Below are 43,236 nucleotides of genomic sequence, written 5' to 3'. Positions count from 1 at the left end.
AGCAGGGGCAGCGGGTCGGAGGTGGTGACCAGTTCGCGCAGCGGATACCGGGCCAGCACCGCGTCCACCTCCGGCGTCAACGCCGCCGCCAGCCGGGTGGCCACCGGCAGCGTGTCGTCGCCGAGCACCGCTGTGGCCGCCAGCACCACGGCCCGCCCCGAGTCCTTCGGGACGCCCGCCGCGGCCCGCCGGAACAGCTCGACGCCCTCCTCCAGGACGAGACCGGTGTCGATGCCCGCCGGGACCTTGATCCGTGCCGCGTGCTTCCAGGTGGCGACCGGGTCGCTCCAGGCCTCCACCCGGTAGGTCCACAGCCCCGGCGCACCCGGGGTGACCTCGGCGCCCCAGCGGTCGCTGCCCGGGGCCAGCTCCCGCATCGGCGTCCACGGGCCGGACCGGCCCTCGGGGTCCTTCAGCACGACGTTGGCGGCCACCGCGTCGTGTCCCTCGCGGAACACGGACGCGGTGACCTCGAACGTCTCTCCCGCCACCGCCTTCGCCGGGCGCCTGCCGCGATCCACCACCGGGTGGACGTCCCGCACCGGGATACGCCCGATCGTCACGGTCGCGCTCATCGGTTCTCACCTCCGTCGTGCTCGAGGCCGGGCCCGGGGCCCGGCCGGATGGGTCAAGCCGCGCCGGAGGGGGTCTTCCGCCCCGACGGGGAGAGCCGCTCCACCACCGGCACCGGCGGCCCGCGGCGGGCCGCCCGGGCGGTACGGGGCCGCTCGTTCTGCTCCTGCAAATAGGTGACCAGGGTCGTCCGCAGATACCTTTCGGCAGCGTCCGCCGCCTCCCGCGCGCACCGCTTCCCCATGAGCACGCAGAGCGTGTAGCCGGAGTCCTCGAAGGTGGCCCGGACGCGTACGTCCGCGGGGGACGCGAGCATCATCCGTTCCCAGGCGCGGTAACGCCGCAGCTGCCGGGCGACTTCTGTCTTCGCAGGAAGCAGCATGGCCGGTCACCTTCCGTGACGGTCCGGTACGGACGATCCAATTCTTCACACATGGTGCACGGACGGTGACGTCCCGTCTTGTTGGATCTTCAACCGCTTTCTCCGCCGGCGTCGGACCCCCGCCGCTCGTGTTGCACGAATGGACTACTGCTCCCACTCTGGAGTGACTCAGAAGCGACCAGTGCTCACGCTTCGTGTACGGGGAGCCCGTCCACCGAGGGACGAGGAGAAGCGAGAGCTATGCGCGGTGAGGAGCCACGACGATGAAGACCGCAGTGCCCTGCTACTACCACCTCGACGTGGAAGTCAGCCCGGAACGGGTCGGACAGGTCAGGCGCATCCTGGCCGCTCACCTCAGGTTCTGGGACCTGGAGAACCTCGTCGAACCCGTCTGCTCGGGCGCCGAGATGCTGCTCCGGGCGATCGACGAGCACGCGAGCGACAAGAACACGTCGATCGAGATGTGGTGGAACCGCCACCACCTCATCACGGCGGTAGGGGGCAACGACCACGCGCTCCGTCCCGACCAGGACCTGCGCACCTGTCTGCAGCACCTCGCCGCCAACAGCGACGGCTGGGGCTGCTGCGCCACCGACACCGGCTCCAAGGTCATCTGGTTCTCGCAGCGCGCCCGCGCCGGCGAACGCGTCCCGCTGGTGCCGACCGCACCGGAGCCGATCACCCAGGAAGGGCTGGAAGTGCCGCGAGAGATCATGCCGGTGGGCCGGGTGGCCAGTCCGGTCAGCACCACCCACGGCGTGCTGGAGGAGGCCCGGTGACCCGCGCCAGGCCGAAGTGGAAGGGGTCGCCCGTCTGGAGCGGGCACCCCTACCCCCTGGGGGCCGCGTACGACGGACAGGGCACCAACTTCGCCCTGTTCAGCGAGGTCGCCGAGCGCGTCGACCTCGTCCTCGTCGACGACGACGGCACCCACAGCACCATCCCCCTGCCCGACGTCGACGGCTTCGTGTGGCACTGCTACCTGCCCGGCGTCGGCCCGGGGCAGCGCTACGGCTACCGGGTCCACGGCCCGTGGGCCCCGTCCGTCGGCCACCGCTGCAACCCGGCGAAGCTGCTGCTCGACCCGTACACACGGGCCGTGGACGGGATGGTGGACAACCACCCCTCCCTCTTCGAACGCGCCCAGGGCAGACCCGACCCGGCGGACAGCGCCGGGCACACCATGCTGGGCGTGGTCACCGACCCGTTCTTCGACTGGGGCGACGACCGCCCGCCGCGGCGACCGTACTCGGAGACCGTGATCTACGAGGCCCACGTCCGCGGCATCAGCAACACCCACCCCGACGTGCCGGACGAACTGCGCGGCACCTACGCCGGACTGGCGCACCCGGCGGTCGTGGACCATCTGACCTCCCTCGGCGTGACCGCCGTCGAGCTGATGCCGGTGCACCAGTTCGTGCACGACGGCGTGCTGACGGACCGGGGCCTGTCCAACTACTGGGGCTACAACACCATCGGCTTCTTCGCGCCGCACAACGGCTACGCCGCCCTCGGCACCCGTGGGCAGCAGGTCACCGAGTTCAAGTCGATGGTCAAGACCCTGCACGCGGCCGGCCTCGAGGTGATCCTCGACGTGGTCTACAACCACACCGCAGAGGGCAACGAGAAGGGCCCCACCCTCTCCTTCCGCGGCATCGACAACGCCTCGTACTACCGCCTGGTGGACGGCGACTGGCAGCACTACTACGACACCACCGGCACCGGCAACAGCCTGCTGATGCGGCACCCCTACGTACTCCAGCTCATCATGGACTCGCTGCGGTACTGGGTCACCGAGATGCACGTCGACGGCTTCCGGTTCGACCTCGCGGCCACGCTGGCCCGCCAGTTCCACGAGGTGGACCGGCTCTCCGCGTTCTTCGACCTGATCCAGCAGGACCCGGTGATCAGCCGCGTCAAACTGATCGCCGAGCCCTGGGACCTCGGCGAGGGCGGCTACCAGGTGGGCAACTTCCCCCAGCTGTGGTCGGAGTGGAACGGCAAGTACCGGGACGCCGTACGGGACTTCTGGCGCGGCGAGGAGCACACGCTCGGCGAGTTCGCGTCCCGCCTGACCGGCTCCTCCGACCTGTACCAGCACAGCCGGCGCCGCCCCCGCGCCAGCGTCAACTTCGTCACCGCGCACGACGGTTTCACCCTGCGCGACCTCGTCTCGTACAACGACAAGCACAACGATGCCAACGGCGAGGACAACCGGGACGGCGAGAGCCACAACCGGTCCTGGAACTGCGGCGCCGAAGGGCGGACGAAGGACCCCGCCGTACGGGAGCTGCGCGGCCGCCAGCAGCGCAACTTCCTGGCCACGCTCCTGCTCTCGCAGGGCATCCCGATGCTCTGCCACGGCGACGAACTGGGCCGCACCCAGCGGGGCAACAACAATGCCTACTGCCAGGACAACGAGATCTCCTGGATCGACTGGCGGCTGGGGGAGGAGCAGCGAGCCCTGCTGGACTTCACCCGGCGCGTCATCGCGCTGCGCGCCGCCCACCCCGTCCTGCGCCGGCGCCGCTACTTCCGCGGGGAGACGGTGACCAACGAGGACCAGCCGCTGCCGGACCTCGTGTGGCTGCTGCCGGACGCGCGGGAGATGACCGACGACGACTGGCAGCGCTCCGACGCCCACGCCGTCGCCGTCTTCCTGAACGGCGACGCCATCGCCGAACCCGACCCGTGCGGCCGGCCCGTCCTCGACGACTCCTTCCTGCTGCTGCTCAACAGCCACTGGGAGCCCGCCCGCTTCCGGCTGCCCGACGCCGCCTACGGCGAGCGCTGGGCGGCCCTGATCGACACCGCCGACCCGGAGGGCGTCCCCGACGAGGCGGAGTGCAAGGCGGGCACGGTGCTGACCGTCGAGCCCCGCAGCCTGGTCCTGCTCTCGCGCCCGTCCCGCACCGGCCGGTGACCCGCTGAGCCGGACCGGAACCGGATCAGTGGCCGAGGCGGCGTGCGGTGACCGTGAACTGCGCGCCGTCGGCGTCCCGGAGCACGGCCTCGTCCTCGCCGAGCGACAGCACGCTGCCCCCGTGCCGCTCGGCGGCTCGGGCGCAGGCGGTGACGTCCTCCACCGCGAAGTGGACCTGCCAGTGGGGCCGCACGGCCGGGTCCGGCGCCGCTCCCAGGGCTCCCGACTCGATGCGCGCCACGACCTGGCCCTCGTGGCGCAGGACCACCTCGTCGCCCTCGTACCGGACCTCGCAGCAGCCCTCCCCCGACGCCCAGTCGAAGATCTCGCCGTAGAAGATGGCGGCGTCGAAGGCGTCACGGGTGTGCAGCCGGATGAAGGCGGGGCGCTTGGTGCGCCAGGCGTCCCAGTCGGAGAACAGCTCGCCCTCCCAGACCCCGAAGGTCGCGCCGTCCCGGTCGGCGAGCAGCGCCGCCCGGCCGGGCGGCAGGGAGATCGGCCCGACCGCGGCCGTCCCGCCGCGCTCGGCCGCCCGCGACACGGCCTCGTCGGCGCTGCGCACGGCGAAGTACGGCGTCCACGCCACCGCCATCTGCCACATCGCGGCGACCGCGGCGATACCGGCGACCGGCACCCCGTCGACCAGGGCGATCCGGAACGGGTCCCCCAGCTTGGCGGGCCGCCACTGCCAGCCCAGCACGGCGGAGTAGAACTCCTCGGTGGCCTTCAGGTCGCGGCTGGTCAGACTCACCCAGCACGGGGCCCCGTACACGGACCGGCTGGAGATGATGCTGTCCGTGCCGGCGGGGGAGGAGGGCATGTCGTGGTTCATGGCAGTCGCGTCCTGGTCTCGTCCACCGGCGGTCACCGCTTGCACACCAGTGTCCGACCGGAACGGCGGGGGGCGCCTGCCGAGTACCCCGGCGGCGCCGCCGAAACGGTGGCGGGTGCGCCCCGCACGGCCCGGTGGCGCGGGGTCGCACATGTGATGACGATGGAGGCGTCGGAGCGGGACCGCGCGGCACGAGCGGCGGTGACACGCCGGATCCGGAGGTGACCATGCCCACGGACGGGGGCCCGGACCAGATATTCCGGCTGCAGGAGCAGATCCGGCAGCTGAAGGAGGCGGTCGTCTCGCACGCGGTCGTCGACCAGGCCATCGGGATGGTCGTGGTCCTCGGCCGGGTGACGCCGGACGAGGGATGGACCGTTCTGAAGGAGGTTTCCCAGCATACGAACATCAAACTGCGCAGCGTCGCGGAACTGATCCTCATCTGGGGGCGCACAGGAGTGATGCCGGTCGAGATCCGGCGGGCTCTGGAGGACGCCCTCGACCGGCACGGTCCCACGCAGGTCCCCGGCGCTCCCGCGGACCGGTGAGGCCGACGGAGCCGTGAGTCAGCCGGCCTCCGCGAGGATCTCCTCGCGGATCCGGTCGAAGCAGCCGCTGAGCAGCCGTGAGACGTGCATCTGGGAGATGCCGAGCTGCTGCGCTATGCGGCTCTGCGTCATCCCGCCGAAGAAGCGGAGGTAGAGGATGGTGCGCTCGCGTTCGGGCAGCGCCTCCAGACAGGGCCGCACGGCCACCCGGTCCACGACCGTGTCGAAGGCCGGGTCCGGACCGCCGAGCGCGTCCCCGAGGGCGTACCCGTCCGTGCCCGGCATCTCCGCTTCCAGCGAGAGGGCGGAGAAGCACTCCAGCGCCTCCATGCCGGTGCGGACCTCGGCCGTGGTCAGCTGCGCGTGCTCGGCGATCTCCTCGATCGTGGGAGCGCGTCCCGGCGTGGTCTGGGCCAGCTCCTTCGCGGCCCGGCGCACCCGGTTGCGCAGATCCTGGATCCGGCGCGGCACGTGCAGCGTCCACATGTGATCGCGGAAGTGGCGCTTGATCTCCCCGGTGACCGTGGGGACGGCATAGGCCTCGAAGGCGTGGCCCCGTTCGGGGTCGTAGTGGTCGACGGCCTTGACCAGTCCGAGGGCCGCCACCTGGTAGAGATCGTCCAGGCTCTCGCCGCGCCCGCGGAAGCGGACGGCGATCCGCTCGGCCATGGGAAGCCAGACCTGGATCAGTTCGTCCCGCAGGGCCTTGCGTTCCGCGCCCTCGGGCAGTTCGGCGAGCCGTTCGAACGCGGCGGCCGTGTCGGGCGCGTCGTCGTGCGGGTGGGGCTTGGTTCTGCTGGCGATACGCATGCGGTGCGCACCTCCCTCAGCAGGGGTGCCGGGTGGACAGGAACGCTGGGGTTCCGGATCCGAAGCAAGTCCTCATATATAGGGACATTAAGCCTTGTGGGCGCAGAGCGCTCGCCCGAACGGCCGCAGCGGCCGTCACCGGGGGGCGCGTGTGCGGGCGCCGGTGCGGAACGTGATGTGCGGCACGCTCGCTGTGATCGTCCGGAGGGCGCGCGGCGGATCGTTCCTGGGCAGCGCTTGATCGCCGATCACCGGGCGCGAAGCCCCTGGCCACAGCGTATTCCGCTCATTTGACAGTGCACTGAGCGCACGGATAGGAAGCAGCTTCGGGAAGTCGAGAGGTGTGCTGTGTACGAGCCGAACGTGGTCGGGGACTGGCAGGAGTACGAAGAACACGCCGGTCTGCGGGTCCGCGTCCACCGTCTGGAGGCGGCCGAGCCGCCGCGTGGGCGTGACGACGCCGCCGACGGGCTGACGTACTTCAGTGTCCGGGTGACCGTCGAGAACCGTGGGAGCCGGCCCTTCTGCGTCCACCTGGAGGACGGGCAGATCGACGTGCGCACCGGCCCCGACGGCGAGGGAGCCTTCCTCGACTGGCGCAACTCCCAGTTCATCGAGGGCTTCGACGTCCACCCGCTGCGCAGGGTCACCGCCGTCCTCTACGCGGCCGGCCCGGAGGCGAGCCTCGCCCAGGTGGACGTCCAGGTGCAGCTGCGGGCGGACGAGGAGTGGGCCGGCCGCCGGCTGTGGAGCGGCGGACTCGGGCTGCACGAGCCGGCCACCGGGCACCTGCCGGGCACGGTGCGCGACGACGGCCTCGCGCACCAGGTGAGCGCCTTCCTGCGGGACCAGGCGGAGGAGGGCACCGCCTGATCCGCCGCCCGGCGGCGCCTCAGTGCGCGATGCCGTCGATGACGTCGCGGGCACCCTGACGCAGCAGCGCCACGGCGACCGACGTGCCGAGCGTGGCCGGGTCGAGCCGGCCCGCCCACTCGTGGGCGTTCAGCCGCACCTTGCCGTCGGGAGTGAACACGCAGGCCCGCAGGGCGAGTTCCCCGCTCCGGTCCACCCGGGCGTACCCGGCGATCGGGCTGTTGCAGTGCCCCTGGAGCACGTGCAGGAACATGCGCTCCGCCGTGACCTCCCGATGGGTGTCCGGGTCGCCGAGGCCGCTGACCGCGTCGATCAGCCCGTCGTCGCCCTCACGGCACTGGAGTGCGAGGACGCCCGCGCCGATCGGCGGCATCATCGTCTCGGGGGAGAGGACCTCGCTGATCACGTCGGCGCGGCCGATGCGCTCCAGGCCGGAGACGGCGAGCAGCAGCGCGTCCGCCTCGCCGGCGGCCAGCTTCGCCAGCCTCCGGTTGGCGTTGCCGCGGAACGGAACGCACGTCAGGTGCGGGTGGGTGGCGGCCAGTTGGGCGACCCGGCGGACCGACGAGGTGCCGATGCGGGTGCCGTCCGGCAGTTCGTCCAGGGTGAGTCCGTCCGGGTGGACGAGTGCGTCCCGGATGTCGTCCCGCTTCAGGAACGCGGCGAACACCGTGCCCGCCGGGAGCGGCCGGTCGGCGGGCACGTCCTTGACGCAGTGCACCGCGAGATCGGCCTCGCCCGACAGCAGTGCGGCGTCGACCTCCTTGGTGAAGGCGCCCTTGCCCTCCACCTGCGACAGGTCGCCGAGCCACTTGTCGCCGGTGGTCTTCACCGGTACGACCTCGGTGCGCACGCCGGGGTGGAGGGCCGCCAACTCGGCCCGGACGCGCTCGACCTGAGCGAGGGCCATGGGGGAGTCGCGGGAGACGATACGGATCAGTTCGGGGGCGGACATGCGGACACGATAGTGCCCTCGGGGGTGTGCGGGGTGCGCGGTCCGCCCGACAGGCCCCTCCGTCAGGCGTACGGGTCGAAGGGGACGCCCGCGGGCAGGGCCGCCGCCAGGTGGGAGGTGAAGCTGCCGTCCTTCAGGCCGAAGTGGGCGCTGCCGAAGTCGTACGCGCTCAGCCTGTCGCGCAGCCCGGCCGGATAGCCTTCCCAGCCCACCAGGGCCGGGTACTGCCAGCTGCCCCGGTGGTTCTCCGGCGGTTCGTCGCCCGTGCCGGCCGGCCGGAAGCAGTGGGTGCCGATGCCGTCCTTGTGGTAGACGACCTTCGCGTGCGTGCCCTCGAAGCGGACCGCCGAACGCGCGTGCACGGTGAACGAACCGTGGTTCGAGGTCGCGACGTACTCGACGCTCCCGTCGCGCACCCACACCACCACGTGCTCCCAGTCGTGCCGGTGACCGCCGAGGGAACTGCCGGGCAGCGCCTGGTCCTTCTCGAAGTAGAGGCCGTACAGGTAGGCGCACCAGCCGTGGTCGCACTTGGCGCGCGAGTAGCTGTTGGTGTTCTCCAGGTCCGAGGCGTCCCGGCAGTTGCCGTTCAGCGCCCCGGTCGGGTTCAGGCCTGCGTTGACCGTGCCGTCGGCGCCGATGGCGGGCGTGGGGTAGCAGCCGTCGGTGTCGTAGTCGAAGGCCGGCTGGTAGGCCCGCTCCGAGCTGGTGGCGCTGCCGGGCAGTCCCGGCGGCGGGGCGGCGAAGGCCGTGGCGGGGAAGGCGACGACGAGGACGAGGGCACCGAGCGGGACGGTGAGCCATCTCCTGCGGCGGGTACGCGCGGTACGCGACGACACCGGGTCCTCCTGGGGGTCCGGGTGCAGCCCAACGGCTGTGGGGGGAAGGGGAGTTCAGGGTCCCGTGTTTTCCCTGCCGCGCCAAGAGGGCACGGGCGTACCGCCGGTGAAGGACAGGCGAACGCCCCCCCGCGCGTCACACCATGTCGTCCGGGAGGTCGGCGGCCGACTCCTCGGGGGCGAGATCCGGGCGGAGCCTCAGCCAGGACGGCTGGCGCAGCATCCCCTCCCGGGTGCGGGTGCTGTAGCGGACCTCGCCGACCAGCCGCGGCACGACCCAGCGGGCCTCCGGCAGCCGCGGCACCGGGTCGAAGGGGCACACGTCCGTCGCGGCGGCCCGCAGCAGCGCGGCCAGCTCGGTGCGCTCGGTCTCGCTCCAGCCGGTGCCGACCCCGCCGACCCAGCGCAGCCGGCCGCCGGCGCGCTGGCCCACCAGCACCGCACCCGGCAGCCCCGTGAGCCGCCCCTTGCCGGGCAGCCAGCCGCCCACCACGACGTCCTCGCTGCGCATGTTCCGGATCTTGATCCAGGCCCGGGAGCGGACCCCCGGCTCGTACACCGAGTCGAGCCGCTTGCACACCAGTCCCTCCAGGCCGTGCTCGCGGGTGGCCCGCAGGGCCTCGTCGCCGTGCCCGATCAGCGCGGCCGGGGTCGACCAGGACGGCCCGTCCAGACCCAGCGCCTCCAGGTGCGCGCGCCGGCGGGTGTAGGGGAGACGGAGCAGGGAGCGGGAGCCCAGGTGCAGGGCGTCGAACAGCACCAGGTGCACGGGGACCTTGGACGCCCGGTGCGCGGCCAGGCCGGGGGAGTGCGCGAGGCCCATGCGGGACTGGAGCAACTGGAAGTCGGCCCGGCCCCGTTCGTCCAGGGCCAGCACCTCGCCGTCCAGCACGGCGGGCGTGGTGCCGAGCGCGGTGCCCAGCGGCCCCAGCTCCGGGTAGGCCGCCGTGATGTCCTGCCCGGAGCGGGCCCGCAGCAGCACACCGCCGTCGCCGGGCAGATAGGCCACCACCCGCTGGCCGTCCTGCTTGGTCTCGTAGGCCCAGCGGGTGTCCTGCGCGGCGGGCGGCAGGGCGCCGGGGGTGGCGAGCATGGGTGGGATCAGCGGCAGCTCCACGGCTCAGTTCTCGACGCGTCCGTGGGCCGTCACGCGCGTTGTCCGCGAGGTTCGCCTGAACGGCGCCGGTGCCCGCCGCGCGGGACCGGCGCCGTCGTGGTCAGCGGACGGGGGCGGGCTCCGCGGCGGGGCCGTCGGCCGGAGCCGTGCCCGGCACCGGGCCGGCGGGGCGGTGCCGGGGGATGAAGGAGGCGATGGCGAAGGCCAGCAGGGCCGCGCCCGCGCCGATGGCCATGACCGCCTTGAACGCGTTCTCGGACGGCAGTGCGAAGCCGCCGAGGTCGATGGTCAGCTGGGCCAGGATCACACCGGCGATGGCACTGGCGACCGACGTGCCGAGCGATCGCATGAGGGTGTTGAGGCTGTTCGCGGCGGCCGTCTCGCTCGGCGGCACCGCGCCCATGATCAGCGACGGCATGGCGCCGTAGGCGAAGCCGATGCCCGCGCTGATGACGCAGGAGACCAGGACCAGGTGCCAGACCTCGGCCATCAGCAGGATGTTCAGGCCGTAGCCGACCGCCACGATCAGGGCGCCGATCATCAGCGTCACCTTCGGGCCCCGGGACTTGGAGACCTTCGCGGAGACGGGGGCGAACGCCATCATCACCAGGCCGGACGGCGCCATCACGAGACCCGTGGTCAGCAGGGAGCGGCCGAGCCCATAACCGGTCGCCTCGGGCAACTGCAGCAGCTGCGGAAGCACCAGGGACATCGCGAACATCGAGAAGCCGATGGAGACGGACGCCAGGTTGGTGAAAAGCACCTGACGGCGGGCGGTGGTGCGCAGGTCCACCAGGGGTTCCGGGGTGTGCAGCTCCCACCAGCCCCACACCAGCAGGATCACCACGGACGCCGCGAACAGGCCGAGGGTGGTGCCCGAGGACCAGCCCCAGTCCCCGCCCTTGGAGATCGCCAGCAGCAGGCACGCCAGACCGGCGGCCATGCCGATGCCGCCGAGCACGTCGAAACGGCCGCCGGTGCGCACCGCGGACTCGGGCACCAGCGCCAGTACCAGCACCAGGGAGACGGCGCCGAGGGCGCCGGAGAGCCAGAACAGCATGTGCCAGTCGAGCTCGTCCGCGATCAGCGCGGCCGCGGGCAGGCCGAGCGCGCCGCCGACCCCGAGGGAGGCGCTCATGACCGCGGTCGCACCGGCCAGCCGCTCGGCCGGCAGTTCGTCGCGCATGATGCTGATGCCGAGCGGGATCACCGCGGCGGACAAGCCCTGCAGGGCACGGCCGGCGACCATCGGGACCAGCGCGTCGCTCAGTCCGCAGACCACCGAGCCGCTGATCAGGAGCACCAGGCTGAGCAGCAGCATCCGCCGCTTGCCGAACATGTCGCCGAGCCGGCCCACGACGGGGGTGGCCACCGCGGAGGCGAGCAGCGTGGCGGTCACCGCCCAGGCCGCGTCCGAGGCCGACGCGTCCAGGAGCTTCGGGAGCTCCGGGATGATCGGGATGACCAGGGTCTGCATCAGCGCGACGACGATCCCGGCCAGGGCCAGTACCGCCACCACGGCGTTCGGCCGTGGCGTGGCGGGGGAAGCGGGCATGGAGGAGCCTTTCGAGCGAGGAGACGGAGTACCGGAACGGCGACCTTTTAAGTCAGTCGCTTGAATTATCCTACGGGCTGAAAAGAGGGAACGCCCGTTCGGGCCGTGCGGTGGTCCGGCGCCGCCGCCCCGTAGGCTTTCGTGACGAGCCGCCGTACGGCGGCGGACCTGCGGCGACTCGAGGGACTGGTCGTCACGGGCGGTACGGAGAAAGTCCCGGCGCGGTGGTGAGCATGGCGGGCAGGGCGGTCCGGACGGAACAGGTCAGCGCGACCCGGCAGCTGATCCTGACCACCGCCGAGCGGCTGTTCGCCGAGCACGGCGTGTACGCGGTCTCCAACCGTCAGGTCAGCGAGGCCGCCGGCCAGGGCAACAACGCCGCGGTCGGCTATCACTTCGGCACCAAGGCGGACCTGGTCCGCGCCATCGCCCAGCGGCACTTCGAGAGCATCGAGGACCTGCGGGCCCGGCAGTTGGCCGCGCTCGGCGACACGCCGGATCTGCGTGACTGGGTGGACTGCCTGGTGCGCCCGCAGTTCGACCATCTGGCGGCCCTGGGCAGCCCGACCTGGTACGCGCGGTTCTGCGCCCAGGTCATGACGGACCCGGTGCTGCGGCAGATCATGGTCGACGAGTCCCGCGCCTCCTCGTCGCTGCGCGAGCTCATCGCCGGCCGCAACCGGTGCATGCCGGCGCTTCCGGACGAGGTCCGGGCCGAGCGGGGCGACATGGCGCGCCATCTCATCGTGCACACGGCGGCCGAGCGGGAACGTGCCCTCGCCGAGGGGAGCCCGACCCCGCGCGCCAGCTGGCGGGAGGCCGCCGACGGGCTCGCCGACGCGATCGTGGGGATGTGGCTCGCGCCCGTCACGCCCCGGCGCGGGGGGTGACGGGCGCGGTCGCGTCGGGTCGGCGGGCGAGGCGGATCCGGGTCGCGGTGTCCTCTGCGGCTCCGGCGCCGGACTTGTCGACCACGTAGGCGACACCGTCGGCGATCTCCACGTGGTTGGGGTCGGCGCCGGTGGCGATGGTCTCCTCGACCATGCCCTTCCTCGGGTCGACGCGGGTGGCGTCGGCGTCGGTGCGGTTGACCACCAGAACGTCGCCGGACCGCTCGTCGGTCGCCACCGACAGGGCGCCCGCACCGGTCGCCACGGACTTGGTGACGACGCCCTTGTCCAGGTCGATCACGGACAGGGTGCCCGAGGTCTGGTCCGCGGTGCAGGCGGTCCGGCCGTTCTCGGACAGCGAGACCGAGAACCGTCGCGATGCCGTGGACGTGCAGCACACGGGCGAGAGTCAGGCCACCGAGGCCCGCTCCGACGATGGCGATGGTCATTGTGACTCCCCTTCGATACGCCGTACAGATCGATACACTGTATCGGGCTGTGTAGGGTGATCGGCATGTTGGTGTGGGAGAGGCCGGAGCCACCGGAGCGACCCGTGCCGGCCCCGCTGAGCAGGGACCGGATCGTGCGGGCGGCGATCCGGCTCGCCGACGCGGACGGCCTGGACGCGGTGTCGCTGCGCAAGGTCGCCGCCGCGCTGGGCGTCGGCCCGATGCGGCTGTACGGCTACATCACCAGCAAGGAGGAGCTGCTCGACCTGATGGTCGACGCCGCCCACGCCGAGATCCGCCCCGCCGGCGACGGCCGCCGGGACGTCCTGCGCTCGCTCGCCGAAGGCATCCGGCACGCCGTGCACGAGCACGAGTGGCTCGCCGACCTCCTGGGCGGCCGGCCCCAGCTCGGGCCGCACGCGCTGGCCACCGCGGAGGCCGTGATGGCCGCACTGGACGGCGTCGACGTGGACGCCGCCATGCCGGTGGTCGCCGCGGTCAACGCGTACGCGATCGGCGCCGTCCGCCGGGAGATCGCCGAGCGGCGGGCCGAGCGGGCCACCGGGATGGACGAGAAGCGCTGGCAGGCCGCGCTCGGCCCCTACCTCCAGCGGACCTTCGCCACCGGCCGGCTCCCCGCACTGGCCACGGTGGTGCGCGACGCCGCACACCTGGACGCCGACCAGACCTTCCGTATGGGCCTCGACTTCCTGCTCGACGGCATCGAGGCCCGCATCGCGGGGTGACGCGCGCACCGGCGCCGCCCTTGCGGACCGGCGGCACCCCTGTGCTTACCGTCCAGTAATATCGCGCGGCAGGCCCCCAGAGGAGGAACCGTGTCCCACCGGTCCGAACGCTCACCCCTGCTGCTCGCCGGCCTGCTGGCCACCGCGGGCGTCGCCCACTTCGCCCAGCCCCGCCCCTTCGACGTGATCGTGCCCCGCGGCCTGCCGGGCCCGCCCCGGGCGTGGACGTACGCCAGCGGCGTCGCCGAACTGGCGCTGGCCGCCGGCCTCGCCGCCCCCCGCACCCGCAAAGCCGCCGCGCTGGCGACCGCGGCCTTCTTCGTCGGCGTCTTCCCCGCCAACGTGAAGATGGCCGTCGACTGGAGGCACCGCCCCGCCCCGCAGAAGGCCGTCGCCTACGGCCGGCTGCCCGTCCAGCTGCCCCTCGTGCTCTGGGCCCGCGGCGTCGCCAAGGGCTGCGAGGGCCGGTCGTGAGCCGCGTCCCGGCCGTCGGCGACACGGTCGACGACTTCACGCTGCCCGACGAGACCGGCACCCCGCGCCGCCTGTCGGAACTGCTCGCCGACGGGCCCGTCGTGCTCTTCTTCTACCCCGCCGCCATGACCCCCGGCTGCACCGCGCAGGCCTGCCACTTCCGCGACCTCGCCGCCGAGTTCGCGGCGGCCGGCGGCCGGCCGGTGGGCATCAGCGGCGACCCCGTCGAACGCCAGCAGGAGTTCTCGGGGCGACACACCCTGGGAATGCCGCTGCTCTCCGACCCCGACGGCACGGTCCGCGAACGGTTCGGCGTGAAGCGAGGGCTCAGCATGGCACCCACCAAGCGCGTCACCTTCGTCATCGGGCCGGACCGCACCGTGCTCGAGGTCGTCCGCAGCGAGCTGCGCATGAACACGCACGCCGACCGCGCCCTCGCCGCGCTGCGCGCTCACCGCGGGTAACACCCCCCGGTCACACCGCCCTGCGGTTGAAGCCGGTCCGTATGGGGTCAATCCTGGACGCCATGGAGCACGTCTCCGCCACGGCGACCCTGGACGCCCGCGGCACACTGACGGGGTGGAGCGAGGGCGCCCGACGGCTGACCGGCTATCCGGCCGAGGAGGTCGTGGGGCGCCCCGCCCGGGACCTGCTCGCCCGTGAGCTGCCGCCCGGCGCCCTCTCGGAGCTGTCGGGCAAGGCGGTGCTCCGCCACCGCGACGGATCCGCCGTGACCGTGCCCCTGCGCGGCTGCCCCCTGCTGGGTGCGGACGGCACACCGGGCGGGTACGCGGTGACCGTCGAGTCGCCCGACGAGAGGCCCCTTCTGCTCACCGGGGAGACCTTCCAGCAGTCGTCCCTGTCGATGTTCGTCCACGACACCCGGGAGCGCTGTCTACGGGCCAACGACACGGCGCAGCGCATGCTGGGCCTGCCCGAGGAGGAGCTGATCGGGCGGCGGCTGCCGGAGGTCGTGGAGGGCGTCGACGCCGACGACTCCGGATTCCTGCGGCATCTGCGGCAGGTCGTCGACACGGGCCGGTCCGTGCGCTACGAGACGCTCACGCCCGCCGCCTCCCGGCTCGGCGAGCACGCCTGGACCATCGAGATGTGGCCGCTGCGCGACACCTCCGGCGAGGTGACCGCGGTGGCCGTGGCGGGGTTCGAGAGCACGGAGCAGCACCGGACCCGCCAGCGCCTGGCCCTGCTGAACGAGGCCGCGACCGGGATCGGCACCAGCCTGGACGTGGTGCGCACCGCCGAGGAGCTGATCGGCATCCTCGTGCCGCGGTTCACCGACTTCGCCACCGTCGACCTGCTCGACTGGGTCCTCGGCGCGGAGGAACCGCTCGCGGTGCCGGCCGAGGACATCGTGCTGCGCCGCGTCGCCCACCGGTCCGCCGCCACCGGACTGCCGAAACCGTCCGTGCGCCCGGGGGACACCGACGTGTACCCGCCCTGCTCCGCACCCGCGCGGGCGCTGCGGGAGGGGCGGCCGGTACTGACCGGCCCGGGCGACCCGGACTTCGACCGCTGGATGCGGACACGCAACGAGCTGTTCCCCGCCGGCCGTGCCTTCCGCGACCGCGTCAGCTCCACCCTGGCTGTGCCGCTGCGCGCCCGCGGCACCACCATGGGCGTCGCGACGGCCATGCGCGTCAGCCCCCGGGGCCCGTTCGGCCCCGAGGACATCGCACTGGCCGAGGAACTGGCCAGCCGGGCCGCGGTCTGCGTCGACAACGCCCGCCGCTTCGCCCGCGAGCGCTCCACCGCGCTCGCCCTCCAGCACAGCCTCCTGCCCCGGGGCCTGCCCGGCCAGTCGGCCGTCGAGGTCGCCCACCGCTATCTGCCCTCCGGCTCGGCGGCCGGCATCGGCGGCGACTGGTTCGACGTGATCCCGCTGTCCGGCAGCCGGGTCGCCCTCGTCGTGGGCGACGTCGTCGGCCACGGCATCCCGTCCTCCGCGACCATGGGCCGTCTGTGCACGGCGGTCCGCACCCTCGCCGACGTGGACCTGCCGCCCGACGAGCTCCTCACCCACCTCGACGACCTCGTCGCGCACCTCGCGGCGGACGGCGGCGACGAGGTCGCCGAACTGGGCGCCACCTGTCTCTACGCCGTCTACGATCCCGTCACCGGCCGCCTCGGCCTCGCCTCCGCCGGCCATCCGCCGCCCGTCCTCGTACTGCCCGACGGAACCACCCGCCTCGTCCCCGTCAGCCCCGGACCGCCGCTCGGCGTCGGCGGACTGCCCTTCGAGGCGACCGAGGCGGTCCTGCCCGAAGGAACCGTCGTCGCGCTGTACACCGACGGTCTCCTCGAAGACCCCGACCACGACGTCGACCGCGCGACGACGGAGCTGTGCCAGGCGCTGACCGCGCCCACCGGCTCGCTGGACGCCCTGTGCGACGGCGTGCTCAAGTCCGTGCTGCCGGCGGACCCCCGCGACGACGTGGCGCTGCTGCTGGCCCGTACCCGGACGCTGGGCACCGGCCAGGTCGCCACCTGGAACGTCTCCCCGGACCCGGCGCAGGTGGCCGACGTCCGGCGGTCCGTCATGGAACGGCTGACGGCGTGGGACCTGGACGAGGCGGCCTTCGTCACCGAACTCGTCGTCAGCGAGCTCGTCACCAACGCGATCCGGTACGGCGAACCGCCCGTCCAGCTGCGTCTCATCCGCGACCACACCCTGATCTGCGAGGTCTCCGACGGCAGTTCCACCTCACCGCACCTGCGCCGGGCGCACGCCTACGACGAGGGCGGCCGGGGACTCCTGCTGGTCGCCCAGCTCACCCAGCGCTGGGGCAGCCGCCAGACGGGTGACGGCAAGACCATCTGGGCCGAACAGACACTGCCCCCGCTGTGAGGACGCCGGAACCACCGGCGTTCAGCGCCCTTCCGCGGCGACCCGGGCCAGCGTACGGCCGGTCCGGACCGACCGGGCCCGCCGGGGATCGGGGGTGCCGTGCCCCCGATGCCCGCCGCCCGCCGTCTTCACGAGCAGCCACGCCTCCTCCTCGCCCCCGCCGTGGCCGCCGCGGAACCGGGTCAGCGCGTACTCCCCGCGCAGCTTGGCACCGTGCAGCCGGAACCGGGCGTGCCCGCGCGCGAGCGACTCCCCGAAGCCGACCGGCCGCCCCCTGCGGTCGTGGCTCAGCGGCTCGTACGTGCCGTGGTCCCAGACGATGACCGTGCCACCGCCGTACTCGCCCGCGGGGATCACGCCCTCGAACTCCTCGTACTCCAGCGGATGGTCCTCCGTCGGCACGGCGAGCCGCTTGTCGCTCGGGTCCGCCGACGGGCCCTTCGGCACCGACCAGGACTTCAGCACGTCGGCCACCTGCAGCCGGAAGTCGAAGTGAAGGGTGCTCGCGTCGTGGATCTGCACCACGAAGCGGGGCCGGCCGCCCTCCCCAAGAGCCCCGCGTCCCGCGGGCTCGGCGGTCCGGTCGAAACGGCGCTTGCCGCGGTACTCCCGCAGCCCGTTCTCCTCGCCCACCTGCGGCCCCCTTCCGGCTCGCGCACCGACGACCGCTGCCGGGTACCCCGCTCAGAACTCCTCGTGCACCTCCGGATCCCCGCCGAGCCGCCGGTGCGCGCGGTCGGTGACGGCGCGCATCTGGGCGTCGTCCAGCGTGAAGCCGAAGACGTCGAGGTTCGCGCGCTGCCGCCCGGGGTCCGCCGACTTCGGGATCGGCACCGCGCCGAGCTGGGTGTGCCAGCGCAGCACCGCCTGGGCCGGCGTCACCCCGTGTGCCTCGGCGACGGCGGCCACGGCCGGGTCGTCGAGCACGTCGCTGCCGCGGCCCAGCGGGCTCCAGCTCTCCGTGCGGATGCCCTTGCGCTCGTGGAAGGCGCGCAGCTCGTCCTGCGGGAACAGCGGGTGCAGCTCGATCTGGTTCACGGACGGCAGGACCCCCGTCTCCTTCTCCAGCCGCTCGATGTGCTCCGCCGTGAAGTTGGAGACGCCGACCGAGCGCACGAGACCGTCCTCGCGCAGTTTGATCATGGCTTTCCAGGAGTCGACGTACTTGTCCACGCGGGGCAGCGGCCAGTGGATCAGGTACAGGTCGACGTACTCCAGGCCGAGCCGGGCCCGGGACTCCTCGAACGAGGCGAGCGTCTCCTCGTACCCGTGGTGCCGGCCGGGCAGCTTGGTCGTCACCACGATCTCCTCGCGGGGGACGCCGCCGGCGGCCACGCCCCGGCCGACGCCGGTCTCGTTGCGGTAGTTCGTCGCCGTGTCGATCAGGCGGTAGCCCGTCTCCAGGGCGGCGGAGACCGCCCGTTCCGCCTCGTCGTCCTTCATCGGCCAGGTGCCGAGCCCCAGGGCGGGGAGCCTGGTGCCGTCGTTGAGCGTGTACGCCGGGATACTGATCACTGCGGGACCTTCCCTCGACTGTGACGACCGTGTGCCGCCCTTCCAGCGTCACGGATAGGGTGGGCAATGATCAACCGGACGGGGCGGGGACGAGGGCGGCCGACGGCATGGACAGCGCCGAGCACAAGCGCACGACGGGCACGGGCCGTCCCACGTCACGGGATGTCGCCCGGATCGCAGGGGTGTCGCACACCGCGGTCTCGTTCGTGTTCAACGGTCGGGCCGAGGGCAATCTCTCGCCGGCCACCCAGGAGCGCATCCGGCAGGCCGCCGCCCAGCTCGGCTACCGGCCCGACCCCGTCGCCCGGGGCCTGCGCCGCCGCCGTACGGCCGTGATCGGCATGGTCACCGACGGGATCGCCTCCTCACCGTTCGCCGGCCGCCTGCTGCGGGGGGCCATGGAGACCGCCTGGGACAGCGGCCATCTGGTCCTCACGGTCGACTCCGGCGGCGACCCGGCCAAGGAGGACGCGGCCGTCGCCGAGCTCCTGGACCGGCGGGTGGACGGCATCGTCTACGCGGCGATGTCGCTGCGCCGCGTCCGCGTCCCCGAGGGCCTGCACCGCACCCACGCCGTGCTGGCCAACTGCCTGCCCGAGGACGGCTCCCTGCCCGCCGTCGTCCCCGCCGAACGCGCCGGCGGCCGTACGGCGGCGCGGCTGCTCCTGGACGCGGGGCACCGCCGGCCGGCCGTGGTCGGCGGGCTGGACGACATCGCCTCCGTCGAGCGGCTGCGCGGCTTCCGGGACGCCCTGCGGGTGGAGGGCGTCACCGTGCCCAAGGAGTGGGTCGTGCGCACGGGCGGCGAGATCTCCGGCGGCCACGAGGGCGCCCTGCGGCTGCTCGACTCCGTGCCGGCCGACCGGCGGCCCACGGCGGTCTTCTGCTACAACGACCGGGTCGCGGCGGGCGTCCTGCACGCCGCGGCCCGGCTCGGGATCACCGTCCCCGACGAGCTGTCCGTGGTCGGCTACGACGACCAGGAGCACATGGCCGCCTTCCTCTCCCCGGCCCTCACCACGGTCGCGCTGCCGCACCGGGAGATGGGGGAGGCGGCGGCCCGGCTGCTCCTGGAGGCCATCGACACCGGACGCACGCCGCCGGCCACCGTACGGCGCGTCGCCGGTCCGCTGATCAGCCGTGCGTCGGTGGGACCTGCGCCCACCCGGTGACTTCGGCACCGGTTCCCGTGACGGCCAGTTCGGCCACGTCGTCCGCCGCCCGGTAGACACGCTCGGTCACCATGGCCCGGTCGCCGGCGAACAGCTCGTACAGCGAACCGTCCACGAGGATCCGCACGGTCAGCTCCGCTCCCGGCGGCACCCGCGCCACGACCGGCGCCGTGACGTCGGCCCCCGGCCGCGGCCAGCCGCCCCGGTCCAGGGTCATCGTGCCCTCCGCCGGGTCCACGCGGACGGTCAGCTCCGCGCCGGACGCGGACCGCAGCAGGCTCACCGTGGTGCCCTCGCGCGCGGTGACCGCCAGGTCGTACGCCTCCGGGAGCGCGGTGCGGTCCGGGGCGGTGACGAACGGCTCGGCGGTGCGCAGCAGCTCCAGTTCCGGGGCCGGGGCGACCCGCAGCGACCCGTCCTCCGGGTGGGCGTCGACGACCCGCGGCGCGGTGAGGACGCCCGCCCAGCCGGCGCGCTCGGCCGACTCCCGGTCGCGGGCCTCCCACGACCAGCCCCACATCAGCGTACGGCCGGTCTCCTGGAGGACGGCCGGCGCGTAGAAGTCGCGTCCCTGGTCGAGGCGTCCGGCATGCCGTGCCGCGAAGCGCAACCCGACCCCGGCGGACCTCTCCAGGCGGCCCGTCAGATACCCGGTGGACTGCGGGTCGCCGTCCCACAGCGACACGACCAGCACCCGCTCCCCGTCGCCGGCCGTGAACAGCTGGGGGCACTCCCAGCCCACCGCCCCGTCGCCGAACGCCGCGGCGGCGACCGGGTCGTGGCCGTCGAGCAGCACACCGAGGTACCGCCAGTCCGTCAGGTCGTCGCAGTCGTACAGCAGGACCGACGGCGTGCCGTCCGCATGCCCCGCGCCGACCAGGGCGTGCCGCCGGCCGTCGTGCCGGAACACGAACGGGTCCCGGAACATCACTACGTCGAGCCCGGCGGGCGGCCCGGCGACCACGGGCTCGGGCAGCGGCCGCCAGTCGGTCAGCGAGGCGTCCGCCGGATCCGCCGCCCGGGCCAGACAGATCGTCCCGAGCCCGGTGTGCTCACGGTCGACGCCCGTGTACACCGCCGTCGGCACCCCGTCGTCTTCGACGACGCAGCCCGACCAGCAGCCCGCCTCGTCCGGACCGCCCGGCGTCGGGGTGAGCGCCACGGCATGGTGCTCCCAGTGGGCGAGGTCGGCACTGGAGACGTGGCCCCAGTGGACGTCCGCGTGCACCGGGGCACCGGGATTGTACTGGTAGAACAGGTGGTACCGGTCCCGCCAGCGGAACGGCCCGTTGGGGTCGTTGATCCAGTTGGCGGGCGGGCGGACCCGGAAGCGCGGGGCGTGCGGATCCTGCGGGGGAGCGGCGAGGCTCAACGGTTGACTCCTGCGGAGGTGATGCCCTCGCGAAGAGGGCGCTGGCCGACGGCGAACACGGCGACGGCGGGGATCATGGACAGCACGACACCGGCGAGGACCACGGAGACCGACCCGGTGCCGAGATTGCCCTGGAGGGAGACCAGGCCCAGCGGCAGCGTGTAGTTCTGGCCGGAGGTCTCGAGGATCAGCGGCCGGAAGAACTCGTTCCAGTGGTAGTTGAAGGCGAGGACGCCGACGATCGCGAGGCCCGGCGCGGCCAGCGGGGCGTACACGGAGCGGAAGGTCCGCCAGGGACCGGCGCCGTCCAGCATCGCCGCCTCGCCCAGGTCCCTGGGCATGCCCAGGAAGTACTGGCGCATCAGGAAGGTGCCGAAGGCGGTCGGGAACGCCGGGACGATCAGCCCGAGCAGCGTGTCGGTCAGGCCCATGGTCTTCAGCACCAGGAACACCGGCACGATCGTCACCTGCAACGGCACCATCATGGTCGCCAGGACCAGGCCGAACAGCGGCTTCTTGAAGCGGAACTCCAGGCGGGCGAAGGCGTACCCGGCCAGACCCGCCGTGACCATCTGACCGACGGCGATCAGCGCGGTGACCAGCGTCGAGTTCAGGGCGAGCAGCCACACGTCGAGCTGGTCGAACACCCCCCGGTAGGCCTCGGCCGAGGGATGGGCCGGGATCACGCTGGGCGGGAGGTCGAACGCCTCGGCGGGCGTGCGCAGCGAGGTGGAGACGGTCCACAGCACGGGGCCGAGGGTCAGCAGGGCGCACCCGGCCAGTCCGGCGATCCGCGCCCAGGGCGCGAGGCCGTGGCGCGCACGCCCGAGGGTCGTCGTTGCTTGGCTCATGTCACTCACCGGCTCACTGGTAGTGGACGAAACGCCGGCTGAGCCGGAACTGAAGGGCGGTGACCGCCATGACCAGCACGAACAGCAGCACGCCCACCGCGGACGCCTCGCCGAACCGGAGCTGCTCGAACGCGGTCTCGTAGATCACCATCACGACGGTGCGGGTCGAGTCGCCGGGCCCGCCGGCGGTCAGGACGTACGGCTGCTCGAAGACCTGGAGCGCGTTGATGATGCCGACCACCGACGCGACGAGCAGCGTGGGGGACAGCAGCGGCAGGGTGATCGCGAGGTGCTTGCGCAGGCCGGTCGCGCCGTCCAGGGACGCGGCCTCGTGGATCTCCTTGGGGATGTTGTTCAGACCGCCGACGAACAGCAGGAACGAGAAGCCGAACTGCTGCCAGACATAGACGAGGACGACCGTCGCCATCGCCGCGTTCTCGGAGGTCAGCCACGGCACCGGAGCGACCCCGACCAGTCCGAGCGCCCAGTTGACCACGCCGAAGTCCTGGTTGAAGAGGTACTTCATCACCACCGAGACGGACGCGGCGGACAGCACCAGCGGGAAGAAGAACGCCGAGCGGAACACGGACCGCAGCCACACCGGCATCCGCCCGTTCACGGCGAGCGCCAGGGACAGCGCGATCAGCAGTTGCAGTGCGACGGCGAACACCATGAACACGAGCGTGTTGCGGAAGGAGACCAGCACGGTCGAGTCGCCGAACACCTCGCGGTAGTTGGCCGCCCCGGCGAAGGACGGGGACTCGATCACGTCCCAGTGGAAGAGGCTGAGCACGACCGACCCGGCGATCGGCACGACCGTGAAGACCACGATGCCGACGACCGTCGGCGCCAGGAACAGCGTGGCCAGCAGCCGGGTACCCCGGTCGCGGGCCGAGCGGCGCGGCACCGCCGCGGCCGGCGTCGTCGCTGCCCGTGGCCGTACGGAGGGGACCTGGGTGTTCGTCATACGTCACGCTCCATGGCCTTCTCCAGGTCGCCCTGCATCCTGCGCAGTGCCGGCCGCACCGCGCCCGGGGAGGCCAGAGCGGCGCCGGTGTGCTTGAGCAGCACCTGCTCGACCTCGGCGACCTGCGGCGGCGCGGGGATCGGCCCGGTGTCGGGGAACCGGTCGAGGGTGTCGTAGAAGACCCGCCAGTTGGCCGGGCCCGTCTCCCGGTAACGGGCCTCGGTGAGCATCGAACGGCGGGCCGGGGTGGTCTGGTTGCCGCGGAACAGCCGCGTCAGGGTGTCACGGCGGGCGGCGTACTTGATGAACTCCCAGGCCGCGTCCTGCATCTTGGAGGTGCGCAGCAGCGCGTAGCCGGCTGCGCCGAACTGGTGGCGGTGCGTGCGCCAGCGGGGGAAGTACTGCACGTCGTAGCCGGCCGGGTCCGTGCCCGCCAGGTGCAGGCCGCCCGACCAGAAGCCGCCCGCCGGGGTGACGCCGACCCGGCCGGTGGAGAACACGCCGACCAGATTGCTGCCGTTGCCGCCCTCCGGGCGGGTGCACAGCCCCTCCTGGATGAGCGAGGCGAGATAGTCGTACACCTCCGTCACCCGGTCGTCGGTGGCCTGCGGCGCGGTCCAGCGGAAGCCGCCGCCGCGCCCGCGCCGCCGGCCGGCCGGGTAGAAGGAGTCCCACAGCCACGAACCGCCGGGCGCCTTCGACTCGGTGAGCAGATTGGTGCCGTTCGCGAACAGCCACGGGACCACGCCGCCCCACAGCCGGTTGGTCCAGAAGTACGGCGTGAAGTGGGAGTCGCTGGCCCCCTTCATCCGGCGCAGCAGTGCGGTGAAGTCGTCCCGGCTCCAGTCCGCGGGCGGGAGATCGGCGTCCGCCCTGCGCAGGACCTGCCGGTTGAGGTAGACGTCGGCCGCGTTGAACTCCACCGGCAGCTGGTAGAGGCTGCCCTCGTACATCATCGACTCCACCAGCGAGGGGTGGACGTCGGCGAAGTACTCGCGCAGTTCTTCCGCGTCCCGCTTCACCCAGCGGTCCAGCGGCACCCCGAGGCGCCGCGCGAACAGCTGCACCCCCTCCGTGGCGACGTAGACCAGGTCGGGGGCGGTGCCCGCGGCGATCTGGGTGAGGATCTTCGCGAAGAAGTCCGACCAGTCGACGGCCTGGACGGCGTTCACCCGCAGCGGGATGTCGGGGTGGAGCTCGTGGAAGCCCTCGCGCAGGGCGCGTACGGCTGCCGGGTCGAAGGCGGAGCCGAGGGTGGCGACGACCAGGGAGCCGTCGTCGCGGCCGGGGATGTCGGCTCCGGTGAGCCGGTCCCAGCTCGCGGCGGTACCGGCCAGGGCGGCGGCTCCCGTGCCGTAGGCGCCGTAGCGCAACAGCGCCCGGCGAGTGAGGTGCGAGGAGGTCATCGAATGGGCCTAACCCGTGTTAGTCGAGGTGCGATGCCCAGATGATGGGAAGCGCGGAGCCGACCTGTCAAGGGCTGCGTTCGCTTGACCTTTAACGAGTTAGGTCTACAGTCCTGGTTCCACGTGAGCCTGTTTCCGAGCCGCTCTCGAACCACCGACGAGAGGAACGACGCAGTGATGCGTGGAATGTCCAGGAGAGCTCTGTTCGCCGGGTCGGCCGCCGGTGCCGCGGCCGCCGTGCTGCCCGCACCGCCGGCCCCCGCCGCCGGTCGTCGCCCCGAGCCCGCCGCCGACTGCGCCCGCTACCGCGCCGCCTACCACTTCACGGCCCCCGACCAGTGGAAGAACGACCCGCAGCGGCCGCTCTGGATCGACGGCGAGTACCGCTACTTCTACCTGTACAACCCGGACTACTTCGCGGGCGGCACCGAGGCGGGGACCGTCTGGCGCCTGGCCACCAGCACCGACCTGGTCTCCTTCACCGACCGCGGGACCGCGGTGCCGAAGGACACCACGCCGAACGGGGACGTGTGGTCCGGTTCGGCGGTCGTGGACACCGGCGGCACGGCCGGCTTCGGCGCGGGCGCGGTCGTCGTCCTGGCCACGATGTCGCCCGACGACGGCCCCACCTCGCAGGCGCAGTACCTGTACTGCTCCACCGACGGCGGACGCACCTTCACCGCCCACGGCACCGATCCCGTGCTGCCCAACCCCGGTGTGCGCGACTTCCGCGACCCCAAGGTGATCCGCGACGAGGAACGCGGGCGCTGGGCCATGGCACTCGCCGAGGGCACGAGGGTGGGCTTCTACCACTCCGCCGACCTCAAGCGCTGGACCTATGCCGGGGACTTCACCGAGGAGGGGCTCGGCGTCCTGGAGTGCCCCGACCTGTTCCGCATCACCGCCGACGACGGCACGGCGAAGTGGGTGCTGGGGGTGAGCGCCAACGGCAAGGCCACGGGACTGCCGAACACCTACGCCTACTGGACCGGCTCCTTCGACGGCAGCGCGTTCACCGCCGACGCCCCCGCCCCGCAGTGGCTCGACCACGGCTTCGACTGGTACGGCGCCGTCACCTTCGAGAGGCGCGACGCGCGCGGCATCCTCGACCCGGGCGTGCGCCACGCCATCGGCTGGCTGAACAACTGGGAGTACGCCAACACCGCCCCCACGATCGACACAGACGGCTTCAACGGCACCGACTCGATCGTCCGCGAGATCCGCCTGAGGCGAGACCCCTCCGGCACCTACTACCTCGCGTCACGTCCGGTGGCCGCGCTCGACGCCCATGTCTCCCGCACCGTGCGGCTCGGTGACCTCACCGTCGACGGCACCCGCGTGCTGGACTACACGGGCACCGCCTACGAGCTGAGCTGCGAGATCAGCTGGGACCGGCTGACCGGCGCCGGCGTGCAACTGCGCCGCTCCGGCGACGGAGGCCGCCACATCGACGCCGGTGTCTGGACGGACTACGCCTTCCTCAACCGCCGGGGCGCGGTCAACCCCGACGCCTCCGGACGGTGGCAGGAGAGCCGCTCCCCGTTCGACCCGTCCGCCCGCGCCGTACGGCTGCGCGTCCTGGTGGACCGCACCTCGGTGGAGATGTTCGTCGACGACGGGCGGTTCACGCACTCGTCCGCGGCCTTCCCGTACCTGATCGACCGCGGCCTCGCCCTGTTCACGGCCGGCGGCCGGGCGGTGTTCCGGAACACGGTGATCCGGGAGTTCACCGTCTGAGCGCCCGCCGGGCCCTGTCGCCAGGCCGGCCGAGGACTGCCACGATCTCCGCAGCAGCCGCATCGGACGACCGACCAACGGAGCGCGCATGACGACGGACAGGGCCACGGTGCAACGCACGGCGACCGAGGCGGCGGGGATCGAGGTGAGACCGGCCGCCGGGCACATCGGCGCCGAGGTCACCGGAGTCGACCTGGCCGCCGGCCTCGACGAGGCGGAGGTCGCCGCCATCCGTGCGGCGGTGCTGCGCTGGAAGGTGGTGTTCTTCCGCGACCAGCGCCTCGACCACGCCGCACACGTGGCGTTCGCACGCCGCTTCGGCGCACCCGTCGTCCTGCCCCGGCGCGGCAAGGCGTCGCCCGCGGACCACCCGGAGATCGAGACGACCGCCGACCGGCTGGAGCTGGGCGGGCGGTTCGGCATGGAGCACGACGAGTGGCTGCGCCGCCGGCGCCACACGCTGCTGCGCGGCTGGCACTGCGACCACGGCGCCCGGGTCGACCCGCCCGCCGCCACGGTCCTGCGCGCCGAGACCGTCCCGCCGTACGGCGGCGACACCACCTGGTCCAACCTCGCGGCCGCCTACGCCGGACTGTCCGCCCCGATGCGGGCGTTCGTCGACGGACTGCGCGCCGAACACCGGCTCGGAGTGGGCTACCAGCCCCGGCCGGGCGACGACGCCTACGTCCGGCATCTGCTGGACCACCAGACCGCGACCGTGCACCCGCTGGTCCGCGTCCACCCGGAGTCGGGCGAGCGGGTGCTGTTCGTCAACGGCTACTACGTCGAGCAGATCACCGGGCTCTCCCGCCCCGAGAGCGCGGCGGTCCTGGAGCTGCTCCTCGAGCAGGCGACCCGGCCCGAGTACACGGTGCGCTTCCGCTGGGAGCCGGGCAGCGTGGCCTTCTGGGACAACCGGGCCACCATCCATCTCGCCCCGAGCGACAACGCCCACCTCGACCACCCCCGGATCATGCACCGCGTGATGCTCGCCGGTGAGGTGCCCGTCGGCGTGGACGGCACCGCGTCGACGCCGCTCACGGGCAGCGTGCCGGGACGCTGGTGACCCGCGGGCGCCCGGTCACCCGAGGGGGATCGTCACCTCGTCCTCGACCGGCGGGTCCACCTCCTGCGCCCGGTTGCCGGTGGCGGCGTGACAGCGCAGCCGCACCGCGTCCGGGGTGACGTCCAGCCGCAGGAAGCACTTGAAGAAGGGCGGGCTGTACGTCGCCGACCCGGGCGAGAACACCTGCGTGTAGAGCTTGCGCACGGGCAGCCGGAACCGCCTGCGGCGATCGGGCCGGCGCCCGGTGCCCAGCAGCCCGGCCACCAGCCGGGTGCGCCGGGTCACCCGCGCCGCGGTGGCCGGCGCGCGGCCCGGGCGGACGCCGAGACGCTCGGTGACCACGGCGGTCGCCTCGTCCTGCGTGAGCGTGAAGAAGCGCCGCAGCCGCAGCCTGCGCCCGTACAGCCCGCTGTAGAAGGCGAGGGAGTCGCCGCGCAGCGGATAGCAGCGGAAGTCGTCCTCGGTGACACCCGCCACCGAGACACGGGGGATGGTGTGGGTGGCGTGCATGAACGCACCGCCGCCGCCCGCGACCACGTACTGGATCGTGCGGCCGCCCACCTCGACCGGATAGCGCTGGTAGTTGTGGATGTCGCCGCCTATCGCCGCGACATAGCGGTGGGCGGGGTCGCGCACGATGTCGTCGACCGTGCCGCCGCCCTCGATGGCGCACGGGTGGTGCTCGCCGTCCACGTACAGCGGCGAGCCGGTGACGAGGATCTTCGGGCGCGGCCCCCGGGACACCTCGCGCAGCCAGGCGCCCTGTTCGGCGTCGACGGTGCCCAGCAGCCCCGTGTCGATGCCGACGATACGCAGCGGCCCGGCGTCGATCGCCCAGTACGGGCCCGGCTGGACGGCCTGCTGGCCGGGCGCGGAGCGCAGCTTGCGGGCCTCGTCCAGATGCCGGCCGTCGTCCGGGCGGGCCCGGTGCCACAGCAGGGACCGCAGCCAGGCGCCGGTGAGGGGACGCGCGGCGGGCTCGGGCGGCAGCGGCGGGGCGTCGTCGCAGAAGACCCGCATGAAGCCGCCGAGGTCCTCGTACCAGTCGTGGTTGCCGGGTATCGCGTAGATCGGCGCAGGGTAGTCCCGGTACGGGCGGAAGAACTTGTCGCCGTAGTCGTCGGCGCTGCCCACCGGATAGATCACGTCGCTGGCGAGCACGGCGAACCGGGTGTCCCGGCCCTCCTTCAACAGCCCCGGCACGACGGCGTACTGAGGCTCGTCACCCTCCCCGGTGTCGCCGATGACCAGGAACGAGAAACGGTCCGGGTCGTCGCGTCGCACGACCTTGTCGGCCGGTGCCCCGGCCGCCGCCCGCTGTGCCGCCCAGCGGGCCCGGGTACGGCCCGTGGGGTCGCCGAACAGGGAGGCCAGCACGCCGTTGCGGGCGGCCCACAGCGTCTTCGGGCTCAGCCAGGACAGCTGCTCGGTGCGGGCCGGCACGAGGGCACGGTAGGTGCCGCGTTCGGCGGCGCCCCAGCCGGCGCCTTCGGCGGTATCACGTGAGGAGTCGGACACCGGGGAACGGTAACAACCGGCCCGACGCGACGAGGATCAGGGGTTCGGCCGCAACCGTCCGCGGAGAGCCAGGCCTTGACGACCGCTCAGCGGAACGCGTGGCCCCGCGCCGGTCACAGGGTCCGCCTCAGCAGGCCGAGCAGCTCCGCCCAGTGCCGCTCGGTCGCCTCCTGGTCGTACGCGGCAGTGTCGGCCTGCGTGTAGCCGTGGTGCGCCCCCGCGTAGACCTCGCAGCGGTGGCGTACGCCCGCCGCGGTCAGGGCCGCCGCCAGACGCTGCTGCTGCTCGGGAGGCAGACCGGGGTCCCGGTCCGCGTGCCCGAAGTACGCCTCCGCGGTGATGTCCCCGGCGACCAGGTGAGGACTCTGCGGCCCGTCGGTCGCCAGGTTCCCGCCGTGGAAGCCGGCCACGGCGGCGACCCGGTCCGGGTAGGTGCCCGCGGTGCGCAGGGCCAGCGCGGCACCCATGCAGTAGCCGGTCACGCCCACCGGGCCGGCGGCGGCGGAGGAACAGCCGGCGAGCCACCGGAGCCAGGCGTCCGCGTCCCGCATCGCCAGGTCCGGCGTCAGCGCCCGCATCACCGGGCCGAGATGCCGGAAGATCTCCGGACGCGACTTTGGGTCGATGAACTCGGGGAGATCGACGACCGGTGCCCGTCCGTGCCGGTAGAACACGTTCGGTACGAGGACGGTGTAGCCCTCGCCGGCCAGCCGGTCGGCCATCGCCCTCAGCCGCGGGCGCAGTCCGAAGGCGTCCATGAAGAACAGCACCGCCGGATACGCGTTCCCGTCACCCGGGCGGGCGAGATAGGCGTCGGCGGTTCCGTCGGCGGCAGGGATGTCCACGGCGCTGCCCTCTACGGCGGTCATGGTGGTGCTGCCCTCTCGGTCGGGTCCCGGCGTCCGGTCCGCCGGGGCCGGACGGACGTCCGGCGTCCGGTGGATCATGGCCATCGTGGCACGCCGGTCCACGGGTACGGCGCCCGCCCCCGGGACCCGCGTCCGGCCCGCTACTCGAACCGCGTCGTGTCGCCGGCGCCCCGGCGCACGATCTCCGCCTCGCCGCCGGAGAAGTCGACGACCGTCGTCGGCTCGGTGCCGCACTCCCCGGAGTCGATCACCGCGTCCACGACGTGGTCGAGCCGGTCCTTGATCTCCCAGCCCTGCGTCATCGGCTCGTCCTCGTCGGGCAGCAGAAGGGTGCTGGACAGCAGCGGCTCACCGATCTCGGCCAGCAGCGCCTGCGTGACGACGTGGTCGGGGATGCGCACGCCGACCGTCTTCTTCTTCGGGTGCTGGAGCATGCGCGGCACCTCCCTCGTCGCGGGCAGGATGAAGGTGTAACTGCCCGGGGTCGATGCCTTGATCGCCCGGAACACGTCGTTGTCGATCTGCACGAACTGGCCGAGCTGCGCGAAGTCCTGGCACACCAGCGTGAAGTGGTGCCGGTTGTCCAGGTGCCGGATCGACCGGATGCGGTCGGTCCCGTCGCGGGTGCCCAGCAGGCAGCCCAGCGCGTAACAGGAGTCCGTGGGATACGCGATCAGCGCGCCCGCGCGGAGACTGTCGGCGACCTGGGCGATGCTGCGCGGCTGGGGGTTGTCGGGGTGCACGTCGAAGTACTTCGCCATTCACCGAGCTTATGCCGCCCCGGCGCCCGGGCCGGGCAGACCCGGTCGACACCACCGCACAGCGCCGGCGCGTCCGCGGCGTACGCCGGTGGCGACCGGGCCTGTGCCGGGATGACCGGGCCCGCCCCCCGGGGGGCCTTGTCGGAGGTCGTGGAACCGTAGCTCCGCAGGTGAGGGGCCGAGCGCCGCCCTGGCCCCGGCCTGCACGCACGACGAGGTCGGCGGGCATGCGGTAACGTCCCTGACCTGGGCCGAAGGCGAGTCGAGGACGAGGAGAAGGCGGACGTGGCGGGCCGCGAGGACGGGACACGGCAGCGGAACGCGAGGACCGGCGGGCCCGCGGGGTGGGCGGAGGAACTCCTGGACCACCTGCGGCCGGCCGCCCGCGACGTACGCCGGGTCGTGGCCTGGCTCGCCGGAGCCGTGGACGCCACCGTGACGCTGCAGGACGGCACCGGCGGCCTCCTGGCCGGCACCCCCGCTCCGCTGGACGCATACCTCGTAGCGGACATCACCGGCGGCCGGATGGCCTCCGCCGCCATCGAGGACCGGGGCCGCCATCTGCGACTGGTCCGGGTGGAGCGGGCCCGCCCTGCCCCGGCCGGCGTCCTCGCAGTGGCCCGCGACCGCCCGTTCGACCGGCGGGCCGCCGACATCGTCACCCACACCGCCCAGGTGGTGGAACTCCTGCTGACGGAGCACGAGTCCACCGTCGCCGGACGGCGGCTGCGGCGGGCCACCGCCGACCTGCGCCTGGCCATCCTGCAACTGCTGATGGTCGAGGACACCGTCTCCGCGCGCCGCGTCGCCGCCGGCCTCTGGCCCGGCCTCCTCGACACCGACACGGCGTGCGTCTACGTCATGGAGAGCGTCCCCGAGGAACGCGACCGCCTCGCCGAGGAGTGCCTGTCGGCGACGGGGGAGACAGCCCTGGTGGTGCGCTGCCCCGCCATGGACGGGCACGTCATCGTCCTGACGCCCCGAGAGGCGGCCGGCGAGGCGCTGCGGTCGCTCGTCGGCCGCACCGACGGCGTCTTCCTCGGCGGCAGCGCCCGGCAGAACCTCGCCCGCACCGCCCTCGCGTACGGGCAGGCCGTGAGCGCCCTGGCCGTGGCCCGGTTCCGTCCCGGGAAGGCGGCCGTGTACGCCGAACGGACCCGCCCCGAGCGCCTGATGGACCCGGCCGCCCTGGCGGACTGGACGGCCCGCGTGCTGCGCCCGCTCGACGGCCTGCCGCACCACACCCGTGCCGAACTGCTCGCCACCACCCGCCTCGGGCTGGAGTTCACCGCAGTCAGCACGGCCAAGGTCCTCGGCGTCAGCCGCAACACGGTCCGCGCCCGCATGGACCGCGTCGAGGGCCTGCTGCACACCGACTTCACCGATCTGACCGTCCGCGCCACCGTCCACCTCGCGCTGAACGCGCAAGCCGCCCTCGACGCCGGGCCCGACGAGAACCCGGCCGGGCCCGGCCGGGCGTGCCTCGACGACCTGCTCGCCGGGCCCGCGCTGCGCACCTGGGCCGGTGACCTGCTCGGCCGGCTGGATCACGACGCGCGCGACGTCCGCCGTACCCTGCGCACCTGGATCGCCGTCGGCGGCAACGCCGAGCGGGCCGCCCGGCGGCTCGGCGTCCACGCCCAGACCGTGCGCGAACACGTGCGCAGCGCGGAGCCCGTCCTGGAGCGCCAGCTGCTCGCCGCCGGCAGCGACCTGTACGAGGTGGTGCTGGCCCATCTGGCCCTGGGCGACCTCGAACGGCCGAGCCTGCACGGGACGAAACCGGGTCATCCGGACTCACCTGTGCACGGGTGAGTCCTCCGGGCCCGGCAGCGGGCACCGAGACGATTCACAACCGGCCGACCGTCCACGTAGGTTCGACGGGCCGCGGGGGCACGACCGGAACGGGGGACCGGTCGCGCCCCCTGCTGCCGTTCCCCCCAACCGGACGGCCGTCCCGGTCAGCCGTGCGGGAGGATCACCGCGCGCCCGTCGACCAGACCCGAGTGCAGCCGCTCGTAGGCGAGCGGGGCGTCGTCCAGGGAGTACGTCTCGGTGTGCACCGACACGGCACCCGAACGGGCCAGGTTCAGCACCTCGATCAGCTCACCGCGGCTGCCCCAGTAGGGCGCGTTGACCGACACCTCGAAGGGCAGCGTCCCGAACCCGACGGGAAGCGACCCGCCACCGATGCCGACCAGCGTGACGTCGGCCTCGACGGCCGCGACGGCCCCGGCGGTCCGCACGGTCGGCGCCGCCCCGACGAAGTCGAACACGGCCTCGGCGCCGAGCCCGCCGGTCAGCTCGCGCACCACGTCCGCCGCCTTCGCGTCGGACAGGACCGCCTCGTGTGCGCCCACCTCACGGGCCAGGCGCAGCTTGTCCTCGCTGACGTCGAGGGCGACGACCCGGGCGGCGGTCAGGGCGCGCAGCAGCTGGATGGCGACGTGGCCGAGGCCGCCGGCCCCGATGACCACCGCCGTCGAGCCGGGGACCAGCTTGGGCAGCGACCGCTTGATCGCGTGGTACGGCGTGAGTCCGGCGTCCGTCAGCGGCACCGCCGCGACCGGGTCGAGGCCGTCCAGCGGGACCAGGTGCCGCGGATCGTCGATCAAAAGGTACTCGGCCATCGAGCCCGGGCGGCCGAGGCCCGGCGGACGGATGCCCAGCTCGTCGGCGCGCAGGCAGTAGTTCTCCTTGCCCTCCGCGCACTTGGCGCAGGTGCCGCAGCCCCAGGGGCCGTACACGGCGACCTCGTCGCCCTCCGCCACGCCCGTCACCCCGGCGCCCAGCGCGGCGACCGTCCCGACGCCCTCGTGGCCGAGGGTGAGCGGCAGCTCGTACGGGAAGCCCTCGGCGGGCCAGCTCATCACCGCGATGTCGGAGTGGCACACCCCGGCGGCGGTCACCTTCAGCAGCACCTGGCCGGGGCCGGGCTCGGGGTCGGGAACGGTGACCACCTCGGGCGGCGCCCCGATGGTGCGGTACTGCAGTGCCTTCATGATCGAACTCCTTTGTCCTGCCCCCGCGACTTCCCCCCGGTGAGTCCCCCCTGTTCTCCCGCGTGACGCCCTCTGCGACGTCCCCCGTGCGCCGCCGGGCTCAGACGGCGGTGTAGGCGCCGTCCACCAGGTGGTAGCTGCCGGCGACGAACGACGCCCGGTCCGACAGCAGGAAGGCGATCAGCTCCGCGACCTCCTCGGAGCGCCCGAGACGTCCGGCCGGGTGCAGGGCGACCAGGCCGTTGTGGGCGGCCTCGTCCATGGTCTTCAGCAGCGGGGTCTCGATGAAGCCGGGGCCGACCGCGTTGACCCGGATCCCCTGGGCCGCGTACTCGGCGGCGGCGGCCTTGGTCAGACCGACCACGCCGTGCTTGGCGGCCACGTAGGCGGGGGAGCCGGCGAAGGCGACGGAACCGAGGATGGAGGCGACGTTGACGATGGCGCCGCCTCGGCCGGCGGCCTGCATGACGGGCAGTTCGTAGCGCATCGAGTAGAACACGCCGTCGAGGTTGGTGCGCACGACGCGCTGGTAGGCCTCGATGTCGTACTCGCCGGTCGGGGCGCTCGGGCCGCCGATGCCGGCGTTGTTCACGGCCAGGTCCAGGCCGCCGAAGGTGTCGACGGTGAAGCGGACGGCGGTCTCGACGGACTCCGGGCGGGTCACGTCCAGTTCGACGGCGGCGGCGCGTATGCCCTCCGCCGCCAGGGCCGCGGCGGCCTTCTCCGCGCCCTCGGCGTTGTGGTCGGCGATGACGACGTTCGCCCCGCCCGTGCCCAGGCGGCGGGCGGTGGCCAGGCCGATGCCGGAGGCGGCGCCGGTGACGAGGGCGGCGCGGCCGGCGAACTCGGCGGTGTGGCCGCCGGCTGCGGGGGTGATGCGGGTGTCGCTCATGGTGTTCTCACTCTTCGGTGGTGCTGTCGGGGGCCGCGGCCGCGGCCTCCGAGGTCAGGGCGTCGTAGGCCTGCTCCACGAGGGCGGCGAGGTCCGCGGCTCCCGGGTCCTCCCCGCTCCCGCGCGCCCACTGGCGCAGGGCGGCGACGAGGACGCCGGCGGCGGCGTCGACGATCGCGGCCGGGCGCACGTCCCGGGCGTCGTCGATGCCGAGCCGGCCGGCGACGATCCGGACCGACTCCTCCTGGGCGTCGACGCGGATGCGCTGGTAGGCGGCGAACAGGTCGGGCTCGCTGTCCACCAGGGACAGCAGCCGGCGCATCCGGGGGCGCACGTGCCAGGCCGGGTCCTCCCGGTCGGCCAGCCAGGCGCACACCGCCCTGCGGTACGCGAGCAGGGGCGGCTCGTCGGCCGGGCGGAGGCGCAGCAGTGCGTTGATGCGGTCGCCGTCACGGCGCACGAAGTCGAGCGCGGCATCCTCCTTGCCGGCGAAGTGCCGGCTGAACGTGCGGCGGGTGACGTCCGCCCGCTCGGCGATGGCCTCCACGGTGGTCCCCGCCGTCCCCTGTTCCAGGATCAGGTCGCAGGCGGCGGTGGCCAGCGCGTCGCGGGTCCGCCGCGCCTTGCGCTGGCGCCGGTCCTCGGGGGCGGACGCGGGGGTCGGGGGCTTCGCTGCCTTCATGTCTGCGAGCGTACACCTGGAATGTCCCAATGAGACATGTGGCTCGCTGGGACACGTGTCGCGGTGGGACGTGGGAGGGGTGGGGTGGGTGCGGTGGGGTGGGGTGGGGTCTCGGTGGGGCGCATGGTGTGTGGGGTGCGTGCGATGGGGGGATCCGTGGGCTCGCTCGGTCGCACCGGTCCGCACGACACCGCAGTCGAAGCCACGCAAACTGGGGTGTGACGGACACCGTGCGCCCGGGTACCCGGGCCGCCCCCATGTGCGCGGCCGACGGCCGCCTCGCTGCTCAGGGCCGCGCGCCCGACGGCGGCCACGAGTCGAAGGAGCCCGCGAACCATGACGGACGTATCGAGCCAGGGTCCCGCACCGGGCGACGACCGGAAGGTGCTCACCAACCGGCAGGGACACCCCGTCTACGACAACCAGAACCAGCGCACGGTCGGCGCGCGCGGCCCCGCCACCCTGGAGAACTACCAGTTCCTGGAGAAGATCAGCCACTTCGACCGGGAGCGCATCCCCGAGCGCGTCGTGCACGCCCGCGGCGTCACCGCGTACGGGTACTTCGAGGCCTACGGAGCCTGGGGCGACGAGCCCATCGACCGCTTCACCCGGGCTAAGCTGTTCCAGGAGCGCGGCAAGCGCACCGACGTCGCCGTCCGCTTCTCCACCGTCATCGGCGGACGCGACTCCGCGGAGACCGCCCGTGACCCCCGCGGCTTCGCCGTGAAGTTCTACACCGAGGACGGCAACTGGGACCTCGTCGGCAACAACCTGGCCGTCTTCTTCATCCGCGACGCGATCAAGTTCCCGGACGTCATCCACGCCCTCAAGCCGGACCCGGTGACGTTCGAACAGCAGCCCCGGCGCATCTTCGACTTCATGTCGCAGACGCCGGAGTGCATGCACATGCTCGTCAACCTGTTCAGCCCGCGCGGCATCCCTGCGGACTACCGCCACCAGCAGGGCTTCGGCGTCAACACCTACAAGTGGGTCGACGCGGCGGGCGAGACGAAGCTCGTCAAGTACCACTGGATGCCCAAGCAGGGCGTGCGCAGCATGACCGAGGAGGACGCGGCCAACGTGCAGGCCCAGGACCTCGGCCACGCCACCAAGGACCTCTACGACGCCGTCACACGCGGCGACTACCCCGAGTGGGAGCTGCTCGTCCAGATGATGGACGACAACGACCACCCGGAGCTCGACTTCGACCCGCTCGACGACACCAAGGTCTGGCCCGAGCAGCAGTTCCCGGCGAAGCCGGTCGGCCGGATGGTGCTCGACCGGATGCCGGAGAACTACTTCGCCGAGAACGAGCAGATCTCCTTCGGCACCGGTGTCCTCGTCGACGGCCTGGACTTCTCCGACGACAAGATGCTCGTCGGCCGCACCTTCTCCTACAGCGACACCCAGCGCCACCGGGTCGGCCCGAACTACCTCCAACTGCCGGTGAACCAGGCCAAGAACGCGCCGGTGCGCACCAACCAGCGCGACGGCCAGATGACGTACCACGTCGACGGCGGCGGCGAGAACCCGATCGTCAACTACGAGCCGTCGGTCCTCGGCGGCCTCCGCGAGGGCCAGCACCCGACGCACGACGAGCAGGGCCCGGAGATCCACGGCCGGCTCACCCGCAAGCGGATCCCGCGCACCAACGACTACCTGCAGGCCGGGCAGCGCTATCTGCTGCTGGAGGAGTGGGAGCGCGACGACCTCGTGGCCAACTTCGTCAACCTCCTCTCCCAGTGCGACCGGCCGGTGCAGGAGCGCATGGTGTGGCACTTCCTGATGGTCGAGAACGACCTCGGCCTGCGGGTCGGCGAGGGCATCGGCATCAGCCCGCAGGACGTCCGGCACCTGGAGCCGCTGGCGAGCCAGGACCTCACCGACGAGGACCGCGAGCGCCTGGCCAACCTCGGCAAGAACCCGCCGCGGAACGTGGAGGGCCTGACGATGACCCACTGCGTCCCGAACGAACGGCACGTCGTGACCCGCTGACGACGCGCCCGTTCACCGCACGGGCCGCCCCGGCTCTCACCCGGCCAGGGCAGCCCGTGCCGTGGAGACGGCCTGCTCGGCGTAGCCGCGGCCGAACAGGACGGCGTGCACCAGCAGCGGGTAGAGCTGGTGCACGCCGACGCGGGCGGCCCAGCCGTCGGCGAGCGGCGCCGCCTGCCGGTACGCGTCCGTGATCCGCTCCAGGTGCGGGCAGCCGAACAGGCGCAGCATCGCCAGATCGGTCTCCCGGTGTCCGCCGTGCGCGGCCGGATCGATGAGCCGGACGTGCCCGTCGGCACCCCACAGCACGTTGCCGTTCCACAGGTCGCCGTGCAGGCGCGCGGGCTGCTCGGCGGGCCCCGCCAGCTCGGGCAGCCGCTCGCACACCCGCTCCACGTGGACCGCCTCCGCGGCCTCCACCGTGCCCGCGTCGACCGCGCGGCGCAGATACGGCAGCACCCGGTGCCCGGCGTACCACCGCGGCCAGTCGTCCCCCGTGACGTTCCGCATCGGGGCGAGGCCGATGTACGCCTCCACCGGCCCGCCCGGCGGGGGCGACCCGAACGCGGGCGCCCCCGCGGCGTGCAGGGCCGCCAGCTCCCGGCCGAACCCGGCCGCCGCCTCCTCGGTCGGCGGCCCCTGCTCGACCCGGTCCGTGACCAGCCAGTCGGCGTCGTCGCCGTGCACCTGCGGGACCCGGACGCCGCCCGCGCTGCCCGCGTCGGCCAGCCAGCGCAGCCCCGCGGCCTCCGCCCGCGCGGCACCCGTGCCCTCGCCGCGCTTGACCATCACCGTGCGCCCGTCGTCGAGGGTCACCTCGGTGAGCGCCCCGGACAAGCGGCGTTCACCGGTGACGGTTCGGCCGGTGAACAGGGTGGCCGCGGCCGATGGCGAGGGTGCGGAAGGCGCGGGAGACATGGCGGTCAGACTACGGCCGGGCGCCGCCGACCCGGTGAAAAACGCGCACGGCGCCGAGGGAAGACCCCGGGAGCGGGGGAGCAGTGGGACTATGACCAGTTCAGCGTTCCATCGCACCATCGTCCTGCCGGCTCCCGTGTGCGAACAGGCCGCCCAGCATCTCGAGCACGCCGTCCAGAAGGCCATCGACGGCGCCGCGACCCCCTGGCGCGCGTTCCGCGGGGCCGACGGCGACGACTTCGCGTTCTCCGTCCCCGTGGTCGAGCAGGCCGCCGGCTGCCTGCTGGTGCTCGCCGCCGAGAGCGCCCAGAGCCTGCGGCCCTCCGCCCTGCGCGCCCTGATCACCGTGGCCCTGCATCTGCGGGACGCCGCCGAGGCGGTACGGCGGCCCACCCTCACCGGCGGAGCGTGGTGACCGCGGACGCGGTGCCGGGACGAGTCACGCTCCGACGAGGCGCAGCATGGCCCACAGCGCGACCGTCGAGACGGCCAGCGTGGCCGGGACGGTGAGCAGGCCGAGCCGGGTGAACCGGCCGAGGTCCGCCTCGACGCCGTGCCGGTGCAGGACGCGCCGCCACAGCAGGGTGGCGAGCGAGCCGACGTAGGTCAGGTTGGGGCCCAGGTTCACGCCGATCAGCACGGCGAGGACGGGGCCCGGACCGGCGGGTGCGGTGAGGGGCAGCAGGGCCAGGACGGCGGGCAGGTTGTTGATGAGGTTGGCCAGTACGGCGGCCACCGTCGCCACGCCCAGCAGTGCCGTGAGCGAGTCTCCCTCGGGCAGCAGGTGCCGCAGGCCCGTGGCCAGGCCGCCCGCCACGACGCCCTGTACGACGACGCCGAGGGCCAGCACGAACAGACAGAACAACGGGGCGGCGGCGCCCACCAGCTCCCGGGGCGTGACATGCCGCCGGGACAGCGCCCGCAGGCCGAGCACCAGGACCCCGGCCAGCGCGGCCCAGGCGGGGTCCAGGCCGGCGGGGGAGGACACGGCGAACCCGGCGAGGGTCAGGGCGAGGACGACGAGGGTGAACCGGGGGACGACGGGATCCGGCGTCGCGGGGCGTGGCGTGGGATGACGCGCGGGGTCGGGCCGGTCGGCGAGGTCGGCTCGGAAGAAGCGGCGGAAGACGACGTACTCGACGGCGATCGCGGCCAGCCAGGGCAGCGACATCAGCGTGGCGAACCGGGTGAAGCTCAGCCCGCTGGCCGTGAAGGCCAGCAGATTGGTGAGGTTCGAGACCGGCAGCAGCAGGGACGCCGAGTTGGACAGGTGCGCCGTGGCGTAGACGTGCGGGCGGGCCCGGACGCCCGACCTCGCGGCGGTGGCGAGGACGACGGGGGTGAGCAGGACGACGGTGGCGTCCAGACTGAGCACGGCCGTGACCGCGGCCGCGACCGCGAACACGCCCGTCAGCATCCGGCGGGGACTGTCGCCGCACCGGCGGGCCACCGCGGCGCCCACGGCCTCGAACAGGCCCTCCTTCGCGCACAGGTACGCCAGCATCAGGACGAGGGCGAGGAAGCCGACGACCGGGAGCAGCGTACGGGTCTGTTCCCAGGCCTCGTGCGGCGTGACGAGGCCGAGCGCCACGGCCAGCGCCGCGGCGGGCACGGCGGCCGTGGCCTCCGGAAGGCCCCGGGGCCGCAGCACGGCGAAGGCCAGGACGGCGAGCAGCAGGGCGACCGAGAGGGCCTCGGGGACGAGGGCGGTACTCAGGGGGTTCTCCTCCGCACCAGAAGCCGGGCGGGCACCCGGTGATCGGCAGGGTCCAAGGATGGCACCTCCGGGCGGGGGCCGGTCGCCTCCGGCCGGCGGTGCCGGGCCGGGTGTGTCCGAGGCCACGCCGTGGAGGCGGTCCGGGCCATGTCGCGTGCGGCCGGCCGCGGGCTACGGTGTGCGCGGGTTTCCGTGCTCCACGTGACGGCCGGAGTCCCTGTCCCCTCGGCAAGCAGTTCGGACGGTCCGGCAGTGCAAGCAGATCTCTCCCCCGTGATCGCGGCGACCACCCAGTGGCTCACGTGCGCCTATCCGGCGTCCGGCGGCGCGCTGGCCTCCGCTCTGTGCGAGGCGCAGGCGCGGCAGGCGGTGACGGTCGCGGCGCGGCTGCGTTATCCCACGACGATGGACGCCGCGCTGATGGCCGTCTCGGGGCCGGGCGGCTCCGCCCGCCTCGACTGGATCACCGGCGCGGACGGTACGGCGGCGGTGGACCTGGAGGAGTACGCCTGGCGGACCTGGGTGGACGAGGTCGTCACGAGCTGGGCGGCCTGTCTGCTGACCGACCCGGAGCTGGCTGCCCTCGCCGTGGCGGCACTCGCCGAGGCCGGCCCGGCCGCCGGGACGCCGGCCGAGTTCCGCCGGCTGCTCGAGCCCGACGAACGCGACCGACGGGCGGCCGCACTGCTGCGCCACCCCGACCTGCTCGCGACCGTGGCCGAACTGCACCTGGACCAACTCCTCGACCGCCTCGGGCCGGGGCAGGAACTGGTCGCCTGAGCGGCGGTGGCGCCGTGCGCGGTGCCTGCGGCGGCCTGTGCGGGTTCGGTGGGGGTGCGTGTAGCGCGTTCGGTCCGGTGGTGGGTCGGGGCCGCGCCGGGGGGTGTCCGTCCTCGGAACGGCGCGAAATCGGTTACCTGGCAGCAGGCGGGGCGTTGACGCGCCAACCGCTGCGGGCGGACACCCCCCGACACGGCCCCTTCTCGCCGTACGCGGCTGTCCGCCGTCCCCCACCGCCCCGGCTGCGCGCAGCCGCGCCGCCGTCCTGGCTGCGGGCAGCCGCCGTGCCGTCGTAGCTGCGGGCAGTCGTGCCTCCCCCAGTGCCTGAACGGCCTGGGAGGTAGCGTCGCCCACAGGGTCAGGCCGCTGTGCCCAGGGCCGGCGTCGGCGTCGCGGTGGCGTCCGCCACCGTCTGCACCGCCCGTGCGGGCCTTCGGCCGTGCAGCACATATCCCGCCCCGATGGTCCCCGCGATGATCAGCCCGCCCGCCATCAGTGCCCCCCGCGCCCCGGCCAGCTCCATCAGCAGGCCCAGCGCCGGCGGCCCGCCGAGGCTCCACACCGTGCCGACGCTGCCCCACACCCCGAGCACCCGGCCCCGCAGATGCGCGGGCGGGTCGGTCTGCAGGACCGCCGTTCCCGCCGTGTCGGAGACGGACTCCACCACCGCCATCGGCAGCACCATCACCAGCAGGACGGCCACCGACGGCGACAGCCCGGCCACCACCTGCAGCAGACCGCCCGCTGCCGCCAGCGCGCCCACGACCCGCACGGAGGGCCGGCGCAGCCGGGCGCCCAGGACCGCGCCGATGATGCCGCCGACCGCCAGGACCGTGGAGACCGTGCCGAAGGAGCCGGCGCCGCCCGCGAGCGGCCCGGTGACGAGCACGGCCAGCGTGAGCTGGTAGTTGCGCCCGAAGACGGCGCTGACCCCGGTCACGCCCGCCAACGCCAGCAGGCGGGGGCGGCGTACGAAGAAGCGCAGGCCCTCGCGCACGCTCATGCCGCTGTCCGCGGTACGCCGGCCGCGCGCCGTGCGCACCGCCGCCCCCGCCGACCGGACGGCCCCGCGGGCCGGGCGGAGGAAGGGGATGACCGACGCCACGAACAGGAACGACAGCCCGTTCGCGGCGTACGCGGCGGCCGTGCCGAGGAAGCCGACCGTCACACCGGCGAGCGCGGCCCCCGTCAGGCGGCCCGCCTGGTGCACCAGCGCACCCACCCCGATGGCGGACGGAACGTCCTCGACCGGGACCAGGTCGTTGCCCAGCAGCGAACACGCCGGGCCGTCGACGGTGGCGATGACGCCGGTGACGGCGGCCAGCACCATCAGTGAGGTGATGTCGAGGCGGTCCAGCGCCACCAGCAGGGCCGTCACGAACGCCACCGCGCCGAGCAGCGCCTGGCTGACCGCGGCGGTCAGCTTGCGCGGCCAGCGGTCGACGGCCGCGCCGCCGAACACGCTGATCAGCAGTGCGGGCGCGGCCTGCACCGACATGGACAGGCCCGTCGCGGCCGCGGAGCCGGTGATCTGCAGGACCAGCAGGTTCTGCACCGTGAGCTGCATCCACGTACCGGCGTTCGACACGAAGTTCGCCACGGACCACCAGCGCATGCTGCGGTGCCGCAGGGAACGCCACGGCGAGCGGGACGCGGACTCGGAGGGAGGCGGAGCGGAGGCCGTCAGGGCTGAGGCAGGAGAGGAAGACACAGTGCGCCACTCGAGGACGAGTCATAAGACCCGGAAGGGACAGGACACGGGAGCGAGAACGCCGGCTGCACTGCGCGGCCACTCCGATGAGCCGGGACACGGCGCCGACCATCGTGGCAGACGGGGTGGGCGAGTCGATGCCGGACGACCCTGCGACGCCGCATCTGCGGACACCAAGTCAGCTCCGCTGCGCATTACTTGGTGGCGCGAGTGTGGTTGATCACAGGGAGCGGGGTGGGCGAGCGGGTGCCGGTGGAGGCGTGACCGCTGCCACAGCCGGTGCTTCCGGGGAAGGGGAGCGGTAGGCGTCAGGTTACGGAAGCCACTCGGTGGGGCACTCGGGGCGCGCTCGTCACGCGTACCGCCGGCGCAGCGCCGGGGAAGGACGGTCTCCTCATGATGCCGATGGCGGCCTTCACCCCGTACGACAGGGCCCGCGCGCCGTGGGACCGGGTCCTGGTGACCGGCGGTGCCGGATTCCTGGGCTCCCACCTCTGCACCCGGCTGCTCGATTCGGGTGCCGATGTCGACTGCCTGGACGACCTGTCCACGGGGCGGGCCGAGAAGGTGGCCCATCTGGCCGGCCGCCCCGGGTTCCGCTTCCTGGAGCGGGACGTCTCCGAGCCCGGTTGCGCGGAGGCCCTCACCGGGCCGTACGACCTGGTCCTCCATCTGGCGGGGCCCGCGTCGCCCGCCGCCTGGCCGGAGCGGCCGGACGAACTGCTGGACGCCGGCAGCCTCGGCACCCGTACCGCGCTGGGCGTCGCGGCACGGGACGGGGCCCGGTTCCTGCTCGCCTCGTCGCCGCCCGACCCGGGGCGCGGCGCCGACCCGGTCGGTCCGCACAGCGCCTGGGCCGAGGCCGTACGGTTCGCCGAGGCCCTGGTCACCGCGCACGCGGGCGCCCACGGCTCGAACGCGGGGATCGTGCGCCTGTTCACCGGCTACGGTCCCGGTATGCGGACCGACGACGGCGGCATGCCGGCCGCCTTCATCGAGCAGGCGCTGGCCGGGCAGCCGGTCGTCGTCGCCGGGGACGGCGGCCTCACGCACCCCCTGTGCTACGTCGACGACATGGTCGACGGCATCCTGCTGGTCGCGGCCGGGCGTTCGGTGCGGCCCGTGGACCTGGGCGGCGACGAGGAACCGACGGCCGTGGAGATCGCGCGGCGCGTGATCGACCTGACCGGCTCCGACTCGCCGCTCGTCTTCGCCGACGCACCGGTCGACCGGCCCCCGCCGCCCCGCCCGGTCACCGGCTTCGCCCGGGAGATCTTCGGCTGGCTGCCGGGCGTGACCTGGCAGGACGGCCTGGAGCGCACCGTCGCCGCGTTCCGCGACCGGCCCGAACCCGTACCCACGGTGACGAGGGAGCGCGCGGGGGAGTGGTGAGTGACGCGAGCAGTCAGCGGAAGGGGCCGCGGGGAGACCCGGCCCCCACCGGCCGCAGAACGCCGGGGGCCCCCCGCCGAA

General features: G+C 73.4%; 41 protein-coding genes. 17 read left to right on the top strand and 24 right to left on the bottom strand.

Translation table 11 applies throughout. The features are described from left to right. Both AB0E77_RS29820 and AB0E77_RS29815 read right to left on the bottom strand, forming a co-directional pair. Positions 1-575 (bottom strand): maltotransferase domain-containing protein (locus tag AB0E77_RS29820; RefSeq protein ID WP_361576666.1); only part of this gene is annotated, 575 nt, incomplete at its 3' end. A gap of 53 nt (positions 576-628) precedes the next feature. After that, entirely contained in the window at positions 629-955 is a 327-nt protein-coding gene (locus AB0E77_RS29815; RefSeq protein WP_361576664.1) for a DUF5133 domain-containing protein, read from the bottom strand. Positions 956-1,218: 263 nt separating this feature from the next. Between AB0E77_RS29815 and AB0E77_RS29810 the strand changes: the two genes are divergently transcribed. Beyond that, on the top strand, positions 1,219-1,734 hold the full coding sequence (locus tag AB0E77_RS29810; protein ID WP_361576661.1) for a pep a2: 516 nt from the start codon (positions 1,219-1,221) through the stop codon (positions 1,732-1,734). Next, positions 1,731-3,878 carry a glycogen debranching protein GlgX gene (glgX, locus tag AB0E77_RS29805; RefSeq protein WP_361576658.1) on the top strand — a complete coding sequence of 716 codons (2,148 nt, stop codon included), beginning with the start codon at positions 1,731-1,733 and terminating at the stop codon, positions 3,876-3,878. The genes AB0E77_RS29810 and glgX overlap by 4 nt, the downstream gene beginning before the upstream one ends. 25 nt (positions 3,879-3,903) lie before the next feature. Here the strand turns inward: glgX and AB0E77_RS29800 are convergent, their stop codons facing one another. Next, a complete protein-coding gene (locus tag AB0E77_RS29800) occupies positions 3,904-4,710 on the bottom strand; it encodes a VOC family protein (protein ID WP_361576655.1) in 807 nt (268 codons plus the stop codon). A 227-nt stretch (positions 4,711-4,937) separates the two neighbouring features. On the opposite strand from AB0E77_RS29800, the gene AB0E77_RS29795 reads away from it, so the two are divergent. Next, positions 4,938-5,258, top strand: coding sequence for an ANTAR domain-containing protein (locus tag AB0E77_RS29795; protein ID WP_361576652.1), 321 nt, complete (start codon positions 4,938-4,940; stop codon positions 5,256-5,258). 18 nt (positions 5,259-5,276) lie between these two features. Here AB0E77_RS29795 and AB0E77_RS29790 read toward each other — a convergent pair whose 3' ends face one another. Continuing rightward, the gene (locus tag AB0E77_RS29790) at positions 5,277-6,068 is read right to left on the bottom strand and encodes an RNA polymerase sigma factor SigF (protein WP_361576649.1); all 792 of its coding nucleotides are present in this window, start codon (positions 6,066-6,068) and stop codon (positions 5,277-5,279) included. Positions 6,069-6,416: 348 nt separating this feature from the next. On the opposite strand from AB0E77_RS29790, the gene AB0E77_RS29785 reads away from it, so the two are divergent. Then, positions 6,417-6,941 (top strand): hypothetical protein, encoded by a 525-nt coding sequence (locus AB0E77_RS29785; RefSeq protein ID WP_361576646.1) that lies wholly within the window; start codon positions 6,417-6,419, stop codon positions 6,939-6,941. A gap of 19 nt (positions 6,942-6,960) precedes the next feature. Here AB0E77_RS29785 and hemC read toward each other — a convergent pair whose 3' ends face one another. From hemC to AB0E77_RS29765, 4 genes are all read right to left on the bottom strand, one after another. Beyond that, complete coding sequence (hemC, locus tag AB0E77_RS29780) at positions 6,961-7,896, bottom strand: hydroxymethylbilane synthase (protein ID WP_361576643.1); 936 nt, start codon at positions 7,894-7,896, stop codon at positions 6,961-6,963. A gap of 62 nt (positions 7,897-7,958) precedes the next feature. Next, positions 7,959-8,735: an NPP1 family protein gene (locus tag AB0E77_RS29775; protein ID WP_361576640.1), complete on the bottom strand. Its 777-nt coding sequence runs from the start codon at positions 8,733-8,735 to the stop codon at positions 7,959-7,961. 136 nt (positions 8,736-8,871) lie between these two features. After that, positions 8,872-9,852, bottom strand: coding sequence for an ATP-dependent DNA ligase (locus tag AB0E77_RS29770; RefSeq protein ID WP_361576637.1), 981 nt, complete (start codon positions 9,850-9,852; stop codon positions 8,872-8,874). Positions 9,853-9,952: 100 nt separating this feature from the next. Continuing rightward, the gene (locus tag AB0E77_RS29765) at positions 9,953-11,407 is read right to left on the bottom strand and encodes an MFS transporter (protein ID WP_361576634.1); all 1,455 of its coding nucleotides are present in this window, start codon (positions 11,405-11,407) and stop codon (positions 9,953-9,955) included. A 233-nt stretch (positions 11,408-11,640) separates the two neighbouring features. On the opposite strand from AB0E77_RS29765, the gene AB0E77_RS29760 reads away from it, so the two are divergent. Then, positions 11,641-12,297 carry a TetR family transcriptional regulator gene (locus AB0E77_RS29760; RefSeq protein WP_361576631.1) on the top strand — a complete coding sequence of 219 codons (657 nt, stop codon included), beginning with the start codon at positions 11,641-11,643 and terminating at the stop codon, positions 12,295-12,297. On the opposite strand, the gene AB0E77_RS29755 is transcribed toward AB0E77_RS29760, so the two are convergent. Beyond that, positions 12,275-12,697 (bottom strand): hypothetical protein, encoded by a 423-nt coding sequence (locus AB0E77_RS29755; RefSeq protein WP_361576628.1) that lies wholly within the window; start codon positions 12,695-12,697, stop codon positions 12,275-12,277. The two genes, AB0E77_RS29760 and AB0E77_RS29755, sit on opposite strands and share 23 nt — an antisense overlap. A gap of 114 nt (positions 12,698-12,811) precedes the next feature. On the opposite strand from AB0E77_RS29755, the gene AB0E77_RS29750 reads away from it, so the two are divergent. The 4 genes from AB0E77_RS29750 (at position 12,812) to AB0E77_RS29735 (ending at position 16,832) form a co-directional block, all read left to right on the top strand. Further along, complete coding sequence (locus AB0E77_RS29750; protein ID WP_361576625.1) at positions 12,812-13,492, top strand: TetR/AcrR family transcriptional regulator; 681 nt, start codon at positions 12,812-12,814, stop codon at positions 13,490-13,492. 90 nt (positions 13,493-13,582) lie between these two features. Then, positions 13,583-13,966, top strand: a complete 384-nt coding sequence (locus AB0E77_RS29745; RefSeq protein WP_361576622.1) for a MauE/DoxX family redox-associated membrane protein — start codon at positions 13,583-13,585, stop codon at positions 13,964-13,966. Continuing rightward, entirely contained in the window at positions 13,963-14,430 is a 468-nt protein-coding gene (locus AB0E77_RS29740) for a peroxiredoxin (protein WP_361576619.1), read from the top strand. Before AB0E77_RS29745 ends, AB0E77_RS29740 begins: the two co-directional genes overlap by 4 nt. A 62-nt stretch (positions 14,431-14,492) precedes the next feature. After that, positions 14,493-16,832: a SpoIIE family protein phosphatase gene (locus AB0E77_RS29735; RefSeq protein ID WP_361576616.1), complete on the top strand. Its 2,340-nt coding sequence runs from the start codon at positions 14,493-14,495 to the stop codon at positions 16,830-16,832. A gap of 21 nt (positions 16,833-16,853) precedes the next feature. On the opposite strand, the gene AB0E77_RS29730 is transcribed toward AB0E77_RS29735, so the two are convergent. Next, positions 16,854-17,465, bottom strand: coding sequence for a DNA polymerase ligase N-terminal domain-containing protein (locus tag AB0E77_RS29730; protein ID WP_361576613.1), 612 nt, complete (start codon positions 17,463-17,465; stop codon positions 16,854-16,856). Positions 17,466-17,516: 51 nt separating this feature from the next. Next, on the bottom strand, positions 17,517-18,347 hold the full coding sequence (locus AB0E77_RS29725; RefSeq protein ID WP_361576610.1) for an aldo/keto reductase: 831 nt from the start codon (positions 18,345-18,347) through the stop codon (positions 17,517-17,519). A gap of 107 nt (positions 18,348-18,454) precedes the next feature. On the opposite strand from AB0E77_RS29725, the gene AB0E77_RS29720 reads away from it, so the two are divergent. After that, positions 18,455-19,519 (top strand): LacI family DNA-binding transcriptional regulator, encoded by a 1,065-nt coding sequence (locus AB0E77_RS29720; protein ID WP_361576607.1) that lies wholly within the window; start codon positions 18,455-18,457, stop codon positions 19,517-19,519. Here the strand turns inward: AB0E77_RS29720 and AB0E77_RS29715 are convergent. The 4 genes from AB0E77_RS29715 to AB0E77_RS29700 are packed head-to-tail and all read right to left on the bottom strand — an operon-like array spanning position 19,482 to position 24,115. Beyond that, entirely contained in the window at positions 19,482-20,891 is a 1,410-nt protein-coding gene (locus tag AB0E77_RS29715) for a glycoside hydrolase family 32 protein (protein WP_361576604.1), read from the bottom strand. The two genes, AB0E77_RS29720 and AB0E77_RS29715, sit on opposite strands and share 38 nt — an antisense overlap. Then, a complete protein-coding gene (locus tag AB0E77_RS29710) occupies positions 20,888-21,742 on the bottom strand; it encodes a carbohydrate ABC transporter permease (RefSeq protein WP_361576601.1) in 855 nt (284 codons plus the stop codon). The genes AB0E77_RS29715 and AB0E77_RS29710 overlap by 4 nt, the downstream gene beginning before the upstream one ends. Positions 21,743-21,755: 13 nt before the next feature. Beyond that, on the bottom strand, positions 21,756-22,709 hold the full coding sequence (locus tag AB0E77_RS29705; protein WP_361576598.1) for a sugar ABC transporter permease: 954 nt from the start codon (positions 22,707-22,709) through the stop codon (positions 21,756-21,758). After that, entirely contained in the window at positions 22,706-24,115 is a 1,410-nt protein-coding gene (locus AB0E77_RS29700) for an extracellular solute-binding protein (protein ID WP_361576595.1), read from the bottom strand. The genes AB0E77_RS29705 and AB0E77_RS29700 overlap by 4 nt, the downstream gene beginning before the upstream one ends. 177 nt (positions 24,116-24,292) lie before the next feature. On the opposite strand from AB0E77_RS29700, the gene AB0E77_RS29695 reads away from it, so the two are divergent. Both AB0E77_RS29695 and AB0E77_RS29690 read left to right on the top strand, forming a co-directional pair. After that, complete coding sequence (locus AB0E77_RS29695; protein ID WP_361576592.1) at positions 24,293-25,852, top strand: GH32 C-terminal domain-containing protein; 1,560 nt, start codon at positions 24,293-24,295, stop codon at positions 25,850-25,852. 88 nt (positions 25,853-25,940) lie between these two features. Further along, a complete protein-coding gene (locus AB0E77_RS29690) occupies positions 25,941-26,918 on the top strand; it encodes a TauD/TfdA family dioxygenase (protein WP_361576589.1) in 978 nt (325 codons plus the stop codon). Positions 26,919-26,933: 15 nt separating this feature from the next. On the opposite strand, the gene AB0E77_RS29685 is transcribed toward AB0E77_RS29690, so the two are convergent. The 3 genes from AB0E77_RS29685 to AB0E77_RS29675 all read right to left on the bottom strand — a co-directional run bounded on the left by AB0E77_RS29685 (position 26,934) and on the right by AB0E77_RS29675 (position 30,066). Next, a complete protein-coding gene (locus AB0E77_RS29685; RefSeq protein WP_361576586.1) occupies positions 26,934-28,436 on the bottom strand; it encodes a metallophosphoesterase in 1,503 nt (500 codons plus the stop codon). A 113-nt stretch (positions 28,437-28,549) separates the two neighbouring features. After that, the gene (locus AB0E77_RS29680; protein ID WP_361576583.1) at positions 28,550-29,305 is read right to left on the bottom strand and encodes a dienelactone hydrolase family protein; all 756 of its coding nucleotides are present in this window, start codon (positions 29,303-29,305) and stop codon (positions 28,550-28,552) included. 140 nt (positions 29,306-29,445) lie between these two features. Beyond that, on the bottom strand, positions 29,446-30,066 hold the full coding sequence (locus AB0E77_RS29675; protein ID WP_361576580.1) for an L-threonylcarbamoyladenylate synthase: 621 nt from the start codon (positions 30,064-30,066) through the stop codon (positions 29,446-29,448). A gap of 285 nt (positions 30,067-30,351) precedes the next feature. On the opposite strand from AB0E77_RS29675, the gene AB0E77_RS29670 reads away from it, so the two are divergent. After that, positions 30,352-31,881, top strand: a complete 1,530-nt coding sequence (locus AB0E77_RS29670) for a helix-turn-helix domain-containing protein (protein ID WP_361576578.1) — start codon at positions 30,352-30,354, stop codon at positions 31,879-31,881. Between the two features lie 146 nt (positions 31,882-32,027). On the opposite strand, the gene AB0E77_RS29665 is transcribed toward AB0E77_RS29670, so the two are convergent. The 3 genes from AB0E77_RS29665 to AB0E77_RS29655 form a co-directional block, all read right to left on the bottom strand. Continuing rightward, positions 32,028-33,068 carry an NAD(P)-dependent alcohol dehydrogenase gene (locus tag AB0E77_RS29665; RefSeq protein ID WP_361576575.1) on the bottom strand — a complete coding sequence of 347 codons (1,041 nt, stop codon included), beginning with the start codon at positions 33,066-33,068 and terminating at the stop codon, positions 32,028-32,030. A gap of 100 nt (positions 33,069-33,168) precedes the next feature. Then, the gene (locus AB0E77_RS29660; protein WP_361576572.1) at positions 33,169-33,960 is read right to left on the bottom strand and encodes an SDR family NAD(P)-dependent oxidoreductase; all 792 of its coding nucleotides are present in this window, start codon (positions 33,958-33,960) and stop codon (positions 33,169-33,171) included. Between the two features lie 7 nt (positions 33,961-33,967). Further along, on the bottom strand, positions 33,968-34,642 hold the full coding sequence (locus AB0E77_RS29655; protein ID WP_361576569.1) for a TetR family transcriptional regulator: 675 nt from the start codon (positions 34,640-34,642) through the stop codon (positions 33,968-33,970). A 336-nt stretch (positions 34,643-34,978) separates the two neighbouring features. On the opposite strand from AB0E77_RS29655, the gene AB0E77_RS29650 reads away from it, so the two are divergent. Further along, on the top strand, positions 34,979-36,637 hold the full coding sequence (locus tag AB0E77_RS29650; protein ID WP_361576566.1) for a catalase: 1,659 nt from the start codon (positions 34,979-34,981) through the stop codon (positions 36,635-36,637). A 36-nt stretch (positions 36,638-36,673) separates the two neighbouring features. On the opposite strand, the gene AB0E77_RS29645 is transcribed toward AB0E77_RS29650, so the two are convergent. Then, positions 36,674-37,555: a fructosamine kinase family protein gene (locus AB0E77_RS29645; protein ID WP_361576563.1), complete on the bottom strand. Its 882-nt coding sequence runs from the start codon at positions 37,553-37,555 to the stop codon at positions 36,674-36,676. Positions 37,556-37,646: 91 nt separating this feature from the next. Between AB0E77_RS29645 and AB0E77_RS29640 the strand changes: the two genes are divergently transcribed. Next, a complete protein-coding gene (locus tag AB0E77_RS29640) occupies positions 37,647-37,970 on the top strand; it encodes a hypothetical protein (RefSeq protein ID WP_189229270.1) in 324 nt (107 codons plus the stop codon). Positions 37,971-37,994: 24 nt separating this feature from the next. Here the strand turns inward: AB0E77_RS29640 and AB0E77_RS29635 are convergent, their stop codons facing one another. Then, positions 37,995-39,272: an arsenic transporter gene (locus tag AB0E77_RS29635; RefSeq protein WP_361576669.1), complete on the bottom strand. Its 1,278-nt coding sequence runs from the start codon at positions 39,270-39,272 to the stop codon at positions 37,995-37,997. A 252-nt stretch (positions 39,273-39,524) separates the two neighbouring features. Here AB0E77_RS29635 and AB0E77_RS29630 point away from each other — a divergent pair, with 252 nt between their 5' ends. Continuing rightward, positions 39,525-40,052, top strand: coding sequence for a hypothetical protein (locus tag AB0E77_RS29630; RefSeq protein ID WP_361576560.1), 528 nt, complete (start codon positions 39,525-39,527; stop codon positions 40,050-40,052). A 358-nt stretch (positions 40,053-40,410) separates the two neighbouring features. Here AB0E77_RS29630 and AB0E77_RS29625 read toward each other — a convergent pair whose 3' ends face one another. Then, positions 40,411-41,763, bottom strand: coding sequence for an MFS transporter (locus AB0E77_RS29625; RefSeq protein WP_361576557.1), 1,353 nt, complete (start codon positions 41,761-41,763; stop codon positions 40,411-40,413). Positions 41,764-42,159: 396 nt separating this feature from the next. On the opposite strand from AB0E77_RS29625, the gene AB0E77_RS29620 reads away from it, so the two are divergent. Further along, positions 42,160-43,155 (top strand): NAD-dependent epimerase/dehydratase family protein, encoded by a 996-nt coding sequence (locus AB0E77_RS29620; protein ID WP_361576554.1) that lies wholly within the window; start codon positions 42,160-42,162, stop codon positions 43,153-43,155. Positions 43,156-43,236 lie beyond the last annotated feature (81 nt).

It is taken from the genome of Streptomyces sp. NPDC032940, assembly GCF_040636935.1.
Classification (GTDB): domain Bacteria; phylum Actinomycetota; class Actinomycetes; order Streptomycetales; family Streptomycetaceae; genus Streptomyces.
Note: the sequence above shows the minus strand (reverse complement) of the source record. Positions and strands in the feature narration are given on the sequence as shown.

What these genes read in the sequence shown, in the direction of transcription:
- AB0E77_RS29815 (WP_361576664.1), bottom strand. Translation starts at nt 955, where the DNA reads ATGCTGCTTCCTGCGAAGACAGAAGTCGCCCGGCAGCTGCGGCGTTAC.
- AB0E77_RS29810 (WP_361576661.1), top strand. Translation starts at nt 1,219, where the DNA reads ATGAAGACCGCAGTGCCCTGCTACTACCACCTCGACGTGGAAGTCAGC.
- AB0E77_RS29800 (WP_361576655.1), bottom strand. Translation starts at nt 4,710, where the DNA reads ATGAACCACGACATGCCCTCCTCCCCCGCCGGCACGGACAGCATCATC.
- AB0E77_RS29795 (WP_361576652.1), top strand. Translation starts at nt 4,938, where the DNA reads ATGCCCACGGACGGGGGCCCGGACCAGATATTCCGGCTGCAGGAGCAG.
- AB0E77_RS29790 (WP_361576649.1), bottom strand. Translation starts at nt 6,068, where the DNA reads ATGCGTATCGCCAGCAGAACCAAGCCCCACCCGCACGACGACGCGCCC.
- hemC (WP_361576643.1), bottom strand. Translation starts at nt 7,896, where the DNA reads ATGTCCGCCCCCGAACTGATCCGTATCGTCTCCCGCGACTCCCCCATG.
- AB0E77_RS29765 (WP_361576634.1), bottom strand. Translation starts at nt 11,407, where the DNA reads ATGCCCGCTTCCCCCGCCACGCCACGGCCGAACGCCGTGGTGGCGGTA.
- AB0E77_RS29760 (WP_361576631.1), top strand. Translation starts at nt 11,641, where the DNA reads ATGGCGGGCAGGGCGGTCCGGACGGAACAGGTCAGCGCGACCCGGCAG.
- AB0E77_RS29750 (WP_361576625.1), top strand. Translation starts at nt 12,812, where the DNA reads ATGTTGGTGTGGGAGAGGCCGGAGCCACCGGAGCGACCCGTGCCGGCC.
- AB0E77_RS29735 (WP_361576616.1), top strand. Translation starts at nt 14,493, where the DNA reads ATGGAGCACGTCTCCGCCACGGCGACCCTGGACGCCCGCGGCACACTG.
- AB0E77_RS29720 (WP_361576607.1), top strand. Translation starts at nt 18,455, where the DNA reads ATGGACAGCGCCGAGCACAAGCGCACGACGGGCACGGGCCGTCCCACG.
- AB0E77_RS29710 (WP_361576601.1), bottom strand. Translation starts at nt 21,742, where the DNA reads ATGAGCCAAGCAACGACGACCCTCGGGCGTGCGCGCCACGGCCTCGCG.
- AB0E77_RS29705 (WP_361576598.1), bottom strand. Translation starts at nt 22,709, where the DNA reads ATGACGAACACCCAGGTCCCCTCCGTACGGCCACGGGCAGCGACGACG.
- AB0E77_RS29700 (WP_361576595.1), bottom strand. Translation starts at nt 24,115, where the DNA reads ATGACCTCCTCGCACCTCACTCGCCGGGCGCTGTTGCGCTACGGCGCC.
- AB0E77_RS29695 (WP_361576592.1), top strand. Translation starts at nt 24,293, where the DNA reads ATGCGTGGAATGTCCAGGAGAGCTCTGTTCGCCGGGTCGGCCGCCGGT.
- AB0E77_RS29690 (WP_361576589.1), top strand. Translation starts at nt 25,941, where the DNA reads ATGACGACGGACAGGGCCACGGTGCAACGCACGGCGACCGAGGCGGCG.
- AB0E77_RS29680 (WP_361576583.1), bottom strand. Translation starts at nt 29,305, where the DNA reads ATGACCGCCGTAGAGGGCAGCGCCGTGGACATCCCTGCCGCCGACGGA.
- AB0E77_RS29675 (WP_361576580.1), bottom strand. Translation starts at nt 30,066, where the DNA reads ATGGCGAAGTACTTCGACGTGCACCCCGACAACCCCCAGCCGCGCAGC.
- AB0E77_RS29665 (WP_361576575.1), bottom strand. Translation starts at nt 33,068, where the DNA reads ATGAAGGCACTGCAGTACCGCACCATCGGGGCGCCGCCCGAGGTGGTC.
- AB0E77_RS29660 (WP_361576572.1), bottom strand. Translation starts at nt 33,960, where the DNA reads ATGAGCGACACCCGCATCACCCCCGCAGCCGGCGGCCACACCGCCGAG.
- AB0E77_RS29655 (WP_361576569.1), bottom strand. Translation starts at nt 34,642, where the DNA reads ATGAAGGCAGCGAAGCCCCCGACCCCCGCGTCCGCCCCCGAGGACCGG.
- AB0E77_RS29650 (WP_361576566.1), top strand. Translation starts at nt 34,979, where the DNA reads ATGACGGACGTATCGAGCCAGGGTCCCGCACCGGGCGACGACCGGAAG.
- AB0E77_RS29645 (WP_361576563.1), bottom strand. Translation starts at nt 37,555, where the DNA reads ATGTCTCCCGCGCCTTCCGCACCCTCGCCATCGGCCGCGGCCACCCTG.
- AB0E77_RS29640 (WP_189229270.1), top strand. Translation starts at nt 37,647, where the DNA reads ATGACCAGTTCAGCGTTCCATCGCACCATCGTCCTGCCGGCTCCCGTG.
- AB0E77_RS29620 (WP_361576554.1), top strand. Translation starts at nt 42,160, where the DNA reads ATGATGCCGATGGCGGCCTTCACCCCGTACGACAGGGCCCGCGCGCCG.